Source organism: Candidatus Melainabacteria bacterium (assembly GCA_016193285.1).
Lineage (GTDB): Bacteria > Cyanobacteriota > Vampirovibrionia > 2-02-FULL-35-15 > 2-02-FULL-35-15 > JACPSL01.
On sequence record JACPSL010000003.1, the window covers coordinates 1 to 51003 of the forward strand.

The window sequence follows — 51003 nt, forward strand, 5'->3', positions numbered from 1 at the left end:
CAGTTGGTGGAACAGAGTATGCTTTTAAGCAATTACAACTACCAATGCCAGGAATTAATATGTAGGCCATCTATTTTTGTTTAAACTTTAATATTTTCAAGAATTACGCCTTTTCTCGAGATTAATTTTCAAAGTTGCGTTATTGGAGCAATACTTGGTGCTACAGTTGCTATGTGGGTACATTTGATATAAATAATTTACTTAATTTATAACTAAACTTTCAACTTTTGCCCCATCACTAGCAACATTTAAAACTTTGTAGTTACTTTTAACATTAAATTCTTTCCACTTAGAAGTCATTGCTTTTCCAATATCTTCTGCCTTTTGTTTATTGTTTATAAAAGCTACAAGCGTAGGCCCTGCTCCTGATAAGGTACCGCCACATGCACCATATTTCATGCCTTCATTTAATACATCTTCCATGCCAGGCACAAGATCTTTTCTAAATGGCTGGTGCAACTTATCTTGAAAACCAATTTTTAAACCTTCCCAATTTTTATTTAATAAGCAAGAAAGTAAATATGCAGTCCTACTTACATTAAAAGCAGCATCTCCAAATGGAATGTTTGGTGGTAGTAGCTCTCTAGAAATTCTTGTAGGCAAATCAAAGTCAGGAATTACTACTATTACTAATAATTCTCTTGGCCATGGAAACTGATTTACAAAAACTTTTTCATCAAATGAAACAGAAACAGTTAATCCACCATATATTGCAGCAGCACAATTATCAGGGTGACCTTCTAATTTTGTAGCTAAACTTAAAATATCTTCTTTTTTTAAAGAGCCACCAAGCAAGTAATTAGCAGCTAAAAGTCCGCTTACAATGGCACTAGCACTTGAACCCAATCCACTAGCCATTGGAATCTGACAATCAATATTTACTTCTAAGGGCGGAGGATCCTTTTTTAATTTTTTAAACGCTTCACAAAACGATTTGTAGACTATGTTTGTATTATCTAATGGCAAAGAAGCATTTTCTCCTTTAATTTTTAGACCACCACTGGTTACTTTAAACGTAAATTCATTAAACCATTCCAAAGCCAGCGACAAAGTATCAAAGCCTGGTCCTAAATTTGCAGTTGATGCTGGTACTTTAATTTTAATTACATCTGACATAATTCTTTACTTCTTTTAAGATTGCACTAGCAATTTCTAAATCCTCAGGATAAGTGATTTTTATATTTTTTCTGTTTCCTATAATTAGATTAACAGAATTCTCAAAAAGTTCTATCATTTGTGCTTCATCAGTAATTGTCAAGCTTGAATCTTTAAATAATCTGTAACATCTTTCTAATAAATCATATTTAAATACTTGTGGAGTTTGTATTAAATATAATTCATCCCTACTAATTGTTGAATCAACAACTAATTTGTCTTTATCTGATTTACTTTTCTTTATAGTGTCCACAAGAGGTATAGCTAATACACTAGCTCCATTAATATAAGCACTTTCAATACACTTGTTTACATCATCCAATTCAAACAAAGGCCTTGCAACATCATGGATTAAAACTAAATCACACGTAGGATTAACTTTGCAAAAACCATTGTAAACAGAATCCTGTCTCTTCTTACCTCCTAAAACAATTTTCACTTTTCCTGGGTCGCAGCTTGTAGGTCGCAGCTCTAAAAGTTCTCTTGTAGCATTAATATCATTTGTCACTACAATTACTTCAAGCACGTCATTAAGTCGCAGAAACTTTTCTAAAGAATAAATTACTAGTGGCTTATTTTCCAATAACACAAATAGTTTTGATTTAGAGTTACCAGAATCCATTCTAGATGCACTACCAGCTCCTGCAATAATAATTGAGATTTTTTTATTCTTATTCATTTATTGCATCAATAACTTTTTTTAAGACAAGATCTTTTACTTTTAAGAATGGTGATTTTATATTAACTCCTGCAGCTTTTTTATGTCCGCCACCACCCATTGAAATTGCAATTTTACTTACATCAACATCCGTATTTGATCTTAAGCTAACTTTAGTCTCACCTACATCTTCTCTAAAAAAAACACTAACTAAAACTCCTTTTGTTCTTATCATATAATCCACAATATCTTCTGTATCTTCACTAGTTGCAGAGAAACTCTTCAGTAAATCATTACTAACATATGTCCAAGCAATTTTTCCATCTTCTGTTAAATTTAAATTAGATAAAGCATTTCCAAATATCTTAATTGACTTATATGGTTTTTCTAAAAAAGCTTTCTTATAAACACCTGTATGCTCTGCACCAAGTTCAATTAATTCTGCTCCCCAGTTTAATGCATTTGAACTTGTATTTGAATTTGAAAAACAACCTGTATCAGTAAGTAAGGTTGTATATAACAATGTTGCAATTTCTTTTGTGATTTTTACATTTAAGCTTTTAGCTAACCAATAAACTAACTGCCCAGTACTTGTTGCATCTGATTCAATCCAATTAATGTTTGCAAATCTTTCATTTGAAACATGGTGATCAATGTTTATTGTTGCTTTAGAGTTAAACCAAAGATCTTTTGCTTTTCCAAGTCTTCTTACAGAACCACAATCCAATGAAAAAGCTAATTCATAACTGCCAAGCAAATTCTTATCTTGTGAAGTTTTAACAAGATTAGAAAAAGGAAGAAACTTATATATTTCTGGAACTGGATCAGAAATTACATGATCAACAATATGCCCATGTTGTTTAAGTAAAGAACCAAGAGCTAACATTGAGCCTAAGGTGTCACCATCAGGATTCTCATGAGAAAGCACAAGACTCTTTCTTAAATTTTTAATTTTTTCTATAATCAAACTTACAGTCTTAGTATCTTTCATTACCTGTATTATACTGTATTTATGATGAGTACAAACCAAGAGTGCATTTTCTGCAAAATAGCAAATAAAGAATTACAAACAAAAATCATTTTTGAAAATGAAGAGTTTGTAGCTTTTAATGATATTAATCCTGTTAGTCCTATTCATACATTAGTAATTACTAAAAAGCATTATAAAAATTTTCTTGAGGTTGAAAATAAAGATATACTTGGAAAACTTTTACTTACAGTAAAAGAAGTAGCTAAATTAAAAGATTTAAACGATGGGTTTAGAACGGTCATAAATACTGGGGATAATGGGGGTCAAACTGTTCATCATTTACATGTTCATGTTTTAGGTGGAAGATTTCATAAATGGCCACCAGGATAGAACGTATCGGCGCATCGGCGTAATGGCTCACCATGAGAAATTTGAACTTCATACTAATTCTTTGGATTACTAAGCTAATTAGTTCTTTAATAGGGATTCTTTACTTGGGACAAGCATCAAACTTTCCAGGAAAAGTTGCTCTTAAGATTCAAAAAAACTTTATAAAATATTTTAAATTAAAAAACAATTTAAAAATAATTCTAATAACTGGCACTAATGGAAAAAGTACAACCACTGGAATGCTTGCAAGCATATTAAAAGCTAGTGGGAAAAAAGTTACTTATAACAAATTTGGTGCAAACTTACTTGCAGGAGTTGCTAGTACCTTAATTCAAAGCTCAAATTTATTTGGTAGTCTTGACTATGATTTTATAATCTTAGAAATAGATGAAGCAACTCTTCCTTTACTTACATCATTAATTAAAGCTAATGTAATTGCAGTAACTAATTTTTTTAGAGATCAATTAGATCGTTTTGGAGAACTTGATACAACTGTTAAGTTAATTGAAAAAGGAATTACAAACAATAAAGATGCCATACTTATATTAAATGCAGATGATCCAAGAGTTGCATTTTTAAATGCTAACAACAAAAAAATCTACTATGGAGTTAATAAAGGAGGTTTCGAGGTTTCGAGGTTTAGAGGTTTAGAAGTTGTTTCAGGACAAAATAATGATGATATATCAAACATCTGGAATGTTGATCCCGAAGAAATAACATCTTGTCCTGAATGTAAATCTAATCTTATTTTTAAATATAAAACACTTGCACATCTTGGAGACTATAAATGTTCAAAATGTGACCTTAAAAAACCTGATACAAATTTTACAATTTCAAATACTAAAACTGATAACTTAAGTACTTACTTTGACATAAATTATGATGATCATAAGAATAATTTTTTTATATCTCTTGTTGGAATTTTTAATTTATATAATACACTTTGTTCAATTGCGATTGCAAAGACTATTAGCGATGTTACTAATGTACAAATTCAAAAAGGGTTTCAGTCTTACAGCACAATTTTTGGAAGAGGAGAAAAAATTAGATTTAAGAATAAGTTGTCTTGGATTTACTTAATTAAAAATCCAACTGGAGCAACTGAAGTATTAAAATTGCTTACTCAAATTCCTAATTCCAGGTTTTTAATTGCATTAAATGACAATCTTGCAGACGGAAGAGATATATCCTGGATTTGGGATGCTAGATTTGATCTTTTATCAAATCATAAAAAAGAAATTTTTGTTTCAGGTAAAAGAGCTTTTGATATGGCTTTAAGATTAAAATATGCAGGCATTAATGAACATCAAATTAAAACAAATGAAAAATTATTAGTATCTCTTAAAGGTGCTATTAAATCATTATCTGAAAATGAAACATTGTACATTTTGCCAACTTATACTGTTTTATTAGAAATGCAACAAAAAGGCATTTGTTCTGGGTATAAAATTTAAATGATCATTAATTACTTAATAAATGAATTCCTTAAATCTTCAGCACTCAGCACTCACCTCAGTAATTTAACAGATTCTGCAAAAGGATTTTTTCTAACTTCTTTAATAACTTCTTTAAATAAACCAATACTTTATTTAGCAAACGATCCAGGTTCAGCGATAAATCTTTATTATGAAATTAAAAACTTAACAACTGAAAACATTTGTTATTTCTGTAGTCAAGAAGTATCTGCATATGATCAAATTTCAAGCGATGTAGATGTTATTTCTCATCAAGCAAAAACATTAATTTCATTAACTCCTGGACATAAAAAATGTTTAATTATTAGTTCATTAAAATGTTTATCTGAAAAAATATGGAACAAAGAAGATTTTACAAAATATAGTTTTAAAATAACTAAGAGTTCAAGTATAAATTCACAAGAATTATCAGAAAAGCTGGTTTTAATTGGATATAAAAAAACACCACTAGTAACAAACAGAGGAGAGTTTAGTACAAGAGGAAACATATTTGACATTTATCCAATTATTGGTGAGCCTTCTAGAATTGAGTTGTTTGGAGATGAAATAGAATCAATTAAAACATACTTAATTTCTACTCAAAGATCAATTGAAGATATAAATGAAATAATTATAAATCCAAGATATTACATAGCAAATTTAAATACTAATGAACTTGCTAATAAAATAAAAGACTTAATTAAAGGCAGTAAAGAATTTCCAAGCGAAGAAATTGAACAAATAAGAATTAATAGTTACTGTGAATCAGTAGAATATTACTCACAGTTAATTAATCAAAGAGACTCATCATTGTTTGATTATTTGCCTAAAGAAACACTTGTAATAGTTGATGACTGGAACTCAAATATAACATTATTAGAAAACTGGCATAAAAGAAATTTAGAAATAAAAAATGAACTAGAAAATAATAAAAAAATAATTCCGTTACCTCATTTGCTTATACATGATGAAAAATTTGTAATAAAAAGTCTACAAAACTTCACTACAAGTTACATAGAAAGATTTGAAACATTTGACATAAAAACTAATCAATTAATTAATCTAGCATTTTATCCGTCAGATAAATTTCAAAATCAAATTGATAAATTTGCAGCTAAAGTAAAAGAATGGATTTCTTTAAATAATAAAGTAGTAATTTTTAGTGATCAAGTACAAAGAATTAAAGGTATTTTAAGAGAATGGGACTTACCTTCATTTACTTCAGAGAGTGAAAATATAAAAGAAGAAGATTATAAATCCAATCAAATAATAATTTGTAAAGGTGGTACTACAAATGGTTTTATAATGAGCTCTTCAAATATAGTAATTCTTACTGACGAGGAAATATTTGGTACAAAACGTAAACCAAATTTTTTAAAGAAACAAACAAAATTAGATAAACATGAATACTTTACTAACATAGAAGACTTAAAAGTAAATGATTATGTTGTTCATATAAAGCATGGGATTGGAAAATATCGTGGTCTTGTAAAAATGACAGTAGATGATATTTCCCGTGAATACCTAATGATTGAATATGCTAGTGATGGAAAGCTTTATATACCAGCACATCAAGTAAATTTACTTTATAGATATCGTGGTTCAGCCGATGTAATTCCAAAGCTTTCAAAACTTGGCGGAGCTGAATGGGAGCTAACAAAAAAAAGAGTTAAGAAAGCAGTTAAAAGAATTGCAGAAGACCTGTTAAATCTTTATACAGCTAGATCAAAATTAGAAGGCTTTTCATTTAATCAAGATTCACATTGGCAAATTGAAATGGAAGAAGCATTTCCATATACTGAAACTCCAGATCAATGGAAAGCTATATGTGAAGTAAAAACAGATATGGAGTCAACAAAACCAATGGACAGGCTTATTTGTGGAGATGTTGGTTACGGGAAAACTGAAGTAGCACTTAGAGCAATTTTTAAAGCAATTTTATCCGGAAAGCAAGCAGCAGTACTAGTACCAACTACAATATTAGCTCAGCAACATTTTAATACTATTTTTGAAAGGCTTGCACCTTATACAGTTAGAATTGGTATTCTTAGCAGATTTATAAGTCAAAGAGAACAAAAAGACACAATAGCAAAATTAGCTCTTGGTGAAATTGACTTAGTAATTGGAACACACAGGCTATTACAAAAAGATGTAGTGTTTAAAGATCTTGGCTTGGTTGTAATTGATGAAGAACAAAGATTTGGGGTTATTCATAAGGAAAAATTAAAACAATTAAGAGTAACAGTAGATGTAGTTACTTTAAGTGCTACTCCTATTCCACGTACATTAAATATGGCATTATCTGGTGCTAAAGACATGTCTTTAATTAATACCCCACCATTAAATCGTTTACCAATAAAAACTTTTGTAGGAGAGTTTAAACCTACAATAATAAAAACCTCAATTCTTCATGAATTAGAAAGAGGAGGGCAAGTTTACTTTGTTCACAATAAAATAGAAACAATTTACAAAACAGCAGCTTTTATAAAAGAACTTACACCAGAAGCAAATATTGCTATTGCACATGGACAAATGCAAGAAAAAGAATTAGAAAAAGTAATGTTAGATTTCTGGGCTAAAAAATATAATGTACTTGTTTGTACTACAATTATTGAATCTGGTTTAGATATTCCAAATGTAAACACTATAATCATTGATAATGCTGATCAAATGGGACTTGCACAGCTTTATCAATTAAGGGGAAGGGTTGGCAGAGCAGAAATCCAGGCATTTGCATACTGTCTTTATCTACAAAATAAAATTTTATCCGAGGTTGCAAAAAACAGATTGCAAGCAATTAAAGAATTTTCTAATCTTGGATCAGGTTACCAGATTGCACTTCGTGATATGGAAATTAGAGGCGTAGGAAATATTTTAGGACAAGAACAGCATGGACACATGATTTCAGTTGGTTTTGATTTATATTGTAAGCTTTTAAATGAAGCAGTTGATAAATTAAGAGGACTTGAGGTAGAAGACATTGAATTAGAAACCGTTGTAGACTTAAACATCAGTGCCTTTATACCAAATACTTATATTGAAGATGAAGGACAAAAAGTAATTGAATATAAAAGATTAGCAAATGTTAGAACAAACAAAGAACTTGAATATTTAAGTGCTGAATGGAAAGATCGTTTTGGTAATTTTCCAAAAGAAGCTGAAAACCTTATAAAAATTGTAGAGCTTAGAATTCTTGCCAGCCAAGTCGGAATAAAAACCATAAAATCAGAATCAGGTTTATCACCAACAATTAAAATTGACATAAACTTTAGACTACAAAATTGGTTAAGCATCCAGTCCTTACTTCCAAAAGATATAACCGACAGAACTATTTTTAAATCAAATGCTAGGGAAGGAAGTCATACATCATACTTACTTTTTAAAACATTAGGATTAATCGCTGAAAGACAGTTAGAGCTTTTATTTGAACTTTTAGGTCGTTTAAGATCACTTCAGATAAACAAAAAAATTGCATAAAAAAGTCAAATCACCCAAGAAAAAAGCTCAAATTTAAATTACAATAATATTCATAGCAAATGAAGAAATACCTTTATAAAATAATAATCTCTTTTCTTTTTTTATTTCTAATTATCAATCCTTCTTTTTCTCAAATACAAGACAATGAAATAATTGCAAATGTAAATGGTGAAAATATTTACTTAAATACATTTAATAGATTATTTAATGCCAGGCAAAAGAAATTACCTATTGAAAAAAATCAAGAAAATGCTGTAAAAGAAAAAATATTAAATCAAATAATTGAAGATACCTTAATTCTTCAGGAAGCAAAAGCAAGAAACTTAGAAGCAAATGAAGAAGAAATAAATAAAAGATTTAATTTAACCACCGAAAAACAAGGTGGAGAAGAAGCATTTAAAAAATTCCTTGCTGAAAATAATGCAACTATTGAAGATGCTAAAGATGAAATTAAAAAACAAATTTTATATGACCAAATAAAAGAAGATATTATAAAAGGAGCTGGCAATTTAAGCACATTTATAAATAATAAAAAACAAGTGGCAAGTATTGTTATCTACAAAGATAAGGTATTTCCACAAGAGCTTACTTCTGAAACAAATATAACTATAAGAGCTAGTGAATACCCTGCAATAACTAAAGAAAAAGTTGAATCTCAAGTTAAAGAAATCAAGAAATTAGAAGAACAAACAAAAGAAGCAATAACAATAGATGAATTAACTACTGAAATAAAAGAATTTAGAAAAAAGATTGAAGAAAGAAATGACTAAAACAATAACCTTACTTAGTGGTGATGGAATAGGACCAGAAGTATCTATAGAAGCTGAAAAGTTACTTAAAGTCATAGAAGAAAAGTTTAATTACAAATTTAATATTAAAAAAAAAGATTTTGGTGGAATTGCAATTGATAATTCTGGAGTACCACTTTCAGAAGACACACTTAATACCTGTAAAAAATCAGATGTAGTTTTATTAGCTGCAATTGGCGGGCCAAAATACGATAACTTACCGAGAGAAAAACGCCCAGAAAGCGGTTTACTAGGTTTAAGAGCAGGACTTTCTGCTTTTGCAAATCTTAGACCAGTAATGATTTTTGATCCACTTCTTGACACTTCTACTCTTAAAAAAGAAGTTTTAACTGGCACTGACTTAATCGTAGTTAGAGAACTTACTGGTGGGCTTTATTTTGGAAAACCAAAAGGAATTGAAGTTAGAAATAATGAGAGAACTGGTTTTAACACAATGATTTACTCTGAATCAGAAATAAAAAGAATAGCAAAAGTTGCATTTGAAATTGCAAGAAAAAGAAAAAAGAAAGTTACATCTATTGATAAAGCAAATGTACTAGATGTCTCACAACTTTGGAGAGATGTTGTAATTGAAGTTTCAAAAAATTATAAAGATATTACTTTAGAACACTTATATATTGATAATGCTGCCATGCAAATTATTAAAAATCCAAAACAATTTGATGTAATTCTTGCTGAGAATTTATTTGGTGATATTTTATCTGATGAAGCAGCTATGTTAACTGGAAGTATTGGAATGTTACCAAGTGCATCAATGGGAGATGGAACTTATGCTTCAATATATGAACCTGTTCATGGAAGTGCACCTGATATTGCAGGTAAAGATTTAGCAAATCCACTTGCAATGATGCTTTCAGTAGCTATGATGTTTAAATATAGTTTTAATGATGAGCAAGTTTATAGTGCAATTAATGAATCAGTAAAAAACACTTTAAAAAAAGGTTACAGAACAAAAGATATTTTTCAAAATGGTTGTAAGTTAGTTGGAACTAAAGAGATGGGAGATTTAATTTGTAATGGATTGTAGAGGATTATTTAACCGATGCTAATATGATTACATTTGTAACAACATCTGAGCTAACAAAGAATCACCCTATTAGTATTAGCTTACAAAATACTATTTTACCCACTTAGAATACAATTCATCAAGGTTAAATCTTTGTCCATTTTCTTCTGATATTTGAACATCAGCATTATCAATGTTTACTACTTCTCTTCTTCCCCAGCTCCCAAGGATAGCAGCAGAATTATTATATTTAACACAGTCTGTGTGTACCCCTTTTCCATTTAAAAACTCCCATAACTTTTCCCGTTCTTCAGGAGTTACAGAATTTTGCTCCCCAATTTGCTGTACTACTAGTCCTCTATCAAGTCCTTGTACTTTTAAATATCCGAATGCAGCAAACCCAGGGATTTTGCATAGTGGGAAACCATCTAAAGCTTTTAGTTTCTTCTGCCCAATCAAGTTGTTAGCAACTACTTCTATAGTTGCAGCTTCTCTTCTAAAGTTACAATCAGTAAGATCAAATATTGGATTTTCATATGGCACCTTAAAAACAAGATGAGGAAATCTATTAATTACAAACACGTGAACTTGTCCTCCTGGTTTACCAAATGGTTTAATCAAGTATTTTTCCCCAGCTACTTTTAATTCTCTTATACCAAACCATGGTCGTTTACCTTCCTGCTCAATACTTTTTGCATACTCAACGGTACCACCTATAACATCTTCTTCAACCTTGCTGCTTGCATTTCTTCGGATTGGTACATCTTTCCTTTGGGAAGGAAACATACTTGAAGCTCCAACTAAAATCTTTTCAAATACAGCTATCATAAATTTTTACTAACTAGTGAAAACCCTTTGTTCTTCAATACTACAAAAGTTAAAGAGTTGAAGTCAATAAAAGAAAGCTAATCAAGATTTCAATGTAATTTTCACATCTTTTCAATTGCAAATATAAATAAATTATAAATATTTGGGTCTGACTCTTGTAGAAGTATGTCTCGAACGCTTGGTATCTTCACTGTAATAAGGTTTTGTTGGTGGAATATTTAGTGTGCCTGCAGGAGTAAGTTCAATGTTATATGCAGGTACAAAGGCAGTTTTTGTAACTGCCGCACCTTCAATCCTGTCAACCCTATAGGATATGTCTTCTTTTGTATTATGTTTTCTGGCATAAAGGACAATATTTCCATCTTTAGTTTTTCTCAGGGAATATGGTTCTATAACTCTGCTACTACCTTGGTATCTTAAATCTACACATAGCCTGTTGGCAGCAGCAAATCTTATTCTTTCAAGATATGTACCATCTTCCCAATGGCTAATTGTTACTGGTGGCTTCCATTTTTGATCCAATTGTTCTTTAGTTGCAAAGACAGGAAGCAATGTAATTTTTTCTTTGCCCTCAAGCCATTCGAAAAGTTCAGGAAGAACAGAAAGATAATGCTCCACATCTGGTAATTCTTGGATTTGATGTCCAAGCATATTTTTCCATTCGGTTTTTAATTCTGTTAATGCTGGAGAATTTTGAATATTTCCTAATGTGATAATTGGTAAATTTTTATATTCACATTTTTTTGAAAATACATTTCTTATTTCACTTTCTTTTAAATCTGAATGGCATCTCCAAAAAATATTAGCTATGTCATAAAGATCACGAGGGCGAGTTCTTTGCCCCATAGCACGTATCTTTTCTGCAAAAAGCTCTTGAAAAGTGTAACAAAGCACCTCTGAGTTTAAGGGTAAAGAATCACTATAAGTATGTGCTATAGAACGCTTAATAGGTTCTAATACAACTATCTCATCTTGAGTTATATCTAATTTTATTCTTACTGGTGTACTTCTGCCTGTTAAACTTTGAAAATAAATACTTCCTTCAATTGATTTTTGATTTGGTCTTTCTTCTAACTTTGTTTTTTCTATGGAGAATTGAATTCCTGATTCTTTTTGTAATTGTTCTAATATAGTATTAATCTGCTTTTGTATTTCTTTTTGTTCAGCTACTCCATTTGGTAAAACCGTGAAATCTAAATCTTCCGAGAATCTCCATGTTTCCATGTAGCATTTTTTCAGACAGGTACCACCCTTAAAAACCCAGGTAGTTCCGATTATTGTGTTTCTTGCTATTCCTGACAATAGCCAGCCAAGAACATAATCTTTTTCTATAGTTTCTATTGGCAGTCCCCATTCAGAAGACAAGCTCCTTATTTCATTCAGGTTAATCATTTTTAGTTAATTGAAGCATTAATAATCAAACCCCATTTTTTATCCTCAACCCCTTCTTTTGGTAAATCAGGATCAAGGTATACTTTTCCTCGATTAATATTTTTGAGACATCGTTTAGATAAACCAGATACATTGATTTTGAGTTTTTCTATCAGGAAACCAAGTCTTTTGTAGATTACTTTATTGCCCATTAATTCTAAATATTTTTTTAAAGATTTTTCGTTCTTGTGTTTACTATGAAAATATTCACTTAGTATTTGAGAAACGTGTCTTATGCCACCACCAAGTGAAGGAGTATCTAACAAATCTATTATTGTTTTTGAAGGATCAGATATATTAATTTTATGTTCCCTTATCCAAATTGAATCTATACCAAACATTCTTTCCTCTTTTATTGTTCTAACAATGTATTGTGTTTCTTCAATAGTTGGTCTCCTATGTCGCACTTGTTTAGTTGTATAAACTACTATTGCTCTAAAATGTTGTTCAGTTAATTCATAATATTGAGCCGCATTCCATCCGCCAATATAGCAAGGTAAAAATATTTTAGATGCAATAATCCAGTTGTCTTCTGTCCATGATTTTGGAGTTTGTGCTTCAAGTGGAACAGTAATATACACTCCTTGTCTTACTCTTTTTAGCCATCCTTTTTTTGCTAAGTAAGGTAAAATCTTTTTTACTTTTTGATTTGGCAGCTTTAAAAGTTTTATTGCATCAGTTACTGAAAATGGGCCTTTAGTTTGCCTGTTTAAAGCAGATAAAAGCTCTCTATATTCTCTTGATATTCCTGCTGCAATTGAGTATGTAGATTTTCTACGCATAGTAGAATTATTACATATTCAATTGTATATAGCAATATCTCAAAATTTGTGTCAAACAACACTTATAAAATCAAGTAAGAAAACCAGAAAATAAATTTAGACACCGATGAAAAGATTACTTACGTAAAGCTAGAAAAAAAATGAAGTTAAATATTCTTTTAAGTTCGTAAATAATGTTTCATTAAATCAAGAACATAAAGATTTAAAAGTAAACTTCTACTGTATTGTATGAACTTAGAAAATCTGCTCAAAATAATTAATAATCATTGATAGTTGCACTATTGTATTTAAGTTCTTTGATTTTTTCTATAGTTTTTCTGAAATCTTTTTACGTGATTATCTTAAAGCGGGAGGAGCTGATCTCTGAGGGAGCTTCTGGGGTTTGGATGAGAACAAGATTTCTAGCTAGTGAAGAAGCATTTGCTTATGTAGATTATAAAAAGAAAATTGTTGAGTCGATTCTCACCTATTTTGGGTTCTGTCCCTGCTAGTAATCTTTGAATATTTTCCCTGTGCTTTATAAGTACAATATAAACTGCTGCAAAGATCCCAAAAAGTACATAGACATATGACATATGAAATAAATAAAACCAGACTGGTACAAGTGGAATTGCAATGATTGATCCAAGAGATGAATACCTTGATGCTAAAACTACAATAAGCCAGATTAAAAAAGTAATTAATGCAACTTTCCAGCTTATTGCAATTAAAATACCTAAACCTGTTGCAGAAGATTTGCCCCCTTTAAATTTTAAAAAAATAGATTTACTATGCCCTAATATACAAGCTATTCCAACAAACAAAACAAGAATTAAACTATTTTGCAAATGAATTACAAAGTAAACAGGAAAAAATCCTTTTAATACATCAAAAACTAAAGTTATAAGTGCAGGGACTTTCCCAACTTTTCTAAGTACATTAGTAGTACCAGTACTTCCACTTCCTTCTTTTGTGAGGTCTATACTTTTTAACTTACCAATCCAATAGCCAATAGGGATTGAACCAATTAAGTAAGCTATTAATATCCAAATAAGATAATCCATAATGTATCATTTTATATGATGACTAAAAGTATTACATACAAAGATTCAGGAGTTGACATAGAAGCAGGCAATAAAACTGTTGAGTATATTAAGCCTCTTGCAAAAAAAACTTATAGACCTGAGGTAATCTCAGGAGTTGGTGGATTTAGCGGGCTTTTTCAAATTCCAAATAAATATAAAGATCCTGTTTTAGTTGCTTGTACTGATGGAGTAGGAACAAAACTAAAACTTGCTTTTAGATTAAATAAACACGAAACAATTGGCATAGATCTAGTAGCAATGTGCATAAACGATCTAATTTGTTCAGGGGCTGAACCATTATTTTTTTTAGATTACTTTGCAACAGGGAAATTATCTCCGATCCAAGCTAAAGAAGTAATAAAAGGAATTACAGATGGTTGTTTAGAATCAAACTGTACTTTACTTGGTGGAGAAACTGCAGAACTTCCTGGATTTTATAAAAACAATGAATATGATTTAGCAGGATTTGCAGTAGGAATTGTTGAAAGAAATAATATTATTGATGGTTTAAAAATCCAAGAAGGAGACTTATTAATTGGAATTGAAAGTTCTGGTCTGCATAGCAATGGCTATAGTTTAGCCCAGAAAGTATTTTTTGAAATTGCAAAATGGGATATAAATTACAAGCATCCGAAATTAGATAAATCAATAGGTGAAATTCTTTTAACGCCAACTTTCATCTATGCAAAACTAATTCGAGATTTAATAGCTAAATTTGAAATAAAAGGAATTGCAAACATTACAGGTGGCGGACTAAGTGAAAATATCCCAAGGATTTTTCCGGAAAATATAAGCTGCAAAATAAATTTAAACTCGTGGCAAAAACCTGTAATATTTAAATTAATTCAAGAAACTGGAAACATTGAAAACAATGAAATGCTTAAAACTTTTAATTGTGGAATTGGAATAGTAATAATAGTCAATAAAAACATAGAAGAAAATATTTCTAAAGAAATACAGAAAGAAGGATTTAAAAGCTATAAAATTGGAAAGGTAATAAAAGACACTAGTAAAAAAGTGTTTTATGAAGGATAGAGGAGTAAAAACATAATTTATTTAACATACAAATTTCACATTTAGGCTTTCGCGCATCACAGATTTTTCTACCGTGCTCAATTATCATATGACTAAAACTTATCCATTCATCTCTTGGAATTATTTTTATTAGATCTTGTTCAACTTTATTTGGATCTGTATTTTTAGTAAGTCCTAATCTCTGAGCAATTCTTAAAACATGAGTATCTACTATAACTCCAGAAGGCACATTAAAAGCATTTCCCATAACACAGTTTGCTGTTTTTCTTGCAACACCAGGAAGTTCTAATAATTTTTCAAAGTTATCCGGGACTTTGCCATTATACTTTTTATCAATAATCTGACAAGAAGCAATTATATTTTTTGCTTTATTCCTAAAAAATCCTGTTGAATAAATTTCTTTTTCAAAATCACTAACATTTGCATCTGCATAGTCTCTTGCTTTTTTATACTTTTTAAAAAGGTTTTTAGTTACAATGTTTACTCTCGCATCTGTACACTGTGCAGATAAAATTGTAGCTATTAAAAGTTCAAGAGGATTTTTATGACTTAAAGCAGTTTTTACATTAGGATACTGCTTTTTTAAAAGCAGAAGAATTTTCTTTATCTCAATTCTCAATTCTCTAAGTTGCTGGTTGGCCTGTTGAATTTGCTGCACTTAAACCTTCTGCTGATGCTTCTGCTGCATCTACTTCTACTAATGCATCTACTTGTTCTTCTGATTCAGTTCCTAAACCAACATTACCTACATCTTGCTCTGCATCTCCAGAGATTGAAAAAACTTTTCCTTTACTAGTAAGAGCTGCTGCTCCCATTGCTGCTAAAAGTGCAGGACTTGCTGCCATAGCCATTGCTGCTGCAACTGTTCCTGCTTGTCCTTGTGTAGGAGCAGCTTGAGCTTGTGCAACACCTCGAGTACCTGGTGTTGTTGTACCGCCTGCTCGTGCTATAGCAGGTGCTCCTGGTAATACAACTGCAGGTGTTGTCATTGTTTGTGCAGGAACTGCCGGCCCAGTTGATGGTCTAGTTGCATTTGCAATCGCAGCTTGACGAGCTGATGTATTATTATTTGCTTGATTATTTTGAGCTACTTGTTTTACCACTGGAGTAGCTTGTTTTGGTATACCTGTTAAACTTGGATTTCCTACACTCATGACCTTTTATTCCTTAATATGTATAAAGCTCAGTCATTTTAGAAAATGATACTTACAACTTAAAATTATAAAACATTTCTAGATTTTCTAAGCATTTTAAATGATAATTGCTTATTTTTCATGCTTTTTATTTACCAGTTCTTAACAATCCACAGATTTAGGGTGATTCCTTTTTATACTACTTTTAAACTAAATTAAATTGTCTATTTTAGATTGAGGCTTGCTGCTTTTGGGAATAAACATTACAGCTAGCACATGTAAAGGAGGCATTTAGTTGCTTTCTCAAGAAAATAATAAGCTAAATACACAAACAGATATTGTACAAGTTACAGTAGAGCCAGATTTTTTAATTAAATATAATCCAAGCAGAAAAAGAGCTCTTCAATTAATGGCAAGCGGTTGGTCAAATGCATCAATAGCAGAAGATTTAAATTTTTCAACTAAAAATATTGAATCAATTACAACATTTTTAATTCGTTTAGCAAAAATCTATGATACTAACGGTTACATAAATCCAAGAGCAAGACTTGTTGCTAAATGTTATTATGCAAAAAAATTAAAATACTTTCCCTCACAAGAACCACCAAATGAATTACTAACAGAAGATCAAACAGCAACATTATTACTTGTAGCTGCAGGACTATCAAACAAAACCACAGGAAAAATTCTTGGTATATCAGAAAAAACTATAGAGAGTCGATTAAACAATTTGTTTTTATCATTTGGGATTAACACAAAAGCAAACAAAGTTATAAATCCAAGACTAAGGCTAATTTCAATAGCTAACGCAAGACAAAATATTACGTTTGAAGCTTTCGAACAAGTCTGGTTAAAAACTACCAATGAAGATCTTGATGCAGCAGTTAACAATCCTCAAGAACTTAGAGAAACAGTTCTTCAGATTGCTAAAAAGTTAATAGAAGAAGCACCTAAATTCAGAAACAATGCACATAAGCAACGAATGCATGCAGCACAAGATGAACGAGTACAATATGTACACCCTGAACAATCTCAGAATTTATACACAAGATTAAATCCTCAAACAAATCCTCAAAACAAAGAGGAACACAGGTAAAAACTACAGATCATTAAAATAAAAAAATAAAATACTAGATATTACTATGCCTGCTGTTTCTGAACGATAAATTCTTCTTCCTAAACTTACTGACTTAAATCCATTTGAGGTAACAGTTCTTATTTCACTTTCAGTAAAACCACCTTCAGGTCCAATTAGTACTAGTACCTTTTGTACTTTATCCTGCAAACTATTTAATACTTCTTTTATTCCATTAGACTGAGTTCTTTCTAAACAAATTAACTTAAGATCATATCCGGATAAATTTATCTTTATTAATTCATCTATAGATAAAATATCTTGAACTTTTGGTATTAATCCTCGCTCAGATTGTTCAGCAGCACTTTGTACTATGTTTTGATATCTGGAGATTCTTCTGCCTAACTCTCTGACTATTCCTTCTTCTTTGATTTGTACAACTGTACGTTCACAAGTTATTGGAATAAATTCACAAACTCCTATTTCAGTATTTTTTTGTAGTGCATAATCAAATTTAGGTCCCTTTAATAACGCTTGTGCAATTGTAATTCTTAAATTTGGTTCCGTGTTTACAGTTCGTCTGCTTAAAAGCCTGCATTGGATAGATCTAGAAAAACATGAAAGAATTTGAGCATTATAAATAATGCCATTCCCATCCAAAAGAACAACCTGATCATTTTCTCTTAATCGTAAGACATTTGAAACTTTATATATTTGCTCAGAATCAATAATGCTAGCTTTTTTTTCTTGCCAATTAACTTGAGTAGGATTTAAAAAAAATCGATAAGCCATGTTTATAATTGTCAATTATCAATTATCAATTGTCAATTAGCTTTTGAACAATATTCAATCACTTTAAGCAACATTTTGCATATAATTATTCACACTAATATTTGGTTTTGTTTGAGTAAAATATTGTTCTATTAATTTCTTAGTCTTTGGATCATTTGAATAGTGAAACCCTTGTGAATCTTGTCTATTTGAAGTATCATACTGCGTCATAAGATCTGCAAACTTAATTTTATGTAAGTAAGTACCAACAGGTCTTTCTATTTTTACTCCCTTACTTGTAAGATGCTGTAGGTACTCCTTGTACCAAGAGCAATAATAATCTAATGGCCCTGATTTATCAGTCATTAAATCACTTACTAAAGAAGCATTTTCAGGAGTAGTGCCTGCTCCAGCTGATGTGTATTTTGATTCAGTTATTATTCTAAGATTTTTAACAGGTATCTCTTTTCTTTCCTGGAAGTAATTTTTTATCCCATCTAGTTGACTGCCAGAAAAACAAGAACCTGCCCAAATTGTAATATCTATTTGTGCACAAAGTGATTGTCCTTTGTAAGGTCGTGAAATAATCTCTGCAATTTCTTTAGGTTCCATAGTTTCATAATCAGATGCCAATATACCACCATCTTCATTTCCATGATTCATGTAATGAAACATAAACACTGATTTTTTTTCATCAATTGCTTTTTTAAGAGAGCTTTCAAGCTGCCTCAATATTTCACTTTTAGTACCAGATACAATTTCAGGAATATCACAAAAACCCTCGTCTCCTAAAACTTGTAAAAGTTCTTCTTTATGAATATCATCTATGCATAAAGCACTAAGAGACATTCCATAATCTCTCCTATATGTTTCAAGTACTCTTGCAAGATCTGTTTCCATGCCTGACAATCCTTCTAAAGAAAGAGCAAACATGCAGGCTCCACTATTTTTTTGAAAATCATATTGATAAGGTTCACTCCATACAGCATACTGCTCACACATATCATTTATATGAGCACTGAGTTTTTTTTCTAGAAGTTGTTCTAAACTTTGCTTTGTTTTTATATTTGTAACTTCTTCATAAGTAAGTGCAACTCTAAGTGGTATCTGACTTTTACCCAAAAAGTAATTGTTATCAATAAAAACAAATTCAGCAGGTTCACTTTTAATTCCTATACAAACAAGAGATAAATCATGTTTTTTGTTAAATGAACTTAATGCTGTATCATCTTTAAAATTTGAGACTGATGATAACAATTGTGGATTTAATTTTTCAAGTAAATTCCTAATGTATATTTCTCTACTTTCAAATCCATATATTTCCCTAAGTGTAAGAGCATATTCATTACCTCGATTTGTTAGAGGTTGATTAAGTTGAACATTAATCCCTTGGGCCTTTAATACTGGAGGCTTCTTTGAATCAACATTATTTTCACCAGCAAATAATGCTCCTACAAGTATTGGAATAGATAAGCCACCAATACGAACAATAGAGCTTCCCATATGAAACCTGCCTTTTATAGATATCTTTACTAGCTATTGTTAGTTATTCTACCAGAAAGTTTCTTTTAACAGTGCTTACTTATGTAATTTCTTTGTAATTTTTTGATTACATCTCAATTAAAATCTTTAAGTTGGCAGAAGTCTTGCAGTAAAATGACTCAATATTGGTGAAGTTTCTACAAGCTTTAATCCTTGGAGCTTATCTTTCTTTTTTGCTAAGTAACTAAATACCTCGATCACATAATCCATATGGCTTTGTGTGTAAACTCGTCTTGGCAGTGCAAGTCTTAAAAGTTCCATTTTTGCAGGAATGAAAATTCCATTATTTGATTTACCAAACATAAGACTACCAATTTCAGATGCACGTATACCTCCTTCTAGATACAATGCGCAAGCAAGAGCTTGTCCTGGGAATTCTTGTGGTGGAATATGAGAGAGAAATTTCTTAGCATTTATATAGATGGCATGTCCACCAGGTGGTTCTAAAATTGGAATACCATCTTTTCTAAGTCCTTCACCTAAATAAGCTACGGATTTTATTCTGTACTTTAGATACTCCTCATCTAACACTTCAGTTAAACCTTGAGCAATAGCTTCTAAATCTCTTCCTGCTAAACCACCATATGTAGGAAATCCTTCACCAATAATTTCAATTTCTCTTGCTTTTTTTGCCCAGCTACTATTATTCATCGCAAGAAAACCACCCATATTTACTAGCCCGTCCTTTTTTGCACTCACAAGACAACCATCAGCCTGGGAAAATAATTCTTTTGCAATAGACTTTGTATCCCAATCAGCATAGCTAGATTCTCTTAGCTTAATAAAATAAACATTTTCTGCAAACCTCGCTGCATCAAGAAAAAATGGAACATTATATTTTTTACAAATTTTTTTTGTATCTTTTAAATTCTTCATTGAAACAGGCTGACCACCTAATGAATTATTTGTAACAGTAATTAATACAAGAGGAACATCAGATGATCTCTCTTTAAGAACTTTCTCAAGTTTTTCTAAGTCAATATCTCCTTTAAAAGGATAAGAGCTCTCAAAATCTAATGCTTCTTGTACAGGCAAGTCTAAAGCTTCTGCCCCAGTAGTTTCAATATTTGCTCTTGTAGTATCAAAAAGTGAATTAGATGGGATGCATTTCCCTTTCCCTGCAACAAATGAAAATAAAATTCTTTCTGCTGCACGGCCTTGATGAGCAGGAATTATTTCTTTGTATCCAGTAAGCTCTCTTACTGTTTTTTCAAAAATATAAAAACTTCTTGCTCCTGCATAAGACTCATCACCACGCATAATAGCAGCCCATTGTTCAGAAGACATTGCAGAAGTACCAGAGTCTGTTAAAAGATCAATTAAAACTTTATCTGCTGGAATTTTAAAAAGGTTATAGCAAGCTTCTTCTAAAACTTTTTTTCTTTCTTCATGATCAGTAAAACCTAAAGGCTCAACAGATTTAATTTTAAAAGGCTCAATAATTGTTTGCCATTGCCAGGACATAAATATATTGTACTAATTATATCGGGAAGACAGGATTTAAACCTGCGGCCTCTCGCACCCGAAACGAGCGCTCTATCAAACTGAGCTACTTCCCGCAGTAGCATTAAGTAATATAATATCAGTATTATGAATTTAGAGTTGTTAACTAATAACTTAGTAATTGAAAAAGCAAGTCAAAGTGACTGGAAATCAATTTTAAAACTTCTTGAAGAAACAAGACTTACAAGATGGTTTTCAGGCAAAGAAAATTACAAAAATTTCTTTGTGATTAAAGACTCTAGTGATAATAACTCAATTTGTTGTTTTGCAATAGAATTTGAAAATAAAATTGGAATCTTAAAGTCTTTTGCTGTAAGAAAAGATCTACAAGGAAAAGGGATTGGAAAATTTATTACAAATAAAATACCTGAAATCTGTAAAAAGCTTGGCATAAGAAAACTTTATGCAGCAAGCAGTGAATCTCCTGACTTCTGGAGAAAAACGATTTTTAAAGAAGTTCAAACAAATGAAATAAAAGAACCTTATGCAGTACAATATATAAACTTTATAAAATCTAGCTTTCCAAAAGAGTTTCAGTGCTCACATTTTTTCTTACTAGTTCTTGATTAATCTAAAACTTCATCATCGTCACTGCTTTTGTGGTCAGCTTTTAAAATATAACCTACTCCTCTTACAGTATGAAGTAATCTTCCAGGAGCAATACTTTCTAATTTAGTTCTTAAATATCTGACATAAACTTCAATAACATTTGATTCACCTAAAAAATTATAGCCCCATACTTTATCAAAAATAAATTCTCTAGTTAAAACTTGTTCTGGATAAAGCATAAACAATCTTAAAAGAGCAAATTCTTTTGCACGTAAATCAAGAATTGTATCTTGTCGCTTAGATACTCTTGTAAATTGATCAAGAGATAAATCTTTGTACTCTAAAAGTCCATCCATTGGCTGTGGTTTTCGTCTTATTACTGCCCTGATCCTGGCCAGAAGTTCTTCTGTAGCAAAAGGTTTTGTTATATAATCATCAGCACCACTATCCAAACTCATCACCTTATCTGAGAGAGAATTTTTTTCAGAGAGAACAATTAGAGGAACATCATTCCCATCCGAACGAATCCTTCTAGTAATTTCTAAACCATTTATATCAGGCAAAATCCAATTCATGATTATTAAATCTGGTCTAAATTTCCCTACAACTTCAATGGCTTCTTTACCAGATTTTGCAATGTTAACTTGGTAACCTTCATAGCTAAGCTCAAGCTCAATTAATCTTGCTACTTGAGGTTCATCTTCTACTATAAGAACTCTCAGCGGCCTGCTAGATATCTCTTGTAGTTGGATATCTTCAAATGATTTAGATTTTTTTGCTCTTGTAGCCATGTGAAATTACAACATTAATTTTTTTTAATAATTATTCTACTTATTACTCATGAAGCTTAATCAAATTTAATAAAAGTAGCTTGAAATGTTACAAATTACTCTCACCCAAGGGTTATTTACCTCAAAGATTAGAAATTATCACAGTATTTTTAGCTGATATTTTTAGAAATGTAGGGGTGCTTGCATACATTTGAAACATTTTTCATCTGATAGTACCAAGGCTTAGCACCAATAACAGACCATAGACCATAGACCATAGACCATAAACCATAGACCATAGACCATAAACCATAGACCATAAACCATAGACCATAGACCATAGACCATAAACTTGAAAAAGGTCTATAGTCTCTTGTCTATAGTCTATATTAGTATGTATGTCTTCTAATATAAAATTTGGTACCGATGGCTGGCGGGATGTAATTGCAGATGGATTTACATTTAAAAATGTAAGAGTTGTTAGTATTGCCATTGGAAAATATATTGAAAAAAAATTAAATAAAAATTTACCTGTTTTAATTGGCTATGATACTCGCTTCCTGGCTAATGAATTTGCAAAAGCCTGTACTAATGAATTATTAAATCTTGATTTAAATGTTCAACTCTCACAAGTAGTAATACCAACACCTGTTATTGCTTTTTGGGCAGCTAAAATACCACAAGGCTCCAATGGTGCAATTCAATTTACAGCAAGTCATAATCCACCAAAATATTGTGGCTTAAAATACATAACCAATTACGGAGGACCTGCACCTGTTGAAATAACAGATGAGATAACAAATTACATTGACGCCCATAGAGACGCCCCACTGGGGCGTCTCTACGAGAACATTGATATCCGAACATTTGATCCAAAACAACAATACATTGATCACCTAAAATCATTAATTGATTTTGACAAGATAAAAAAATCAAATCTTAAAATCATATATGATCCTATGTATGGTGCAGGCAACAACTATTTAGATTACATTTTAAAAGAAGCTGGATGTGAAACTATAACAATTCATAATAAAAGAGATCCTCTTTTTGGAAATTTATTTCCAGAACCAAAAGAAGAATTTTTAAATGAATTAAAACAAGTTGTTGTATCAAAAAATGCAAATTTAGGACTAGCAACAGACGGCGATGCTGACAGGCTAGCTGCAATTGATAATAGTGGCAATTTTTATTCTGCAAATAAAATAGGTTCAATGTTAGTTAGGCATCTGGTTAAAAATAAAAAATTAAAAGGAAAAGTAGTAAGGACAATGTCTACAACTCATTTAATTGATTCATTAGCAAAAAGATATGATTTAGAGGCTATTGAAACAAAAGTAGGTTTTAAATGGATCTGCGAAATAATGTTAAAAGAAAATGTACTCATTGGAATAGAAGAATCTGGTGGAATTAGTATTTTAAACCATATCCCTGATAAAGATGCGATTCTTTCTGGCATGCTTTTAACTGAAATGTTAGCTTATGAAAATAAAACTCTTTCTCAAATTTATAGTGAAACTATTAAAGAAGCTGGTTATTCATACATAAATGACAAACTTGATCTTCACTTAAATAAAGAACAAATTAATTCTTTCATTTCAAGCTTAAAAAAAGAAAACTTACTAAAAATAAATAACTTAAAAACAAAATCAATTAATACTACTGAAGGAGTAAAGTATTTATTTGAAGATGGCAGCTGGTTTTTTGCAAGGCCAAGTGGTACTGAACCACTTGCCAGAGTGTATTTTGAAGCAACCTCTGATAAAGTATTAAATGCAATGAAAAACAAAATACAAGAAATCGTCAATCAAGCACAATGCCAAAAGTAAGCATAATAATTCCAACATACAATAGAGAAAATTTTATTTCTGAAACAATTGAAAGTGTTTTAAATCAAACCTTTAAAGATTTTGAAATCGTTATTATAAATGATGGATCAACTGATAATACAAAAAAAAAGTTAGAAAAGTTTAATACAAAAATCAAATTAATTAATCAAGCAAATTCTGAAAGGGCTGTTTCTAGAAATAATGGTGTAAAAAATTCAAACGGTGAATACATAGCATTTTTAGATTCAGATGATCTTTGGGAAAAAGACAAATTAGAAAAACAAGTTGAAATATTGGACAAATATAAAGACATGGTTCTTGTCTACAGTCAATGTTCAAGAATAAATGAAAATGGGATAAAAATTAAAACTGCAAAAAGGCAGCTTGAAGGATATTCAGGCAATATATTTGAAAAATTACTTTTAAGAAATATTATTTCCTCACCTACACCTTTAGTTAGAAGAGATTTTTTTGAAAAGACCATAGGATTTCAAACCCAATATGTTCCTTATGAAGACTGGGAATTTTGGCTTAGGTTTTCTTTATTTGGAAAGTTTTATTTTATTCCAGAAAGGCTTGCTAGATATAGAATTCATCCTGAGCAATCTGTAAAACTTGCAACTGCACAAAAAATAGAAGAAGTAACAACAAAGCTTTTAAATGATTCTTTTAAGTTAAAAAATACTAAAGAAGAAATTATTAAAAGATCTCTAGGCATTGCAAATTTAAGATTTTGCTATTGGTACATAATGGCAAATCAAATTTCAAAAGCAAAAGAAAAAATTAACATTGCATTAAATTTATATCCTAATTTTTTAATTGATCCAAGATTTTATGGACTTAGTATTTTATGTAAAATGCCTCAGCTTGCAGGAAAATGGATTTTTGAGTTAGAGCAGTATCATTAATCACTCTATCTTTCCATAAGTACAGGTTTAAGGTTTCAAGGTATTCAAAAAGTGGTATACAACATTAGGAGATACAACTAATGAAAAAGTATGTTTTATGTGTTTTAGTATTGATCGTTTCAATTGTTATTGAAACTAATAGTTTTGCTACTGTAACACCGCCTGGTGATCCTAGTTGTATTAGAGACAATGGGCAACCATGTTTTGGTAATACGGACTGTTGTGGAAATATATGCATACCAAAGAGTGCGACTTGTTGTCTAGGCTCAGATGGAACTTATCATAGTTGTTCTGGTGGTACTCCTCAGTGTTGTGGTAATACATGCATAGCTAGTGATAGGACTTGTTGTCCAGGGCTGAATCCAAATGGAGCTAGTTGTCTTAGTGATACTGAGCAATGTTGTAAGTTTAGGTGCATAGGTGCTAATGATGGTTGTTGTTCAGATCCACCCCCGAATGGACATACATGTTCCGGCGACGAACCCAAGTGTTGTGGTAATACATGCATAGCTAGTGATAGGACTTGTTGTCCAGGGCTGAATCCAAATGGAGCTAGTTGTCTTAGTGATACTGAGCAATGTTGTAATTTTCAGTGCATAGATGCCGATAAGTCTTGTTGTCGAAGTTCAATTGGAACTTATTTTACTTGCTCCGGTGACGAACCCCAGTGTTGTGGTAATACATGCATAGCTAGTGATAGGACTTGTTGTCCAGATCCAAATCCAAATGGGACTAGTTGTCCTGGTGGTACTGTGTGTTGTGGAGGACAATGCTTCTCTACAGCTGCTGATGACGTATGCTGTTCATATAATGCAATAACTATGAACGCTACTTTCTGTCCAGCAGAGTCTCCAGTTTGTTGCCCTGGTGGTGGATGCTGCCCACGTGGTCTATCTTGTGGAGATAGTAGTTGTGACGGAGATCAATATGCTAGAGATGATACCTCTCCTACTCCTACCTCAGAACCAGCAATATAAACATAACTGAAGACCATAGACTATAGACTACAAGAAGGTCTATAGTCTATAGTCTGTTGTCTATAGTCTGTAGTCTGTGGTCTCACTCTATTTTTCCATACGTATGTAATCCACCAAAGTTAAATTGATTTACTCCAAGATAAGTTAAATAAACCATTATAATTCCACAAAGAGAAATTAACGCTAAAACTTTCCCTGAAGCTTTTGTATTAAGTCTTAAATGTAAAAATGCTGCATACACAAACCAAGTAACAAGTGCCATTGTTTCTTTTGGATCCCACTGCCAAAGAGCTCCCCATGCATGGTTTGCCCATAAAGCACCATTAATTATTCCAAGTGTAAGTAATGGAAATCCAAAAGTTATACACCGGTATGTTACTTCATCAAAAAAATGTGCTCCTTTTGTTTCTTTGTTTTTTGGTCTTGTTTTTATTAAATATAAAGCACTAGAAAATGCTCCGATTAAAAATAAAGCATAAGAAATTAATAAAGGAGCAACATGAATAACTCTCCAGTAACTTTGCAGGGCAGGAATTAATGGTACTATTTGTTTCTGGCTAGCTGGCAACCAAGTAGCATATAAAAAAACAATAAGTAAAAAACTAGAAACAATCCAGCCAAAATAATCAATCTTGTATCTCCACTCTAAAAATAAATACACAGCTATAACTGCCCAAGCAAATACTACTAATGACTCATATAAATTTGTAAGTGGAAAAAACTTTAATTCTAACCCTCTAGTAACTAAAGCAACTGTTAATGCTATTAAGGAAATTAAAAGAAAAGCAGAGCCAATTTTTTTTAAAAAAGTAAGCTTTTTATTTAGCCATGTAAATGCATAAAACCAAATAGAAATAAATACTGCGATTCCGGATATATTAAAGAAGATGGTTTCCATTCTTATTCTCCTTATTTCTTAAATTCCTGAGATAGCTTTTTCAAACTCTTCAAAAAATTTTCCACTTGTTCTGTCAGAAATTCCATCAATTATTGTTTTATTATTTTTTTCATCAGATCTATCTATCCTAGCCCAGACTTGCTTTTTTAAACCAAAAGCAATAAATACACCACATATAATTAACAATAAGCCAGGATAAATTAATAAATTGCCTGGATTTGATTTAAACTGTAAGCCAGTAAGTGTTTCTACACCATGAAAACCAATATTCATAGGACCAATATGAAGACTCTTACCTTTTTTTACTTTACCTAAAAATTTTTGACTGTCTTTAATAAAAGAAACTGAATACAACTCTAATGTATCTTGATTTATTTTTAACTTTAAGCCTACATCATTACTTAGTGGCAAAAACACAACTTCCTCACCATCAAAGTTTTCAACCGGTAATGTTACAGGTTCATTATTAAAGGTCACTTGAACAAATTTTCCCCAGCTACTTTGGTAAATATCTAGCCCCATAAACTCAAGAGGATTATTTACATAAATAACTTTTCTGGTTAATTCTTTTTTGTTCTTATCTAAAACTGACAAATCACTATACCATTGTTTTGGCTCTCCTGTTTTATAATTTTCTCTCCAGGTTTTATTAACTCTTATAAGATAAGGTGGTATCTTGCCAAACCAAATTGACATCTTGCTTATAGGGACTAACCAATTCTCATGCTCTTGAGATCTAATTTGAGTTATCTGGTCCCTTAAACCAGAGAGATAAAATCCTTCTTTCTCTGATACTTGAGCCATTCCATTAAAACCAGTAAGAACAGTAATTGCAGAGCCAAGTAATAACATCAAAATACCAACATGAGTAACCAAAGCACCTAATCTATGCCAGGCAAAAGCATGTCTACATCTTGGAAAAACTTTTTTAATACTTGCAATAGTAAGATTAATTCCAAGAGTTGTTAATAAAGCAAGATACCACCATGAATGAAAAACATCAGTTAAACCAAGACTTTTTAATAAATGATATTTTGAGAGCCCGTATTTTTTAATTAACTCACTTGAACCAACCATAGGTTCTTCAGGGAGAATTGTTCCTAAGAGTGTTGTAATTGCTAGAAAGATAAATAAAGTGACAGCTAACTTTACTGAAGAAAACTCTTTTAAAAAAGTTTTTTTAAAATTCAACATAATCTAATTTTGGTATCTTACTTATCAAACCTTTCCTACAAGCCATTTGATAAAGTTTTTTAATTGCAAGCTTACCTAAAATACCATAGTCAATAGTAAATTGGTTGACATACATGCTAACAAATTTATCAACCATATTAAAATCTTTTTCTATATCTCTTGCATATTTTGCAATATAAGGAATTACTTCTTTTTTGTTTTCAAGAGCATAAGCAATACTTTTTTTAATTAGTAAGTTTATTTTTTTCTTTTTATCTTCACTAAAATTTCTTTTTACAACATTCCCTCCAAGCGGAAGAGGTAAATTAGTTTTTCCTAGCCACCAATTGCCTAAATCTAAAACCTTATGTAATCCATACTTTAAGTATGACAATTGACCTTCATGAATAATAAGTCCTAAAGGATATTTACCACAAGATACTTCTTCTAGGATTTTGTCAAAAGGTACAAAAATAAATTTAACATCTTTGATTAACAATTTAAGAAGTAAAAAAGCTGTTGTTTTTTCACCAGGTATTGCAATTATATTATTTTTTAAAAGTTGCAAGTCATTTTCTTTTATTTTTTCCTTACTAATCACTACTGGTCCATAACCATAACCCAACGAACCACCACATGATAAAAGTTGATATTCCTTTTCTACAAAAGGATAAGCAAAAAACGATATGGCTTGAACATCATATTTTAAAGAATCAGATTCTACATTTAATGTCTGGATATCTTTTAAAACATGTTTAATTTCAAAGCTATCGTTATTTATTATATTTTTTGATAATGCATAAAACATAAATGCATCATCTGCATCAGGACTATGAGCAATCGTAAGTTTTTCTTTGCTTTTTATTTTTGACATTACTTAAGGGATAATTCTAAAACCTAAAATTAAAAGTCTATTACACTAGAGATAACATCCTATCATTTAAGGGATAGCTATAAGTACAAGACCTTATTAGTTTCCTATAAATTTACTATACATATAGTTATCCCGAAACAAACATTTTTTACAGAAAAAAGAATTCTAAAAAGGGTAGAAATCTAATAGAAACCAATAAAACATTTGGTTTTTTATGGAGATAAATATAGATTTTAATTGTAGGAAATTTAGCAATTAAAATTACATGACTTAATCAGGCCACCAGAAAAAATCTGTAATGAATAATTATTGCAATCCAAGATTAAACATAAAGCAATTTGCTAAGTCTATATTTGCTTTTTTGCTTGCCACAGCATTTGTAATAAATCAATTTTTGCCAGCTTACTCAATCAGTAACGATAATCATATAAGAGACAAACTAACTTATGATGATCTTTCTTATATTTCATATGCATATAAAAATGTTTTAGATATTGATAATCCTAAAAACCAAGAAATTATAAATTTAGCAAAAGAAATTTATTCCAGAGATAAAGAAATTACAATAAAAAATTCAGTTAAATACTTAGAAAATAAAGTAAAAAATAATTTTCTATTAGCACAAGCTGCAAATACTGAAAACGAAGAAAAAAAATGCAATGTAATTAATTTAGACATTCTTGACTTTTACATGGCTTCACCACAAACAAAAGTCAAACTAGATAATCCTTTTAATTCAGTCACATTATCACTACTTAGTGCTAACCAAACTAGATTTTCAGATCTTGATCACAGCATAAAAAATCACAAACTAGCATGGAGTTTATTAGGCTATCCAACATCTTTTGGGCTTACTTATAATTCAGATGGAAAATTTATAAATGTTACTACTTCTTCTTCTACTATTCAAAACTTAATTGGTGCAGCATCTGATGCAATTAAAACTAAAGATGAAACAATCCTAGGAGGATTCTTACCTCAAACAAGTTTTAATAACCAAGGAGATGAATTTTATGCTGTTGGTGCAGATCCAAGAGGAGATGCACATAAGCCTTATTTGTATGGATTTGATGTATCTGCAAACCAAGGAACTATTAACAGATCAAAAGAAACTTTTTCAAATCACTACACCGGGTTTTCAAACGGACTTGATGTAACACCAAGCGGCTATTTACTACTTGGAATTGAAGATGGACGTTTAACATCTCTTTGGAAAAAAGACAATAAAGCACCAATATCAGTAAAAAACATTACTCAATTAATTGATTTTACAAAAAACCATACTAATTATTTTGAGGTTGACGCAAGTAACATTTCAGGATCAACAAATACATTTGCAGTCAGTGGTTATGTTCTACCTGATACCTACAAATATACAGATATCCTATCATTGCTTAAACAAAATTTAATTAACGAGTATGGTTTGACTGTTTTTATAGTAAATGAAGATACAGAAAATAATGGCGAAACAAAAATACTTTCAAAAATAAATATCTGGGGTAAAGAGTTAGAAAACTTACTTGGTCATAAAATTAGTAATATTGGCGGAATTAAAATAAAAAACAATTACTTATATATTTCATATTCAGTAAACAATGGAATTGATTTTAAAAAGTTTTACGAAGAAAATTATCCTAAATATTTACAAGAAGGAAAAAGCTGGATATATCCAGACACTGGATTACCACCTAGTGTTTTTAATTACAAAGAAGGCTTGTATGATACAAGATTAGCTGTATTTAAGTTAGATTTTACTAACAACAATATTGAAATTAAAGGAGTATCAGATATCTCAACAGTATTTGACAGTCCAAATTGTAGTGGCAAATCTTATGGCATAAATGGTCCAATTGAAGTACAAGGAGAAAATATATTTATTGCAGACAAAGTATATTCAAATGTCATAAGAACTTTTAAAAAAGATTCAACGACCTTAGCAGGTATAGTACCAGCTAGCTCACCATATGTAATCAATTTAAATAACCCAAGAATAATCAAGGTTTTATCAGATTCAAAATATAAACCACTGGGTTCTGATTTTACATTTTCAACTGCAATTTCTGATATAAGTATTAATCCTGAATCAGGAATATTATTTGCTTCATTACCATATTTAGAAATAAGCAATGATCCTTCTAATCCACTTCATGTAAATGGTTTTTTAGCTTCACTGTATTTAACTAACTTAATCAGTGATTGCTCAAAAATAGAAAGTTTAACTGATTGCAAAAAAAATCTTACTTCTGAAAGTAAGGAAAAAGAAAAATACACTAAAGAAAAAGTAAGTGAAGAAGCTATTGAAACTGAAAAGAATTTAAAATTTCTTTCCATTGCAGATGGTCCTACTACACCAACTATTTCTATAAATATTCCTACTGATCCCACTATGTTTAATTTGCCAACCTTTGATCGTGGTTATCACTCTGCAGACTTAGATATATCTAGAAATCCTCCTTCAACAGATGATATAAAAATTTCAGCAGGAGCAAGAGGAGTTAATTTTGTAAGCATTTTATCCTTAAAACCAACAGACCCAGGCGATTTATATTATCCATTAGTAAAAAAAGATTATTTACCTATAGATAGAAACGGAATTAGCACATACGGCAGATCAACCACACTTTTAAGCAGAGGCAATAAATTAGTTGGATTATCAACTGACAATAAAATATATTTAGGAAATACAGACACAATAACTTCCAGTCCACAAGATTTTAGCCAAAACAATTTTTATCCTACACTTGTAAGCAATTTACCAAACTCAAAAGAATTATTTGTACTATTAAATACTCCGCCAGATGATTTAGATGCTGAATCAAACAGTGCATTATACTTTTTTGGAGATCAAGGCAAGGCTCCAATAACCCTAAAAAATATTCAAGGCACAACAAATGAACAAAGTTTTAACATCATGGGAGTATTTGGAGTTCCTTTTAATATTAAATATAAAAGCAATAGATTACAAGTATCTGAAGCTAAAAACTTAAACAACCAAGATGAATACATAGCACTTTCATATTATTCTCATAACTTAAAGTCAATGGCTATAAAACAATATTTAAATAATATTCTGGTTTCAATTCCAAATTTTATAGAAGACTCTGAGGATAACCTTAATAACTTTTTAAAAAGTTTTCAAGGATTTAGCTTATTTACTGTCTCAAGTGAACAAGGCATAAAAGATAAATCACCTGGAAATACAAAAGCATATAAGAATTTTTATTTTATGGATTTACCAGCACAACTAAGATCTCCATCTGAAGATGTTTACAGGCTTATTGGTGGTGCAACTTTGTTTCAAAATCCAAAATCAAAAGATTTATTTTTAGCTGTTTCAACCTATGACATTGAAACTACAGATAAAGTAACAACTCAAAAACCACCAGAAGGCTCAGATAGTGTACTAGCTAGCAGTAGTGGTACTTCTACTGCTAAAAAAGCTTCTTCAAGTGGAACAGTTGATTTTTCTCAAGGCATCACCAGCAGCAATATATCAAGTGCTGCAGCTAGTATATTTGGTAATACTGAAGTACCAGTAATTTCAACAAATAATTTAATTTTTGCTCTTGATGCAAGTAATATTGATGGTAAAGGTAAAACAGCAAGTGATGCAGCATCATTAAATACCTCTACATGGACTGACATAAGTAACTCTACTTACAAAGGAACACTAACTTCTAATTTATGGACTGGAGATGGTTCAATATCTAATCCATTTTCAGTTAGCTTTGATGGTATGAACTTTATTTCTATACCAGCTGATGCATTTGATTCATTACGTTCATCAAATAGTTACTCAATTGAAATTGTATTTAATGTTGATCCAACATTTAAAGAAACAATTAGTCTTTTTGCAAGAGGTGGTGATCAAAAGATAGAAATCGACAGCACAAATAATATCATTGTAACTACATATGACCATGATGAAACAAATACAAATGTAAAAATAACTCCTGGTAAATGGCACCATCTTGTACTATCTAAGAATTCAGGAAATGCAGCAAAATTATATTTAGATGGTAAAGCTGTATGGTCACAGATGAAAAGAACAGTTGTAAACAGGGCTTTATCAGTTTTAATTGGTGCAGGAGAAATCTCAACAGAAAATTTATTTAAAGGCAAAATTGCATTAGTCAGGATTTTTAATACTGCATTAGAAGATTCAGAAGCTAGAAATAATTATTCACTTGAATTATTCAGATACACAGACATACAAACTGCTAAAGCAGTCCTTAGTGCTAGTGGTGCAGCTTTATCATCAAAACCATCTGACATAAATTGTGGACTAGCTATTAATACCAAGGTAGGGGAGCATATTTCTCTTCCATTTGGATTAATTCAAAACAATACAAATGTTACATTTAGCACTTATGTAAAAGTAAACTCTGAAGGATTTATACCAATCAGTACAGAAGGATATGGTGAAAAAGGAGCAATTTTACTTACTCATAAAACAATAGGAACAGACCAAGCGTTAACATTGTTAACTATAAAAGGTGTACCTACTTTTATCTTAGATGGACCTGGCCAAATAAATGGAGCAATTGGAACTTCAAACATTTTAGATGGTAATTATCACCTTATAACTGGTGTTAGAAGTAGTAACAAACTTGAAATATATGTGGACGGGGATTTACAAGGAGAAAATAATTATTCTGGTCGTTACAGTCTTGACTCTGGCCTTACCTCTGAATATATTGCCAATGAAGCATTTGCTATTGGTAAGCATCATTTGTACACAAGTCGTTATAGTGGAGCAGGTACCGGAGACTTTGGTATAAGTATAGTTAAAATTTACAACAAAGATTTACCTGGTGATGAAGTAAAATCAGAGTTCCAAAGCTTAAATGATGTTACTGCCTCACTAAGACAAAACATTATTGGATTCTGGAAGTTTTATGAAGCTCTTAAAAATCCAATTACTGGCTATAAAGCAACTGACTCAAATGATTTAGCACAACACATATCATTAAAAGCAAATTTTGCAGGACAAAAATTTGTTTGTTCACCTGTTGGAATTGGAATAGCAAGCAATGCTTCTACTTCAACTATTATTGGTAATCAACCCCCAAGTTTTAATGAGATTCTTGTAAGCGATTTATATTTTATAAATCAGCAAATCATTTTTACAGTAAAAGCTACTGACTTAAATGATAGTGATACAGTTACTATTAAGGCCAAAGACCTGCCAGGATGGGCTAATTTTACTTATGATGCAGAAAGAGCAACGGGTACATTTACAGGTATACCAGATAGTGCTGACACGTACACTATTACTTTTATTGCAAAGGACAACAAAGGAGCACAAGCAGAACCTCAAAAGGTAAACTTAGTTGTAAAAGTCCCAGCTAGTACAGGACCAAATCTGCCACCTAAAATTACAAACCCAGGAAATAAAATAGCTTCTGACAATAAACCATTTTCATTTAATATTCCAGCACAAGATCCAAATGGTGATCCTTTAAAATGGACTGTTTATACTATAATTCCTTATAATATTTGCAGCTATCTTTTACGAAATCCTCTTACTGATTTTGAACTAGACTGTTCACAACGAGATAAAGCTCAACTTACGTATATTACTAAAAACGGATTAATTACTGGAGTACCAAATGATGTCAGCAGTCTTTTTGCCATGTCAGTTAATGATTTTACTTTCATGGCCTATGTAGAAGATGGCAGAGGAGGAAAATCAGAAGAAGTTACATTTAATGTTTCAGTTGTTGATAGCAACAGACCTCCAGTATTAACCTCACCTGGAGATCGAATTATAACTACACAAGAATCTTTTGCAATCTCTGTTGGAGGTATTGATCCTGATAATGATCCAATAACATACGCAATAACAAGCATAAGAGGAAAAGGTGATGAATCAATTTCACAACAAGGACAAGGAGGAACTGGTAGTGATTTTATTCCGTTTGGAATTTATGGTGGGGGAAGATATGGAGCAGCAGGATATGAAGAAGAAGGAGGTTCTTATTTTGGAGCTTCCTATTTACCAGAAGGCATAAATTTCGATCGTAACACAGGAATCTTTTCAGGTACAAGACAAAATATAAAAGATGGCACAGGCTTTTACATCTATGAATTTATGGTTAAAGCTACAGACAATAAACAAAACAGTACTTCAAATGAAATTACATTTATTATAACTTTTTCAGACGGAAACAGAGCACCTATATTAAAAAATCCAGGAGACAAAGAATGTAAGGATAACAACTTATGCACAATTAACTTTGAAGCAAGTGATCCTGACAAAGATAAATTAAGTTTTCTAATTAGCTGGTTACCTCCTGATTTATCTATAGACAATGAGAATGCAAAAATTACAGGCATACCAAACATGATTACAGATATAAATATCATGTCAATAAATGATTTTGAAATTCAAGTTCAAGCAGATGACGGAAGACTAAAATCAAAATTAATTGTTTTTAATCTTAGAATTAAAGACAGCAATAATAGACCTGTACTTGAAAACCCAGGAAATATTTTAGTCCAGGGGAATCCAAAAACTATTCAGCTCATGGCAGGAGACAAGGATAATGATACTCTTACTTACCACATAAGTACTACAAATCCTTTAGTGGAGTATGTTACATGGGATGCTCAAAATCCAATCTCTGGAATCGTATTTAATGGACAACAAGGTACTATTTCTATTACTCCTTCTGAAGTAGATTACTTTGCTTATGGACAAAATGGAGAAGAAGCAATTTTTGAATTCATGGCTAATGCAACTGACGGGCATCCTGGTGATTTTAGTACAAGTAATGAAGTAACATTTACTATAACAATTAGAAAACAAGAATATAAATTAACTGATACAGATATTAATAATAATCGTTCTGAATTTGTTTATTGTAAGGCTGGAGAAAAAATTACTAGCTATACTTCAGTTTATGGAAAAAATTGTTTTAACTGCAATAACGGCAATGGAATAAATTGTGGAATGTGTACTATTGGTGCAGATTCTTGTAAAGTAGATTATGAAAATTGTGGTGATTGTGCTGATTTTTGCGATCATGAAAACATTTTAACCATACAATGTGTACCAGCTATGGTACAAAGTAACTATAACCCTAATTATTCAATTGCTTATGTTTCAGCACTCAGCACTCAGCACTCAGCACTCAGCGATCAGACCTTGAAACCTTGCAACCTTGCAACCTCAACAATCGACGGCAGCTACTTCAATGACTTAAATCTCGATTTCACAATTCATGATTTATTCTTAGTACAAGCTGAAGTCTGTGGAGACAGTGTAGTTGAAGGTGCCGAAGTTTGTGATGATGGAAACACAGACGATGGTGACGGCTGTTCTGCTAATTGTTTATCTAATGAAACTTGTCCAAATGGAATTACAGATACAATGGCTGCTACACCTGAACAATGTGACGACGGAAATGCTGATGACACTGATGCTTGTACAAATGTCTGTATGAACGCTGCTTGTGGTGATACTTATGTCTATGCTGCAGGTGGTGAACAATGCGATGATGGAAATGCTGATGACACTGATGCTTGTACAAACTCTTGTATGAATGCTGCTTGTGGAGACAGTATAGTCAGAGCAGGTGTAGAACAATGTGATGATGGAAATGTTGACAATACTGATGCTTGTACAAACTCTTGTATGGATGCTGCTTGTGGCGATAGCTACACCTATGCTGCTGGTGGTGAAGAATGTGATGATGGTAATGGCACCAATACTGATGCTTGTACAAATACTTGTATGAATGCTGCTTGTGGAGACAGTATAGTCAGAGCAGGTGTAGAACAATGTGATGATGGAAATGCCGATGATACTGATGCTTGTACAAATACTTGTATGAATGCTGCTTGTGGAGACAGTATAGTCAGAGCAGGTGTAGAACAATGTGATGATGGAAATGTTGACAACACAGATGCTTGTACTACATCATGCATGGATGCTGCTTGTGGTGATACTTATGTCTATGCTGCTGGTGGTGAACAATGTGATGATGGTAATGTTACTAATACTGATGCCTGTATAAATGTCTGTATGAATGCTGCTTGTGGTGATACTTATATCTATGCTGCAGGTGGTGAACAATGTGACGATGGAAATGTTACAAACGGAGATGGGTGTTCTTCTACATGTACTATAGAAACCACAACAGGTGGTGGAGAAATAATACAAGGATGTGCATACACTCAATGTGGAGTAAATTGTTGTGTAAACGGTTGCTGTGAGACAAATTCAAATATTTGCGCAGACAGTGCTGACTGTATACCAGCTACAACAAGCACTACATCTTCGACAACTACTGGAGGAACTCCACCTGAAGAAAAATTACTCCTTGAGTTTAAAGCCTGGAACATTGATGGAGCAGGTAGTTTTGCAAATAAAGATAGTACAGATATTATTTGGACAGATCTATCAGGAAATAATAATAATGGTATATTAAATAATTTTCCAATTCCATCAAGTTTATTTAGCGGCTGGAGCGGTGCAAACACAAGTACTAATCCATCAGCACTAAGATTTGATGGTAAAAATGATTTTCTCAGTGTAAGTTCCATTACATTATTTGAAAAAACAGACAAGTTTTCTATTTCAGTTTGGATAAAATCAACTAAACTAGAAGAAAAATCAACAATTGTTGGAAAAGTAAATAATTTTGCAAGAGGTTATAACTTATACCTAACAGCTGATGGAACATTAAGTGCATCTCTTTCTAGTAGCTATGCAGATGGACTTCGAGTAGCAACAAAAGGACAAAGGGTACAAGAAAATAAATGGTATTATTTAACACTTACATACAACGGCTCTGAGACTAGTAATGGACTAAAACTATATATTAATGGTGATGAACAAGAACTGAATATAACTCAAGATGCATTATACGATTCAATAGTAAATGATACACCTTTAACAATAGGTGGTTTAGGAACTAGTGATTTCTTTACTGGTTTTATAAGTGCTGTAAGAATATATAATTATGTTCGCACACAATCTCAAATAAAAAATGTTTACTTACTTGAAGCATCAAAGTTTCCTACTGGAACACAAGCTACAAGCAGTTCTTCTTCAGGTACTTTAGGAAGCAGCTCATCTTCATCTGGAATTACTACAAGTCCTAGTGTTTGCTTTTTCCCAAGTGGCCCAGAATATGACTATAATCCTTATCCAGAATATCCAGAAGCCGAGCTAATTAATCCTTGTAGAGATTGTTTAAAATTATATGAAGAAACAAATAAATCAAATTGCATCAAATGTAATTATTGTGAAGCTGCATGCATGATGCAAGACTGTAATGCTTGTTGTCCACCAGTAAATATACCTGAAAATGAAAGACTGCTTTTAAATTTAGATCCTACAAATATTGATGGAAATAATTTAAATACAGCACAAGCAGCACAACAAAAATATAAGTGGTGGATTAATTTAGCTAAATACACTGATAGTTTAGCAAGTGAAGAAGATGATTTTAATAAGGGGATTATTACAAAACTATTTAACTTTAACTACAGCTTTAGTAGTAACTGGACACAAGAAAATCCTCAAAATCCAAACTGTATAAAATTTGACGGGGTAGATGATTTTATTTTAATAAGCGGTTCTGCTTTTCAAGGCATTGAAGATACAAACGCTTTTACTTTAGAGACATTAATAAGCGTTGATAGTAGTAGAGTTAATTATGATCTGATTTTCCGATTAAAGGATAAAGGAGATGGTATAGTCACTGAAGTTGGAATTGACGAAAGTGGAAATCTTATACTTGAAAATACACATATTGTTACTCCACTTAAACCTAAAAAATGGTACCACATAGTTTATTTAAAACGAGAAAGTAACAAAGCTGAATTATATTTAAATGGGAACCAAATCTGGACACAGACTCTTCCATCTATTATTAAAGATCCATCTGAAGCATCAATAGGAACTCGTGACAATAGAAGATCTGCTAGTGATGCATTTAGAGGAAAAGTATCATTTTTAAAATTTTCTAAAACAGCTTATACAAGTGAAACAGTAAAGAAAAATTATGAAAGCTATAAAAAATATACTGAGATATCTGAAAGTAGTTTAGCAAGTACTACAGGCAGCAGTGTAGAATGTGGACTTATACTAACTGGATGGGCACCAGGATTAAATAGGTTAGATATTTCAAATCCTTCCTTTGGCAAACCATATTGTAATTATGATAATAATGGATTTCTAGCATCAAACAAGGCATTTTGTTCAAGCGGATTTAGTACAACTTGTAGGAATTCTTCAGATGTTCCAGCTTGTGGTAATCATGGTCCTGAGTGTTGTCCTAGCGAAGCTCCTAACTGTTCACTATCTGAGAATATTCTTTGTACACTACCTAAACCTAATATTATTTCAATATCAACTACAGTTGCAATCCTTAATGAAACTACAACTCCATATGGAGATGGAGCAGTAATATTAACTGACAACAACCTTGATATACCAGTAACTAATGATCAAGGAAATTACTTTACCTTACTTAGTCTTGATCATAGAGCAACACTTTTAAATGAGATAAAAGGAACTGTAGTTGGAGCACAAGGAAAAAGTGATATTGCTGATGGTAACTATCATACTATTTACGGAGTAATAGATGGAACTAATTACAAAATTTATGTAGATGGAGTACTAGAAGGAGTTAATAATTATCCTTCTACTGCTAGTAACTTTCAAAATACATCCCTAAACTATACTCCTGGTCCACTTACAATTGCAGAAAAGAAATTATGGAATCATAATTCAAATATTTCAATACACCAGCTTAAGATTTTAAACAGAGTACTTACAGATGAAGAAATTAAAAATGATGCTAAGTTACCATCTGAAGTACAAGAATCATTTTTACCTTCTACAAAAGCTTTTTGGTATTTCCCGCAGGTAACAAAGATAGACAGTTGGACAGGTGGTAAGTATATTGAAGGTTATAAGTATTTAAATGACTTATATGGTTTAGTTCCAGAAGAAAGCTTTAAGATTTTATCCTATGTAGATGTAAGCTATGATTGCCAACTAATGTCTAAAGTTTATAAAAACAGTCTTGCGCTCTTATTAGATGCTTCAAACGTAGATGGAAAACAATTAACTGCTAAAGCTGCAAGCACTAATATGACCTCAGTATGGAATGATATTTCAACTGTTAAAGCTACAAATAGTTTAGCTTTAAATAATTTTAAATGGGATACAAAAAGCAATTGGATGGGAGATGGAATTACAAATCCTTATGCACTAGGCTTTAATGGAACTGATACATATTTAGAAAAAAGAGACCCTGTTAAATTAACTACAAATACAGGAACAATTGAAGCCTGGGTAAAAGTAAATAATTTCATGGGAAATAACCAACCTCAAACTTATATTTTATCCATATCAGAAGATGGCACAGATAATCACATAGGAATTTATGCAGGTTATCCAGTTGGAAATAAATTTGGTATTCAAATACAAAACAAAGATGGCATACAACTTCAATCGTCTACACTGACAGACTTTGAAACAGGTACCTGGTATCACATAGCTTATGTAGTAGATAAAAATCAAATCAAATGTGATATCTCCGGAAGAAATTGTATTCTCATTGCAGTACAAAACTTGTACATAAATGGTGTATTACAAACATTAAAAGAAGTCTCACCAGATAAAGTCAGCAACGTGTCTAGAGCAACAAAAGAAGATACAGCTTACTTGAATTTATTAAAAGGAAACATTTTAAGAATAGGAAACAGAAAGACACCTGGTGGAAATAAATATCACTTCGCTGGTGAAATTGCAAAAGTAAGAATTTACACAGTTCCACTAAGTGAAGAACAAATTAAAGACAATTACACAGCTGAACTAAATACGTTCTCAGGAACTTCTACATCACAAGCTTCAAGTGGTGCACCAGAAATATCTTTTGCACAAGACAAAATCCCGCCAGGTGCAAAACTTCTCATACCACCAAAAGGCGGGATAAAACCAGGAGAAACATTTAGCACTTATGTTATTGATGAAGGGAATGGATTACCAGAAGGTAGCAATCTTACCAATAGCATTTCAAGTGTCTCTTGCAATATTGGTGGTCAGTCTGCTGATCTTGTTTCTATGAATGATTTAACAGTGCCTGCAACTGGAATAACATTTGATTCAAATAAACCACAAAAAATAGAAACATCACTTAAATCAGAAGAGCTTACAGAATGGACTATTGAAGCTATTATTAAACTTACTAATCCAGGAACCATAAGTGGCAATACACTTGAAGGAACAATATTAGTTACACCAAAAAATATCTTTAGAGTACACACCGATGGCTATGGAAAAAATACATTGGAAGTAATTAAAGATGTTAATAGTGAATTCAATAATATATATAATGTAGCATGCTCCACAGGCAATTCAATCTGTATAAGTGGGCAAACTAATTTAGTTCCTAACCAATGGTATCATCTAGCAGCTACAAGCAATAACTCCACCACAAAACTATATATAAATGGTGAACTTGATTCATCTGGTATCAAAATTCCATTTGATTTTTCAAAAGCATCTATTGGAGGAACAGAACCTGAAAGAGATGGCAGGGGAAATTTCTTTTTTAGTACTTTCCCTGGACAAATTGCACAAATAAGAATTTATAACAGATCACTTTCATTAGATGAAATAAAAAGAAATAACAGATATAGATTAGAACCATTGAATATACAGGGACTAACTGGCTGGTGGAAATTTGCTGAACTAGCAGGACTAGCTGCAAAAGGTTATAAATGGAATTCAAAAGTAGGACTTGCTGTGGATCCAACTTTAAATGGCAACTTAATAGGTTATTCAAATCAAGACTGTAGAATAATTGAAACACCAAATTTAGTTCCATCAATTGATCTGGGTTGTCAAACGTGCCTTAATCAATTTAGTAATAATCCAAATGCTACAAAATGTGACATTTGTAGACAATGCAAGTTATTGTGCAGCATAGATACTTGTGATTTCTGCTGCGGAAGACCTTTTGCAGAATCTAATTTTACTTACCCTAACAGAGGAAAAGAATATTCTTATAACATTAGAGAGTATATTTACAAAGCACCTTACTTAGGTAAAACAGATCAGTCGTTAGAAGTAAATTGTACTTTAAAAGATACAAAGTTAAATGAGATATTTAATGAACTACAAGGAGAAATTTTAGTTTTAGGCAGCCAAGGTATTGCATCTTCCAGTTCAGGTGGTAAAAAATTACTTTCATCATCTAGCAGCGGAGCTACATCTATAAAAACCGGTACTCCTTGTTGCTCTTGTAAGAATGGAGTACTAAGATGCCAAGAAGGAAAAACTATTACATGTATAAATGATGGAAACATAGATTGCGACAGGGATACACTTATATGTTGTAATGGACCAAAATGTATACAAGGAAATAATTTATTTAAATGTGTCCAGGTAAGTGATTTAGAAAAAGAAGATGATACAAGTGTTAAGCCAACAAAACCTAAACCAATTACTTCAAGTAGTGGTGGTAAGATATCAAGCTCAAGTAGTAGCGGTGATCTGTTTGGTACCTTATTCCAAAACCCACAAGACACAAATCCACAACAAGTAGAAAATGAAGAAGGAGAAATCTTAGTAAGCAGTGGTTTCATACTTACTAAAGAAACTGAAGATAATCTTATAACCAAGAGCGGTGGAATTAAAGGTGAATCAAAATTCTTTAAGAAAGTAGCTTGCAATGAATCACAAGGAGACTTTGTAGTAAAAGGATTTGATTTCTTTAGCAGTTCACCAATAAATTACAAATACAGAGACAGTAAACTTTCAATCTACAAAATAACTCAAACAGGTGAAATATTTGAACTTAAGTTAATAACTGAAGTTGATACTTCTATAGACTTTAAAGATGAATGTACAAAGCCAATTACAGCAGCAGTAGCTGGTCCAGTTGTGTTTAATAAGCTTACTCAAGAATTAGTAGTTGCTGGTTCAAACACTGAAAACGTAGGAAAGGTTTATAAAGTTAAATTTAATGAAGACACTTCAGATGATTCTATTGCAGATTTAAGTTTAGTAGAAAAAGGCAAGCTAAATATTTCAAGTGTTTATGACGGCTATATAACTGACTCTGTTATAACTTCAAGCTATGGAAAAAGTCACTATCTTATTTTTGCAAAAGTAAATGAAAAAAATTATAATCACAATTTACTTTTCTTCCCAATAATTGAAGACCCTAATATTATGCTTATGGCTACTGACGATACTAAAGGTAAATCTACTGGCAAGGGTTCTGTTGAATCTAATCTAGATGTAAATCCATTATTAAATAACGGTCAAACAATGTTAATTTTAAGTCTCGGCGGAGGTTTATTTGGCTCTGCAATGTTTGATGGTCAGCCTGGAGATACTCAATCACAAGAAGAAGTAAAAAGTGACAAAGGAGAATCAGATAAATCAAAAGAAGAAAAATCAAAAGATAAACAAGAATCTACTTCATCAAGCAGTGGAGAATATGCAAGCAGTTCAAGTGGGGGTAGTTCATCTGGAAGTATAAGTTCAAGTTCAAGCTCATCAAGTTCTGGTGGATTTAAAGAAGAATGTAAAGAATCTAAAGATTGTGAAAAAGTGCTTGGTGTTTCAGATCCTAGAAAAATCTTTTGCATTGATATAAATGGCTTAGGAAGATGCATTTATAACCCTCAAGAAAAAATAAGCAAATTTGGAGAAGTTAAATACAGTCCATGCACTAGCACTGAAATTAGAATTCCTGGAAGGAAAAAAGATAAAGGAAAAGAAGAAAATTTCTGTGTTAAAACAAAAGCGTTTCTAGAACCAAACATTATAAATCCAACTATACCTGATAACTTAAAATTAAATTCTCCTACTCCAATAAATCCTTCACAAGATCAACAAATGTTACCACCACTTAGCTTTTTTTTTGGGAGCCAGAAAGAGATAAGCCTAGATGGTAACCACTTTGGTTCTACTTTAAAATTTAGCAAAAACGATCTCATTACAGTTCAAGGCAAAAAAGAAGATACTTGCAAAAATTATGTAGACTGCAAATATGAAGAAGGTTTTTTTTGTACCCAGAGCTCAGGAAACTTAGAAAAAGGGAAATGTGAATTTATTTGTGAAGGCGGAAAAGTAGCATCAGGAATAGATTTGACAACTGGTGCTTCATTGCCCTGTACAAGCGGATTAATTGAATCTGAGTATGTTGATTTATCAGGAAGAAATATTTGTTGTAAAACAAAAATCACACGTAGGGACGAGGTAACCTCGTCCCTACAAAAAAATATTAAATTATGTTCTAAATCAAAAGAAGACTGTGAGGAAGGAGGATTTTGTGCTTATCTTCCAAGTGGAGTAACAAGTTGTGCATATTTTAATAAAAATATTGGAGAAATTAAGACAGGAAGTTGTCCTTATAATTGGGTTTTACTTGCTGGGGGACCAGAAGGTAATTTTTGTAGTCCTTTAATTCCACTTTCTGAATTATCAAGTTCAAGTAGTAGTTCATCTGGTGGCAGTTCAAGTGGTGAAGTATCTTCCAGCTCAAGTGGTGGTTCATCTGGTGGCAGTTCAAGTGGTGAAGCATCTTCCAGCTCAAGCGGTGGCTCATCTAGTGGTAGTTCAAGTGGTGAAGTATCTTCTAGTTCAAGTGGTGGTTCAAGCAGCTCAGGTGGAAGTTCTAGTTCAAGTAGTGGTGGTAAATCATCCAGTTCTTCTGGTGCGCCACCAGTAAATTACGAAGTAATTTTAGTTTTACAAACTCCTTCAAGATATTCACCTTCTATAAAAAGTCGTGACCCAAAACAAAAAGAAGAACAATATTACACATATTTAAGTGGTGAAAATGTAGCATTTACAGTTTATATTAAAGGTCCACCTAACTCAAAACCGCAAGACATCAACTCTTTTACAATACTTGCAACAGCTAAAGAAAAACAAAATAATTTACTTAGTGATTTTAATACTGCAAATTTAAAACTATTTAAATTAAGTTCTAAGGATGTAATCTCATCTTCAGATATATTAGATTTCTTTAGCAATGCTCCTCCAATAAACTTATCTCTCACAAGAGAAAACGAAGACGGAAATATAGTAGCTGCAAATGGTGACATCCTTAAATTTAAACTGCCAGATGCAAGGTATCTTGGATCACAAGCATCAAGCAAAGTTACATTATCCCCACCTGACAGTTCGTCTACTATAAGCCAGACAAATAAATGTAAAAGTGAAAGCATTTGTGGAAGCGACACTATAAGCTTAGCCAGCTGCATTGCAAATGAGTCTTGGAAATTCTCAAAAGGCAGTCAGTTTGCAAAAAGCAGTTGTAAAGGTACACTGCCAAAAAGTTTAGTCAATGAAATAACTGCATCTTCAAGTAGTAGCGGAAAAGTAGAAGTTCCAACTCCTGCTTGTAATAAAGATACAAAAGAAGCTGAATGTAAAACCACAAATATTTTTTATGTACCACACTGTACGGGTAGGCTACAGCCAGCATGTATAACTACAAGTACAAGCAGTGAAACCAGTAGCACTGAAAGTGCAAGTAATATAAGTAGTAGCAGCGGGAGTAGTAGTAGTATATCTTCTCTTAAAGCAATATGCAAAGCTCGTTATGAAGCTACCTCTAGTGGAGAATCACAATCAAATGAAACGCCAATATGTTTACCCATATTAGAAAGTGTAGAAAGATACTGCAGAGATGTTGAAAACTTACCATATGATGCTAGGTTTAATGCTTATGATTGTATCAATGATTTTTGTAAAACTTTAGATGATTTTGAAGAGAAGAAAGCATGTTGTCGTGGTTGCAGTGCTGTTTACGACAAATTAACTTTAACTGCTGCAGATGTTAGTGATACAGACAGTGACAGGATCTCATCATGCATTGCAGCTGATGGTGGATATTGTGGAAGCTTTAAAAGTTCAGAAGTTTGTGTACAAGAAAAATGTTATGAGCTTGATGCTGGCTCAGAAGATTTAAATAATTGTTGTTTAAAATATGATAAGGACTCAGGTAAGATAAAACAATTTCTTAAAGAAGCCGCTCTGGAAGAGGATTCTGGCAGGGCATTTAATATAATTACTCTTAAAGATAAGGACAAACAAAACGAGACACAAATAAAAATTCAAAAAACACCAGATGTCATACTGGCTCAAAATTATGAACTAACAATACCAACTGATTTAAAAATAAGCAATATTAATCTTGAAGCAGCTATTAAAGGGAAAAATCAAAAAACATATAATTCAAAAATTCAAATCGCAGTAATACCAAGAAGTACTGATGTAGATACAGAAAAAGTTGCAACTACAAAAGAAAAAGAAAAAGAAAAACCAACATGTTCACCACCATTCATTACATCTCCAAAGGCAGGTATCAATGATGGCAGTTCAATTTCCAGCGAGTTAAATATACCTCTTGAAATTCCAATTATTGCTACAGGAAATAACGACATTACTTCATTTACAATTTCTGGCGTAAGTTCAGGATTAAAAGTAGAAGAGAAAAATAAAGATTCAAGTTATAATTTTTCAATCATAAGTGGTACACCAATAGCTCCTGGAAAGCTCACCATTACTGCTTCTTGTACAAATAAATGTAATCAAACTATTAAATTTAAATTTGACATAGTTATTACAGAACCACTAAAAGAAATTCAAGGTACTAATTTAAAAAGAACTGTTACAAGTGGTTCAAAAATATTACTAGAACTTAAATCAAAAACTGACTTATCAAAAATAAATCCATCTTCTTTAAAAACAACCTGGACTACAAGTACAAATAAATCATTTGTAATTCCAGTTAAACTTGAGTTTAAAAACAGTGACATGATTAAACTTCAACTTTCAATCCATAAACTTGAACCACAAGGAACTGCAAGAATAATTATTACAAGCAAAGACAATGATAAAAATATAATTGCCGAGTTAGAAATTAATATTGTAAAACCAAAGATAAAAAACAAATAAGTATACCCAGATTTTTCTTTTTTAAACGTACTAAATTAACAAAAATTGTAGCCAGAAAAAACCGTTGGGTGTGATGTTTGTCTCATAAAGACACTTTTTTAGTCTCCCTATAACCTTATTAAGTAAAAATTACCATTTCTCAACTAAAAAAGGGATAAGGAGCAGGTTTATCTCCTGCTTCCTCGGGCACATTAATTAAAGAAGAGAAGAGGAAGGAGAAATTTTTAAAGCTCTAAAAGTCAAATCTCTGGCAAATTTATGGCCAGAAGAATAAATTAAGTAACTTTTGTTTTAAAGGTTATCCCTAATTTTATATTTGCATGTGAGGATATTTTTTGAAAAATGAACTAAAACAATTTTTAAGAAAATTAGTAAGAGCTCTGATAGCTCTTACTTATTGCTTGGAAATGACAGCAGGTTTCTTTTATCCAAGCACAGCAATTGCTCAGACTAAAGCTACACAAACAAAAGAAAAAACACAAACCAATCAAAACACTCAGCCACAAATTACTTGCTCAATTGCAGAAAAGTACACAATTGTTTATGCATATAATACTGTTCTTGGAAAAGAACCTGATTTAAAAATAGTAAACCTGGCATGTATAGCCTTAAAGAAAAAGAAAAGACAAGTTGTTTTTGAAAGTGTTGTAAATTATTTTAAATCTATTTTAGAAAAAAATGACAACCTTAGATTACAAGCTGGATTAAGTGCATTTAAATCAATTTTTAACAGATTTCCAAACGATGAAGAGTCAAAACTTTTATATGAAATTGTTTTTAGAGATGGAATTGTTTACTCATACAGTGAGCTTAGAGTAATTATTGATTTAAACAAAGATAGATTTGGTGAAATTGCAAGTAGAGAATCTATTCAAAAAGAATTAGAAACTGTAAGTACCAAGGACAAAGATATTAAAGAGCCAACAATTGAAAGAACTGTTAAAGCATTAGCAGCAGGGGCAGGTGGAACAGTTGTAAACTCTGGATTTTGTAATGGAATTGGTGTTCAGTCATTAAATGAACTTTCAATAACTGGTACAAGAGATGGTCTCTTATCATTTTTAGAAAACCAAATTGATATTGAAACAGGATTTGGAGATGTAACTATTGACTCTTCAGAAATTGGTTTAGTAAATCCAAGTACAATTTCAGGAACAGTAAGATTTAGAGGTTCTTCTCAATTTGGATTATTTAACCCAATTACTTCAGTAAATCTTGAAGTACAAAACTTAAATGATGGCACACGATTTGGAGCAAACGCTTTTATTAACTCAACTACTTTCCCAAAACAAAAAATCCAAACAAATGGTCAAGGGATAAACCTGAATATTTTAAGTTCAAGCCAACACCACGATTTTGAAGAAGCTCCAATTGGTACAGTATCAAGAATTCAAGATGGAAATATTTCTACTCAAAATATAAACATCACAGGCACATCACAAATCTTACTAGATGATGACAATAATGTGATTTCATTTGCATCATTACCAGACACACCTGACACAGCAATATCTTTAATAAGAGCAAAAGACACATCAAACCAAAACATTGAAGCTTTAGGCATTGTAAAAAGCACAAGTGGTACTTACAACACAAGCTTAAACATTGACAACATGGATTTATTTAATATTACTGCAACAGTTAACGGACAGGTAATAGTTCACAACTTTATTGAAGTACCAACAAAAACAATTAGAACACAAACAAGAGAAAGAAAAAATAATATTGCAATTGGCGCTCTTGCTTTTATTCATGACAGAACAGAAAACTTACAAAAATACGGTGAGTTAACTTCAAGTACTGATGAAAACGCTTTTAAGGGCTTTACAATTTTTGATTTTGACAAAACAACTAGCATGTTTCAAATGGCATATCACTTTTATGGCAGTAGTCCTCAAAGCACAATATCAACAAACTTTATAAAAAAATCATTTACAAGTTTAAATCCAGAAGGCAGTACCGGACTATTTACAGGAGATGAACTTATAGCAGGAGTAAAAACAATTGTTGATCCTGCAAATCCTGATGACCATTATTTACTTGTGTCTTATTATAGACTTGCTTCAAGTTCTGGCGTAACTTTTACTTATCCTGGTACACAAACAACTACAAGCAGTTCATCAAGTTCTTCTTCATCTAGCAGTTCATCAAGTGGAGAAATATTTATCAGCTCTTCAGGTACTCCACTTGATAGTAGCGTCACTGAAGACGAAAATCCTCCTGAACAAAATGAAATCCCAGTAGAAGAAGAAGCAAAAATTCAACAAAGCACAATTGAAAGTGAAGGTATAGATCAAGAAGCAATAGAGAAACCAATACCAGATACAAATGAGCAAACAGAAGAACTTGCTCCTACAAGCACTGATGATGAATATATCCCGCCATCTAGTGTAGAAGAAGATATTACTAGCGATCAGCAGTCAGCGGTCAGCGGTCAGCAATCAGAAGATACTACTATAGAAACCCAGCAAGCACCTGAAATAAATAATTCGCCTCAAGAAGAAATTGCTCCACCAGATAATGCAGAAATACCACCGGTGTCCTACCTCAAAACCTCGAAACCTCGAAACCTCGAAATCAGTTTGCAATTCCTCGATGGTGTTGAACTTACATACGATCTTGTTATAAGTTCTCTATCACTCAATAATTTAAACAGCAACTATCAATTAACTAGTGCAAGCATTGCTACTCCAGAAACCAATCCTGAATTTTCAATTCTCAATTCTCAATTTTTAGATGGTGCTTACATAGAAGAAAATAATTCAAATCTAAGCAAAATAATTAATGATTTCTTATGGATAGTTGCAGCAACACCAACTGGAGCACCATATCCTCCCACAAGTGGTTGTATGACAGATGATAACTGCGATGATGGTGATGCATGTACTGCTGATTATTGTGATTCTGTAACTGGTTGCCACAATGATCCTATAGACTGCGATGATGGTGATGCATGTACTGATGATCTTTGTGATTCTGCAACTGGTTGCCACAATGATCCTATAGACTGCGATGATTCCAATTGCGAGTATTGTGCTAGTGGTACCTGTACTAGTCAGTGCGATCCAGTAAGTCAAGCTTGCGCTTCTAGTTATGACCCTGATACTGGCACAGTTAGTTATTCTTGTCAGGCTTGTAGTCCAGCTTGTACTAATGGTAATTGTTGCACTCTAACAGGTTGCGAACCTTGTCCTACTCCAACTGAAACTCCAACAGAAACTCCAACGGAAACTCCAACAGAAACTCCAACTGAAACACCAACTGAAACACCAACGGAAACTCCAACTGAAACTCCAACCGAAACTCCGACAGAAACTCCAACGGAAACTCCAACTGAAACTCCAACGGAAACACCAACCGAAACTCCAACTGAAACTCCTACTGAAACTCCAACTGAAACACCAACTGAAACTCCTACGGAAACCCCAACTGAAACTCCTACTGAAACACCAACTGAAACACCAACTGAAACTCCAACAGAAACACCTACCGAAACACCAACTGAAACACCAACCGAAACTCCTACTGAAACACCAACTGAAACTCCAACAGAAACACCTACTGAAACTCCAACTGAAACACCATCCAACCGAAACTCCAACGGAAACTCCAACGGAAACACCTACCGAAACACCTACTGAAACTCCAACTGAAACACCAACAGAAACTCCAACAGAAACTCCAACCGAAACTCCAACGGAAACTCCAACGGAAACACCTACCGAAACACCAACTGAAACACCAACCGAAACTCCAACCGAAACTCCAACCGAAACTCCAACTGAAACACCAACAGAAACTCCAACAGAAACTCCAACAGAAACACCAACAGAAACACCAACGGAAACTCCGACCGAAACTCCAACGGAAACTCCAACGGAAACACCTACCGAAACACCAACTGAAACACCAACCGAAACTCCTACTGAAACACCAACTGAAACTCCAACAGAAACACCTACTGAAACTCCAACTGAAACACCAACAGAAACTCCAAC

The 51003-nt window shown here is 32.0% G+C and carries 29 protein-coding genes and 1 tRNA gene; 13 read left to right on the forward strand and 17 right to left on the reverse strand.

The features are described from left to right. Positions 1-201 precede the first annotated feature (201 nt). Genes HYY52_00440 through HYY52_00450 form a run of 3 tightly spaced genes read right to left on the reverse strand, consistent with a single transcriptional unit; the run spans position 202 to position 2804 of the window. On the reverse strand, positions 202-1116 hold the full coding sequence (locus tag HYY52_00440; GenBank protein MBI2995166.1) for a homoserine kinase: 915 nt from the start codon (positions 1114-1116) through the stop codon (positions 202-204). Continuing rightward, positions 1100-1834, reverse strand: a complete 735-nt coding sequence (ispD, locus tag HYY52_00445) for a 2-C-methyl-D-erythritol 4-phosphate cytidylyltransferase (protein MBI2995167.1) — start codon at positions 1832-1834, stop codon at positions 1100-1102. Before ispD ends, HYY52_00440 begins: the two co-directional genes overlap by 17 nt. After that, complete coding sequence (locus HYY52_00450; GenBank protein ID MBI2995168.1) at positions 1827-2804, reverse strand: DHH family phosphoesterase; 978 nt, start codon at positions 2802-2804, stop codon at positions 1827-1829. The genes ispD and HYY52_00450 overlap by 8 nt, the downstream gene beginning before the upstream one ends. Positions 2805-2828: 24 nt before the next feature. Between HYY52_00450 and HYY52_00455 the strand changes: the two genes are divergently transcribed. The 5 genes from HYY52_00455 to leuB are packed head-to-tail and all read left to right on the forward strand — an operon-like array spanning position 2829 to position 9940. Further along, positions 2829-3173, forward strand: a complete 345-nt coding sequence (locus tag HYY52_00455; GenBank protein ID MBI2995169.1) for a histidine triad nucleotide-binding protein — start codon at positions 2829-2831, stop codon at positions 3171-3173. Positions 3174-3205: 32 nt separating this feature from the next. Next, complete coding sequence (locus HYY52_00460; GenBank protein MBI2995170.1) at positions 3206-4627, forward strand: DUF1727 domain-containing protein; 1422 nt, start codon at positions 3206-3208, stop codon at positions 4625-4627. Beyond that, complete coding sequence (gene mfd, locus HYY52_00465) at positions 4628-8104, forward strand: transcription-repair coupling factor (GenBank protein MBI2995171.1); 3477 nt, start codon at positions 4628-4630, stop codon at positions 8102-8104. It begins immediately after the preceding gene. Positions 8105-8163: 59 nt separating this feature from the next. Then, on the forward strand, positions 8164-8874 hold the full coding sequence (locus HYY52_00470; protein ID MBI2995172.1) for a SurA N-terminal domain-containing protein: 711 nt from the start codon (positions 8164-8166) through the stop codon (positions 8872-8874). Continuing rightward, positions 8867-9940: a 3-isopropylmalate dehydrogenase gene (gene leuB / locus HYY52_00475; protein MBI2995173.1), complete on the forward strand. Its 1074-nt coding sequence runs from the start codon at positions 8867-8869 to the stop codon at positions 9938-9940. The genes HYY52_00470 and leuB overlap by 8 nt, the downstream gene beginning before the upstream one ends. Positions 9941-10030: 90 nt before the next feature. Here the strand turns inward: leuB and HYY52_00480 are convergent, their stop codons facing one another. The 4 genes from HYY52_00480 to plsY all read right to left on the reverse strand — a co-directional run bounded on the left by HYY52_00480 (position 10031) and on the right by plsY (position 14003). Then, positions 10031-10747, reverse strand: a complete 717-nt coding sequence (locus HYY52_00480) for a hypothetical protein (protein ID MBI2995174.1) — start codon at positions 10745-10747, stop codon at positions 10031-10033. 132 nt (positions 10748-10879) lie between these two features. After that, positions 10880-12139 carry a nucleotidyl transferase AbiEii/AbiGii toxin family protein gene (locus HYY52_00485; GenBank protein ID MBI2995175.1) on the reverse strand — a complete coding sequence of 420 codons (1260 nt, stop codon included), beginning with the start codon at positions 12137-12139 and terminating at the stop codon, positions 10880-10882. Positions 12140-12141: 2 nt separating this feature from the next. Then, on the reverse strand, positions 12142-12960 hold the full coding sequence (locus HYY52_00490; GenBank protein MBI2995176.1) for a hypothetical protein: 819 nt from the start codon (positions 12958-12960) through the stop codon (positions 12142-12144). A 401-nt stretch (positions 12961-13361) separates the two neighbouring features. After that, the gene (gene plsY / locus HYY52_00495) at positions 13362-14003 is read right to left on the reverse strand and encodes a glycerol-3-phosphate 1-O-acyltransferase PlsY (GenBank protein MBI2995177.1); all 642 of its coding nucleotides are present in this window, start codon (positions 14001-14003) and stop codon (positions 13362-13364) included. A gap of 15 nt (positions 14004-14018) precedes the next feature. Between plsY and HYY52_00500 the strand changes: the two genes are divergently transcribed. Further along, the gene (locus HYY52_00500) at positions 14019-15059 is read left to right on the forward strand and encodes a phosphoribosylformylglycinamidine cyclo-ligase (GenBank protein ID MBI2995178.1); all 1041 of its coding nucleotides are present in this window, start codon (positions 14019-14021) and stop codon (positions 15057-15059) included. On the opposite strand, the gene nth is transcribed toward HYY52_00500, so the two are convergent. Continuing rightward, complete coding sequence (nth, locus tag HYY52_00505; protein ID MBI2995179.1) at positions 15031-15678, reverse strand: endonuclease III; 648 nt, start codon at positions 15676-15678, stop codon at positions 15031-15033. The two genes, HYY52_00500 and nth, sit on opposite strands and share 29 nt — an antisense overlap. 4 nt (positions 15679-15682) lie before the next feature. Continuing rightward, complete coding sequence (locus tag HYY52_00510; protein ID MBI2995180.1) at positions 15683-16213, reverse strand: hypothetical protein; 531 nt, start codon at positions 16211-16213, stop codon at positions 15683-15685. Between the two features lie 274 nt (positions 16214-16487). On the opposite strand from HYY52_00510, the gene HYY52_00515 reads away from it, so the two are divergent. After that, on the forward strand, positions 16488-17288 hold the full coding sequence (locus HYY52_00515) for a response regulator transcription factor (protein ID MBI2995181.1): 801 nt from the start codon (positions 16488-16490) through the stop codon (positions 17286-17288). A gap of 3 nt (positions 17289-17291) precedes the next feature. Here HYY52_00515 and HYY52_00520 read toward each other — a convergent pair whose 3' ends face one another. From HYY52_00520 to HYY52_00535, 4 genes are all read right to left on the reverse strand, one after another. After that, positions 17292-18059: a 16S rRNA (uracil(1498)-N(3))-methyltransferase gene (locus HYY52_00520; GenBank protein ID MBI2995182.1), complete on the reverse strand. Its 768-nt coding sequence runs from the start codon at positions 18057-18059 to the stop codon at positions 17292-17294. Positions 18060-18122: 63 nt separating this feature from the next. Beyond that, positions 18123-19541 carry a caspase family protein gene (locus HYY52_00525; protein ID MBI2995183.1) on the reverse strand — a complete coding sequence of 473 codons (1419 nt, stop codon included), beginning with the start codon at positions 19539-19541 and terminating at the stop codon, positions 18123-18125. 126 nt (positions 19542-19667) lie between these two features. Beyond that, positions 19668-21044, reverse strand: a complete 1377-nt coding sequence (locus HYY52_00530) for a tryptophanase (GenBank protein MBI2995184.1) — start codon at positions 21042-21044, stop codon at positions 19668-19670. Positions 21045-21065: 21 nt separating this feature from the next. After that, positions 21066-21139, reverse strand: a tRNA-Pro gene (locus HYY52_00535). Between the two features lie 31 nt (positions 21140-21170). Here HYY52_00535 and HYY52_00540 point away from each other — a divergent pair. Then, the gene (locus HYY52_00540; protein ID MBI2995185.1) at positions 21171-21653 is read left to right on the forward strand and encodes a GNAT family N-acetyltransferase; all 483 of its coding nucleotides are present in this window, start codon (positions 21171-21173) and stop codon (positions 21651-21653) included. Here HYY52_00540 and HYY52_00545 read toward each other — a convergent pair. Next, on the reverse strand, positions 21650-22423 hold the full coding sequence (locus HYY52_00545) for a response regulator transcription factor (protein MBI2995186.1): 774 nt from the start codon (positions 22421-22423) through the stop codon (positions 21650-21652). The genes HYY52_00540 and HYY52_00545 overlap by 4 nt on opposite strands. Positions 22424-22800: 377 nt before the next feature. Between HYY52_00545 and HYY52_00550 the strand changes: the two genes are divergently transcribed. The 3 genes from HYY52_00550 (at position 22801) to HYY52_00560 (ending at position 26116) form a co-directional block, all read left to right on the forward strand. After that, on the forward strand, positions 22801-24231 hold the full coding sequence (locus HYY52_00550) for a phosphoglucomutase/phosphomannomutase family protein (GenBank protein ID MBI2995187.1): 1431 nt from the start codon (positions 22801-22803) through the stop codon (positions 24229-24231). Then, entirely contained in the window at positions 24219-25139 is a 921-nt protein-coding gene (locus HYY52_00555) for a glycosyltransferase (GenBank protein ID MBI2995188.1), read from the forward strand. The genes HYY52_00550 and HYY52_00555 overlap by 13 nt, the downstream gene beginning before the upstream one ends. An 80-nt stretch (positions 25140-25219) precedes the next feature. After that, positions 25220-26116, forward strand: coding sequence for a hypothetical protein (locus HYY52_00560; GenBank protein ID MBI2995189.1), 897 nt, complete (start codon positions 25220-25222; stop codon positions 26114-26116). Between the two features lie 82 nt (positions 26117-26198). On the opposite strand, the gene ccsB is transcribed toward HYY52_00560, so the two are convergent. From ccsB to HYY52_00575, 3 genes are read right to left on the reverse strand one after another with little or no spacing between them, the layout of a single operon-like run. Further along, positions 26199-27014: a c-type cytochrome biogenesis protein CcsB gene (gene ccsB, locus HYY52_00565; GenBank protein ID MBI2995190.1), complete on the reverse strand. Its 816-nt coding sequence runs from the start codon at positions 27012-27014 to the stop codon at positions 26199-26201. An 18-nt stretch (positions 27015-27032) separates the two neighbouring features. Next, positions 27033-28208, reverse strand: coding sequence for a cytochrome c biogenesis protein ResB (locus HYY52_00570; protein MBI2995191.1), 1176 nt, complete (start codon positions 28206-28208; stop codon positions 27033-27035). Then, positions 28195-29061: an ABC transporter substrate-binding protein gene (locus HYY52_00575; GenBank protein MBI2995192.1), complete on the reverse strand. Its 867-nt coding sequence runs from the start codon at positions 29059-29061 to the stop codon at positions 28195-28197. Before HYY52_00575 ends, HYY52_00570 begins: the two co-directional genes overlap by 14 nt. 298 nt (positions 29062-29359) lie before the next feature. Here HYY52_00575 and HYY52_00580 point away from each other — a divergent pair, with 298 nt between their 5' ends. Together HYY52_00580 and HYY52_00585 are read left to right on the forward strand one after the other, a co-directional pair. Beyond that, positions 29360-47005 (forward strand): hypothetical protein, encoded by a 17646-nt coding sequence (locus HYY52_00580; protein MBI2995193.1) that lies wholly within the window; start codon positions 29360-29362, stop codon positions 47003-47005. A gap of 335 nt (positions 47006-47340) precedes the next feature. Continuing rightward, on the forward strand, positions 47341-50646 hold the full coding sequence (locus HYY52_00585; protein MBI2995194.1) for a hypothetical protein: 3306 nt from the start codon (positions 47341-47343) through the stop codon (positions 50644-50646). The last annotated feature ends 357 nt before the right edge of the window (positions 50647-51003 follow it).

What these genes read in the sequence shown, in the direction of transcription:
- leuB (MBI2995173.1), top strand. Translation starts at nt 8,867, where the DNA reads ATGACTAAAACAATAACCTTACTTAGTGGTGATGGAATAGGACCAGAA.
- HYY52_00455 (MBI2995169.1), top strand. Translation starts at nt 2,829, where the DNA reads ATGAGTACAAACCAAGAGTGCATTTTCTGCAAAATAGCAAATAAAGAA.
- HYY52_00530 (MBI2995184.1), bottom strand. Translation starts at nt 21,044, where the DNA reads ATGTCCTGGCAATGGCAAACAATTATTGAGCCTTTTAAAATTAAATCT.
- HYY52_00485 (MBI2995175.1), bottom strand. Translation starts at nt 12,139, where the DNA reads ATGATTAACCTGAATGAAATAAGGAGCTTGTCTTCTGAATGGGGACTG.
- HYY52_00555 (MBI2995188.1), top strand. Translation starts at nt 24,219, where the DNA reads ATGCCAAAAGTAAGCATAATAATTCCAACATACAATAGAGAAAATTTT.
- plsY (MBI2995177.1), bottom strand. Translation starts at nt 14,003, where the DNA reads ATGGATTATCTTATTTGGATATTAATAGCTTACTTAATTGGTTCAATC.
- HYY52_00500 (MBI2995178.1), top strand. Translation starts at nt 14,019, where the DNA reads ATGATGACTAAAAGTATTACATACAAAGATTCAGGAGTTGACATAGAA.
- mfd (MBI2995171.1), top strand. Translation starts at nt 4,628, where the DNA reads ATGATCATTAATTACTTAATAAATGAATTCCTTAAATCTTCAGCACTC.
- HYY52_00575 (MBI2995192.1), bottom strand. Translation starts at nt 29,061, where the DNA reads ATGTCAAAAATAAAAAGCAAAGAAAAACTTACGATTGCTCATAGTCCT.
- HYY52_00545 (MBI2995186.1), bottom strand. Translation starts at nt 22,423, where the DNA reads ATGGCTACAAGAGCAAAAAAATCTAAATCATTTGAAGATATCCAACTA.
- HYY52_00540 (MBI2995185.1), top strand. Translation starts at nt 21,171, where the DNA reads ATGAATTTAGAGTTGTTAACTAATAACTTAGTAATTGAAAAAGCAAGT.
- ispD (MBI2995167.1), bottom strand. Translation starts at nt 1,834, where the DNA reads ATGAATAAGAATAAAAAAATCTCAATTATTATTGCAGGAGCTGGTAGT.
- HYY52_00480 (MBI2995174.1), bottom strand. Translation starts at nt 10,747, where the DNA reads ATGATAGCTGTATTTGAAAAGATTTTAGTTGGAGCTTCAAGTATGTTT.
- HYY52_00440 (MBI2995166.1), bottom strand. Translation starts at nt 1,116, where the DNA reads ATGTCAGATGTAATTAAAATTAAAGTACCAGCATCAACTGCAAATTTA.
- ccsB (MBI2995190.1), bottom strand. Translation starts at nt 27,014, where the DNA reads ATGGAAACCATCTTCTTTAATATATCCGGAATCGCAGTATTTATTTCT.
- HYY52_00460 (MBI2995170.1), top strand. Translation starts at nt 3,206, where the DNA reads ATGAGAAATTTGAACTTCATACTAATTCTTTGGATTACTAAGCTAATT.
- HYY52_00560 (MBI2995189.1), top strand. Translation starts at nt 25,220, where the DNA reads ATGAAAAAGTATGTTTTATGTGTTTTAGTATTGATCGTTTCAATTGTT.
- HYY52_00470 (MBI2995172.1), top strand. Translation starts at nt 8,164, where the DNA reads ATGAAGAAATACCTTTATAAAATAATAATCTCTTTTCTTTTTTTATTT.
- HYY52_00490 (MBI2995176.1), bottom strand. Translation starts at nt 12,960, where the DNA reads ATGCGTAGAAAATCTACATACTCAATTGCAGCAGGAATATCAAGAGAA.
- HYY52_00580 (MBI2995193.1), top strand. Translation starts at nt 29,360, where the DNA reads ATGAATAATTATTGCAATCCAAGATTAAACATAAAGCAATTTGCTAAG.
- HYY52_00570 (MBI2995191.1), bottom strand. Translation starts at nt 28,208, where the DNA reads ATGTTGAATTTTAAAAAAACTTTTTTAAAAGAGTTTTCTTCAGTAAAG.
- HYY52_00525 (MBI2995183.1), bottom strand. Translation starts at nt 19,541, where the DNA reads ATGGGAAGCTCTATTGTTCGTATTGGTGGCTTATCTATTCCAATACTT.
- HYY52_00510 (MBI2995180.1), bottom strand. Translation starts at nt 16,213, where the DNA reads ATGAGTGTAGGAAATCCAAGTTTAACAGGTATACCAAAACAAGCTACT.
- HYY52_00550 (MBI2995187.1), top strand. Translation starts at nt 22,801, where the DNA reads ATGTCTTCTAATATAAAATTTGGTACCGATGGCTGGCGGGATGTAATT.
- HYY52_00520 (MBI2995182.1), bottom strand. Translation starts at nt 18,059, where the DNA reads ATGGCTTATCGATTTTTTTTAAATCCTACTCAAGTTAATTGGCAAGAA.
- HYY52_00450 (MBI2995168.1), bottom strand. Translation starts at nt 2,804, where the DNA reads ATGAAAGATACTAAGACTGTAAGTTTGATTATAGAAAAAATTAAAAAT.